A 53601-nucleotide genomic window follows, 5' to 3' on the forward strand; every position below is an offset into this window, starting at 1 on the left:
CAGCTAAGAATATTTTAACCGTCGGGCTGGCGGGGTTAGCCTTTGGAGAGAGTGGAAGACTCGGCAACAATAATTTGTTGCAAAGCTGTTCTCTGTGAATTAGGAATCCCCTGGCTTTAGCCATGGGGAGCTGTCAAGGGTAATAGTCAGTCCTTTAGGGAGAGAAGGATGTCAACGACAAATTTTACACATTTAATAAAAGTCGAGTTGACTAAAAACCTCTGAATTCGAAAAATACGGAAAAGTTATCATCCTCAAGCCATCGAGTCATAACGCTATGGAAATCGAACAAGACAATTTAGAAATGAATCAAATCAGCCCGATTGAGAGTCGCGAGCTAGAGCTCTTACTTTTTGAGAGTTTTAAGCCGGGGCAACTTTCAGAAGAAGATGTTGGGCGCGATTTTGTAGAAATTCGCAATCTCACGGTTGAGATCCGTTCGATTCATAAGCAACAGGTTGTTCTTGTCGGTGAAAGGGTTTACCGCGCGCGCGAAATTTTAAGAAAATATGGTGATGGGACAACAACTTTTACTCAATGGCTTGATCGAGTCTTTACCTCTCGTCGCACGGCTTATAATATTTTGCGATACTACGAGTTTTATCAACAACTGCCATCACTGAGTTTAAGGCAGGGACTAAAGAGCATGCCTCTGAAGGTGGCTTATTGCCTTTCTTCTCGTCAAGCACCGCTTGGTAAAAAGGTTGAGATTATTGAAAGCTATTCGGGTGAAAAACCGGAAGATGCCATTTTGCTCATTAAGGAAAAATTGCCTACGGCCGAAAAAGATAAGCGGCGCAAAGACAGTAATAAATTAATGATTGAAAAAATAAAAACCGCATTGCATCGTTTAAAAATGCGCAGAGAGCATTTGACAAAGGATCATTTATCGGCTCTACAAGATTTAATGGTTGATCTAGAGGAAATTGTCCATTAAAAATAATTTCTTGATAAAATGTTAAGATAGTGTTAAGGTCATACCTTTGGTTTGGTAAAGGGATCTTTTACTTTGTTTTCCGATTTATACAACACATATGAGACCTTAATGCAAAAGAAGAAGGACGATTCGAATGAATTATTTCAGTTCGTTGACCGCATTGCTAACCTATTTCAAACACGCAATCTTTTTTCGGCAGAATTGATCATCACAAGGCAAGCTGAGAGTGAAACTCATTGCCAACTTTCCGGTTATCAGCTCAAACGCGATCCATTCCATCATATTTCCCATAAAGCTGAAGCTACTGAAAAAGAGAGAAGCTATACTAAGATGACACCTGAAAGGGGGCAGGGCAAAGATAGAGTAACGCTGATGCAGTCACAAGTCAATGAGACGCATCGACTCACGATAAAGCAAGATCTCCATTTTGATGCATTTAAAAAACTCTTATTGGAAAAGGGACTTGTTCTTAAGCGCGTGATTGACTGGAAGTTGCAACAGACTGATTTTGAAATCAAAAAAATCAAAGAATATGGCAAACATATTTCCGCTGTTGAGGTAAACCCCCATTTCTCTCGCACGGTTTGCGTTATTACAAAGAAGCCTACTTCGCAATCATAAAAATTCCGATCGCGATTAAAACGACGGAAAAAATCTTTTTAAGCATCTGTGTCGGAAGGCGATGAGCCAGCTCAACTGCGAGCGGAGCTGCGATAAGGGATCCTCCGCAAATAGCTAAAAGAGCCGGTAAGTAAACAAATCCAATAGTAAATTTAATACTTAGAGTTCCAATCCCATAAAATAGATAGGAGATTGTTCCGGCAACGGCAATGATGAAGCTGGCAGCAGCTGAAGTGCCGATGGCTTTTTTCATTGGAACCTTGAAAAATAGTAATGTTGGAACGGTTAAGACCCCACCCCCAATCCCTAAAAGAGCGGATAGGGCGCCAATCACCAATCCCATAGATGACATGGCAAGGATTTTAGGCAATTTATTCGTATCTGCAATTTCTTCCGGCCCCAAAAAAAAGAAATAGACGCCTAAGGCGATCTCGAAGACTGCAAAGATTAATTTAAGGCCACTACTTGGTAAAAAGTTGGCAAGTGTTGCTCCGGCAATAGCACCTAAAATAAGACCGGGAGTCATTCGCTTTAGTGGGCGGATGAGAACGCCCTTCTTTTTGAAATGCGCTGTTGATGAAACCAACGTATTAAAAGCAATCGTTGCAAGTGATGTACCCAAAACGATTTGCATCAATTCTTCTTGGGGTACTTTTAGAAATGCAAGTGTATAATAAAGGCAGGGGACGACAACGACCCCGCCTCCAATACCAATCAAACCGGATAGTATTCCGGCAATAGCACCTGTCAATATAAATATTACAAATATAAGAAGCATAATAAATTATTATATACACATAATCGTTTGGATATCACAATTCATTATTTTTATTAAAACATATATACTGGGATTATTTCATAGCTGCTCTTAAAAGGGCTCTTATTTCTTCACAAATATCCCGAGAGTCCGTGTAACCCTCTGGACGTGCCATCTGTATGGCAGTTCTACCACTCGAATTTTTTAGGTGGGGATCTGCTCCGGCATCTAATAACATTTTAACAGCTCCTAAATTCCTACAATCTACAGCAAGCATTAATGCCGTATTATGTTCTCGAGGTGTTACTTGATTGAGATTAGCTCCCGATGCAATGAGAAGCGCGAGGTTTCTTAAATCACGGAATCTAGTTGCATGCATTAAAGCGGTTAGCCTCGTCTCATCTTCCGGTCTAAGCGGATTGTCACGAGTTGGTAGAATCTCTAAATCGGCTTTGGCGCCTATAAGTAGCTTAGTTATTTCATGCTGAGAATCTTGGCTCCCCCAAGGCATCCTTCTACTAAGGCACAATATTAAGGGGGTCTTTCCATTTCGATCTAATACGTTAGGAGAAACACCTGATGCTAATAGAGCAGCAACAGAATTCGGGCTATTTGCTTCTATTGCATAATGGAGGGCACAGTGACCATGATGCCTCGTTCTTAGATGGGAGTTGGCTCCACGAGCTACTAAAAAGGAGACGACCTTATGGTGTCCACTTCGGCAGGCTTCGATCAAAGGTGATGCATCACTTGAATTTATAGGGTCAATGGGAGCTCCTGCGCTAAGTAGTTGCTCAACAACAGATAGCGCACCTCTTTTAGCAGCAAAATGTAAGGGAGTCTCTGCCGATAAATTAGTTAGTGTAGAGATTGCTCCGGCACTTAATAGCGCTTTAGTCACTGAGGGATAACCTACTGATAGTGATAACAGTGGGGTTTCATCATTATTTCTTGTATTGGGATCTAGTCTAGACTGAATAAGTCGACGGGCGAGAAGCGGAAAATCGGATTTGATAGCCTCGAAAAATGCCGCTCTAGCTCGCTTCTCTACAAATCTTTGTGGTGTGCGATTTTCTGAATCTAAAAGCCATCTTTCAAAACGATTTTGAAAAATAGGTCCGGATATTCTGCCTCTGCAGTTGGGAGTCGTATGAAGCCTGTGTATGATGACAAAAAGATTCCGTATATATTCGCCGGCGCGAGTGGCTGTGGCTTTATCCACAGTACTGAATTGAAAGCCATAGCGCTTGGCTGCTATAGTAATAATAAAACCATATTTTCTTAGATCTTTAGGCCCTTCCGGATCTTTAGGTTCTTTTGTTATTAAACCCTTTAGAAGGGGATTTCCCCTTTTAGGTTGAGTATCACAACCCAATGCTCTAGCAATGCACGCAGTTATCCCGGAAGGGGGTGGGGTGGGTTTGCGAAAGAGTTCGGCTATATCTCCTATTTCCAAATAACTTATAATTTCACGTGCAATATCCGGAGAGAAATTATTCATAAAAAACCAATATTAAGTTTTAATTAAAACTAATTATAGTATAAAACTTAATTTAGTTTAATTGTTTTTTTTAAAATTATTAATATACCGAAATGAGTTGAATTGGGGTTATTTCGGTATAGGCACTAGAAAGTCATGGAGTCGTTTAGAAAACATTAAAATGAAAAACCAGTAGAGTGCAATTCCGAGGAAAGAAACCCATCCGAGGGGAAGGATAATGGCGCCAATGCGGGCTGAAAGGTAATAGCTTATAGCCCCTCCAATTCCGCCAAGAAAGCTACAGGTCTTTGGATAGCGATGAATCATCACCATGGAGTGGTTAACGGTAATGGCAAAGGAGGCATAGAGCATTAAAATCCAAAGGGGAACCCCGATAGTCATGATGTCATAGGTGACAAAAGGGTAGGCAATGACTCTTGTTGAAATGAGGAGCCAATCGCCAATCACTCCAATCACTAAATAGACCCCTAAGATAATCAAGTCGCTCTTGCGTTTCTTAGAAATAATAAAGTGAACAAGGATCAGAATCACGCCGGTGAGAACGCCTAATAGCTCAAAGTTAAGGCAAGCCCCATAGACGCACGCATACCAAATAATATAAAAAATGATCCCATTAAGGTATTTGTAATTAGTGATGATTTTATTCATGCCGATTGGGGGATATAGCGTTCATCTGCTCATTTCGGTATATCTTTGTCAGATAGTGCCTTACCCCTTTTACGGCAAGAAAATGTTATCCTCCCATCACTTTTTAAGCCACTCTGAATGCTCGGAATCGACAGGACGGCGTAGTAAGCGAAATCGTCCATGGGGCTGCCCATTTAAAATTTCGAGGGTAAAAGAGGGGTCTCGGTCGGCAAGAACTCTCCTTATCTCTCCGGGCCTTAGAGGCGCTTCGGGGTAAAAGATCCCATCTGAGTAAAGGAGCTGATGAGGAGCAATGAGCCCTTGCACTTCATTTATTCCCAAGACAATGCTTGAGCCATATTCTCTCTCAACTTCAGAAATAAGTTCTAAATATGGACTAATCGCGGCCATTTTGTGCTCCTTTTTACTTTTTAAGTTATTAATTATTAGATTTTCCTACACCGCAAGCTCTTGTTTGTCAAGGGCTTGTATTATATTTTTTCATAAACCGTAAGGAGTATAAAAAACATGATAGATGTTCTCAACCCGATTTAAAAATAAAAATATAAACCACTGTCATTCAAGATATTACACTTTTGGGGGGTTGAGGTTTTTAATTATGTTTATAAGTTAATTTATGTTATAATTTGATTTGTAAAATAAAAAGTTTATTAAGTTATGCTAGAAAGTGGTTTTTATAGCAGTTTTGTTTTGAAAGCAGTTGAGTTTAAAGAGCGCGCTTTCTCATCGATAAGAGAAAGCGGTGTTTTTGAATCGGCTAGGGATCTCCTATGCTTAATAAGGGGCAATTTTATTTGGTACCGGACAATGGCTCCCGATAAGACGAAACCTCTCGTTGATCGCGGCATTGAAAAAATCGATTATGCCCTTGCTACCGGAAGCAAAGTGATGGCCCATTACCATACTGCGAAAAGGGTTTACCGGACATGCTATCCAAAAATCCCAACACTTCCGGCTTTAGACCCCCATTTTCTGCCTAAGCTTAAAGATATGCTCATTGAGCGATTCGATGAGTTACAAGAACTTAATCCCACATTTTTCAATGGTTTAAAAGGGGAATTTTCTCGATATTTTGGGGATTTTGAAAAGGTTTTTCCGCTCTCTTCTTTCTCTTTTCCCCAAGTTGTAAAAGAAAAAATGATTGAAAACCTCTTGGTTAGCTTAGCGAATGATGGATTGAGTCATGTTCCCGAATATTTCTTAAAGCAGCTCACCGCCGAAAAACTCGATGACTCATTCAAAGCAGGGGGTGCGCTTAAAACCGTACTTGTTCGATTTGGGAAAAAACTCGGATTAGAGTGTTTAGATCAAGTTAGCTTAGATGCCTTCGATGCGATTTTATCCCATCTACCACTCAAAATGCAGATGTTTTTCAACTCTTGTGGTGTGACGATCAACCCCTTTCAGCAAATGGATTTAAAAATCGATTTGCATGATGATCAATTTGATTTAGAGTTGAGGTTTTCAGATCCGAGCGAGAGTGAGCGCTCTTTTCTTTCCGAAGAAAAAGTTTTTAAACCCCTCTATTGTTTTAAAAACATATCTCGCGATCGACTTGATGGGCGGTTTTATCAGTTTATTGAGAGGGTCAAAGACTCTCCTGAAACAAACCTAACGGTTCCAACGGATAGTATCATTCGATTCTTCGAATCGCACTTTGATCAAGCTGTAGAAAGACGCGATGTTGTAGAGTCAACTCGGTGTGATTTTTATGCTTTAAATCCCGTGCTCAGTTTATGGAAGCAGCGCGTCCAAGAGCAGGTTTTTGAGCAGGATCCTATTTTAACGGAACAGGGGTTTTTTTTAATTGAGTTTTATCACTTAATCGAGATGTTCAGGTCTATTAATCTGAAAAAGGCAGATGAAGATGTCGTGGTTAAGTTACTCAACTTTATTGATCGATTTGAACAGAATGCTAAATTCTTAGACGAAGATACTCCTATCATATCCTTAACGAAAGATGCATTTGATTATAGAGAGATCAAAGCCACGTTAAATGACATGCGTTGGCATATTCGATCTGCAAGAAAAGCTCCCACTCCTCCGGTTAAAGAAGCGATGGTATCTCCCGAGTGGATCCCGGAAAAAAGAGAGGTTAGCCAAGAGAGTAGAATTCCTCCGCTCCTCATGAGAACAATCATATCTATTTTTGATGCGATGGAGTGGGATGAGGCGTTATTATCTGCCGTATCACAATCACTTCAAATTGTTTGTGGTAAAAGCAGTGAGCGGGTTGTAGAAGAGCTAAAGAAAGAATATGAGATCTATCGAGAAAAGGGGGGAATCCCTCTTGCAGAGTCGCCTCTTGATCAAGCAACGCCTCTTGATAAAATGCTTGCACTTGGAATCGGACTTTTTTCCCACTTCTTAGCGCTTCAATGCATTTCAATGATGACCGGTTACTTAGCCGGAACCGATCTGCTTGGTTTTCTATTTGAAACCGTTGTGAGTGAGAACTTTTGCATCGCCTCTTTAGGAACTTATTTATTGGGATTGATTCCAACCTACTATCATGCGCTCTACTTTCGTCTTGTGCGCAACTTCATGTTGTCGCTATTGCCATATGCTGTCTATATTGGCCTGCATGTTTCACTTCATATGGAAAGACTGGGGCTTTATGTCATGATGCAGAAGGCTAGCGATTGGCTTGCTCATTATCGTCTCGGATACTACCCCAATCAATTTTTAGAATTTGTCTTAAAATACAGTCTGACTCAGGAAAAAATCAATACGCTTCAAAGAGCCTTTGAACATCTTGAGCGGTGCATTTCAAGAACGGCCCCTCTCTTGATTAATCCTGAGGATGAAGTCGCTGAACTTAAAAGTGATGAAAAAACAAGCGTTGACTTGATTCATGAATTTAAGCTCGTCTCGATAGCAAAGGAAGAGCTTACTTTAGCATTGGATGGGGTGAGAGTTGCAGCTTTAGCCCCTCCTGAGATAGATCTAGGGGAGAGGGAAGGAGAAGAGCTGCGCGATGAAATGACACTCTCCTATTCTCTTCTTCCAAGGTTGGGATTTGCAAAAGAGCCGTTATTTGCGCCGGAATTTAAGGCGTGGGGGATTTCAAATGAGGGGATTGATGCGCATTTAGATCGGCATCAAAAGGTTATCTTGCAACACTCTTTATTCACAGAGGAACAAAGAGAAAAATATATCGGATTGATTGAAGCCTTCAAAAATCAAAGAGCGCGCGAATGGAGTGAGAGCGAGTTTAAAGAATTGCAAACAATGCCCGATCTTTTTCAAGAGTGGGTGATTCAGCGACGCGCTTTTAAAATCGACTATACAAGTATCAAGTCAACTTTAGTTGGTTTAATACCCGATTTAGACACAAAGCTTTTTGATGTTTTTGTCGGTCTAAAAGAAAAGAGTTATCCCACTCACCATGAAAAGACAAAATCTATACCGCGAATCCCCCTACAATCGCGCTCTAAACAGCGATCCAAACTTGAAGTCAAACCTAGACCTTTAAATCCGGCAAGGCCCACCTCAGCTTCGCCGCCGACTCTTTCAGGAGGTAGATCTTCAACTAGTGATAGATCTGAGATCAGAGAAAGCCATTCAGTCGCTGCCGCGCCCTCTATGAGTCGAGTTAGACCCGTAGAGCCGGCACCACCTCGTATAATAGAGGAACCGGCAAGGCCCACTTCAGCTTCACCGTCGACTCTTTCAGGAGGTAGATCTTCAACTAGTGATAGACCTGAGATCAGAGAAAGCCATTCAGTCGCTGCTGCGGCCTCTATGAGTCGAGCTAGACCCGTAGATCCGGCACCACCTCGTATAATAGGAGCGCCGGCAAGGCCCACTTCAGCTTCGCCGCCGACTCTTTCAGGAGGTAGATCTTCAACTAGTGATAGACCTGAGATCAGAGAAAGCCATTCAGTCGCTGCTGCGGCCTCTATGAGTCGAGTTAGACCCGTAGATCCGGCACCACCTCGTATAATAGGAGCGCCGGCAAGGCCCATTTCAGCTTCGCCGCAGACTCTTTCAGGGGATGAAGCCTCAATTAGTGATGCGTCTGAAATCAGAGAAAGCCCTTTAATCGCCGCTGTGCCTTTGGTAGCGGGGCGAGCCGATTTAGGTTTAGAGGGGTCACTGCAAGGAAAATCCTTCGAAGAGTGGAATAGCTATTTATTTGAAGCAAGTCTTGATTTTGTGACAAAAGAGATTAGGCTAGATGAGTTTTTAGTCGCAGCTAAGCAACATCACACTATATGGGATAGGACAACTATTTTATGCTACTTTAACCACACACTTAGCTTAAATCTCTTTTTTAGTGCAGTGATGAAGCATCTCGATTCTAAGCGCGCCTCTTATCTTCAAGACGTGATAGACAGCCAAGTATTGACAATGCCTCTTTTTACTGAGAAGGGGGATCTTGATCCGATCTGGACTGAGTTTGCTTCGGATCCAAAGGTTGCTAAATCGATCCTCGAGGGGATTCGATCGTCTTTGAGATGGGATGTCAGTTTAAGATCAGCTTTGTTAGAAGTCCTCTTCCTCCATATTGCTGCCATTGCTAAAATCCCTGATCTAAAGTATTTTGATCCTATATACCGAAGGCATTATTTCGCTGATGCAACAACTTGGCATCTCACTCAAAAAGAGCGATTGATCTCTGTGCAACTAAAAAAATATGACGGATATGACGCTCTTTTCGATGCTTTATATAGTTTAGATTCCGGAAAACCGGAGCATTCACATTGCTATACGACTAAAGAATCTCATCATAGATATTATAAAAAACTTCACAATCAATTGCTCCTTAAAAATCGCGTTGAATTTCGTCAAGATGATCGTACCCCATACCGAAATTTGGCAAAGATGGCTGATCTTAATCCCGGCGAGAAGTTCCGCAGGCTAATGGGCCTTTTGCAAGATGGGCATAAAAACAAATCCTTAGACCACATAGCAGAATCCGGGGGACTTCGTTATTATTCTGTCGATGCTTCAATTGATGAGATTATTGATGAAATTTCAATAGATGAAGGGTTGCATGCACTAGAGATTATGAACGCCTATCTCAACCTTGAAAAGGAAAATATATTTAAGCTTAGGCACAAAATTTCGTTTGAAATATTTCTCTTATCAGAGCGAGTCAAAATGCGACTAATGGCGCGCTTCCCATCTGAAAAAGAAGTCATTGCACGGCAAGCCTTTACTAGACACGAGTATTTAACGCAGTTAGATACCATAAGAACCGAGCACAATCATAAAGATTGTCTCATCTTTTATTGTCTAGCTCATATTACACCGTTCTTGATGGATCAAAAGCTCGATGCTGAAATGGCCGATGAGGCGCTCATTGCTTGTGCCCTGACCCAGTTTATTCTACTCACCACTCCGTATAGGAAGGTCATTGATGAAAAACACCCTCCTCATTTACGGATCGGTTTAATTGAGAAACCCCATCTGGCTAGACCCATAGCAAAGCACTATCTAGCTGCTCAAAATATCGATACATTGCTTCTTGCACGAGGGGAATGGAGCGCTAAAGAGTGGCCTATTTTAAGAGCGGATGTTTTAGAAGAGGGGAAGATAAATGAAGTCGATCTGCGAAAGCTATTAGGAAAGAGATTGACTCGCAAGGCCAATAAAGCCACCTTATCCCCTGAAGAGATCTTCCTCAATCAAACGGAAATGACTTATCCAACCGCTTTTTCAAAAACCGAAGATGAGCTCGTAGAAGGTTTGGTTAGGGATGCTTTTTATTGGGAGGATTCTTTAAGCAAAGAAACGCCTTTGATCCGGTTTTCTCCCGAACTGGATTGCTATGTCGATTTAACGACAGAAAAAGTATTTAAAGTTATCGATGCTCAACTCTATGAATTTATTAAAGTTTCCGAAGATGTTGTTTACTTTTCATCAGTAGGGGATTGGGCAGAAAGTAAATCACTGGCTCTTTATCAAAAAGAGCATTTAAAGGTTCAGACGGATTGGCTCAAGTATTCGGGTGAATTAAACGATTTTCTTAAAACTACCCATCTAATGAATGGGGAGCTTTTCCTACCCTACACAAAAAGGACAGATCATCTCACACCATTAAAGTGGTTTGCTACAGATGTAGAGTGTTTCACAAAAGCGACAAGCCCAACTGAAAGCCTCGATAAAATCGTCTTGCTTCGCGATACAACTGAATTTACGTTTACGGTGAAGAATGGGAAAGCTTATTTTGATGAAAACCCCTCTTTATTTCTGAGCGTCAATCAGCATGAGCCCTTATGTGAGAATTATGGGGATTTTCTCTGTCTAGAAGATGAAAAGAAAGATCGCTATGTTTTAATCCAATTTCATTCCTTTCCCATCCGCTTAGCAACTCATTGGGTTTCTAGCAAGTTACCGAGCCTTTTTTCATCACACCTCACAAGGTTAATGCAGAAAAGGATACCACAGCACAGCACTGATTTAACATCAGCTCGAATTGTGAAAATCAACAGCAGGGGCTTTGAGGTGGCATCGCTTGATTTTTACGGTGCTTTGCATTTAGCGATCCGAGCTTATAATCAAAATAGAAAAGAAGATTTTTATGCTTATATCAAACGGGTCAAACAGCTGCATAGCATTGAAGGTATTGATGAAAAGAGTCGATTGCTGTTAGGGCAGTTCATCTTAAGCAATAGCAGTATCTTTTCAGGGGATGAAGATATTCCCATTTTCTTGTCTTTAATAAAGACCTACTTAGAAAAGAGTGACTTGAGTGGCCATTATGGGCAATCATTCCTCGATGTATTCATTCTGATCTATGGGCTAACCCAATACGACAAATATGTTAAAAATGGTGTAATCGATCATCTTTTATTTACCGAACAAGAAGAGCTTGAGCTCATTGAAAGAGCCGTTGATCTCTTGCCGAAATTTTTAGATGCCGGATCATATCCTGAAATATTAAGAGAAGGCATTCAGTCGATTATCGAATTTTTCTTAGGGGATGAAGCGTTAGTTAGGTTCAATGCTCTGATTCAAAGACATGACAGCGCGCAAGTCTCTTCTTTTAAAGACTCTCTTGGCGCCTTTAGAAGGAAATTGATCTATATGCGCCGTCAAAAAGCCACTATCCCAATCGATCTCGATGCATTGGATGCAAAGCCTATCATCCAAAGTTGTTTTGCCGGCGTGAAGGATCAAGCGACTAAAATTTTTCTTAAACCACAGAAAGCATTGAGCAGCCAACTTAAAACGACTTTTGTGAAGGCTGTTGGACAGCGTCTTCTTAGGGGCGGAGTAGATCTTGCAACCAAAACATTAGCACCTCACTTGACGACTAAAATGTTGAATCAGCCGCTCTTAATTCGCGATGTTGAAGTTTCACCTCGGGCAATGACTCGAGCAACGATTCAAAGATATTTTGTTAGTTATTTAACTCTTGCAAGCTTTAACTCATCTAAAGAGATCGATTTTATTAGCAAAGAAGAGCAGGCGCTTTTTGATAAAAAAAGAGCTCAATTAAAAGAGGTATTGGACGATTCTTCAACTTACCCGCTCTCTTCAGATACGGCACTCTTTCATCTACTGAAAGAATTGTATCTACATTCATCTTCAAGAGATAAAACCGGTGATGAATTTTTCAATTTTAAAGGGGGGCTAAGAAAATATTTATATAGAGAGGCCACTCGCGAAATTCGATTGATTGTTCCGATCTCGAGGAAGGCCACGCCGGTAGAGAAAAAAAGGATCGATTTCATCTTGCAAGCGCATAAAGGCTTTAATATTCGTAGAGTTAAATTGAAGGGCAAAGAAAATATTCTCATAGAATCTGAAAAACTTTCTAAAAAGGAATCTGAATTACTCATTGCATATCCTAATCAAGTCATTGTTGATTTACTTAAATCAAGAGAAGTCGATTTTAAAGAGAGGGTCCTGCATTGCCTGGATCGGAGTGCAAAAGAAGCCGGCCTCCTCGTTCGATCCCCTCTGTTTCATCGTGGGGTTTTGGCAACGGCAGGCACTTTAATAGCCATGAAGTATGCCCTAAATCCCGTAAAAATCGAAGGCGTTTGTGATCAACTTGAGAGCACGTTATCAACACAATTTAAAGCGGTTGCTACAGCACTAAAAGAGCAAGTTAAGCAGATGGAACAAGTGATGACACCGGTCAAACAATGGATTGCTCTAACTAAAATAAAAGCAGCTGAAACCCGCTTAAGCCAATTTGAATTATCGGATAAGGTACTAAGAGAAGATTTGCCTTTGGATTTCTTTAAAGTTCTTGATGAACAAGATGCTCTTTGCCGATCGGCTCTTTTAGACATAATGGAGGGAGTCTGTGAGATGCGCTCCAAGCCACGTCCACGAAAAAGTTATGAAGCGCTCACGCTTCATAGGGTGAAGTCTGAGCCGATGAATGAAAGTGTTGAGGCCTATCTCTCTCAAGTTGAAAAAGAGGGAGATGAGCTAGAGTATCATTTGAAAGAAGGATCTTCAACACAGGATCTTATTCAACCGTTAAAGGCACTGCATACCGGCTGCTCTCAACAAATGAATGAGATTAAAACAGCAATTCAAGAGTTGATTTTTCTTAAAACAAAAAAGAAAATTGAATTTGATCTTCTTAAGACCTGTTTTATGGATCATGATTTTAAAAGGCTCAATCATTTAATTGGTTTATCTCAAGATGACAGTTTTGCCCAACATGCCATCAGGAAGCTCTACTTTTATTTCTTACTTGAGAGCTATCAAAAGCAAACTGAGATTGCTCTTGACCAATTAAACAAAGGAGGTGCATCACTGCAGGAGATAGCCTCAAAATTGCTTTCTAAAAGGAATTATTCATTCGCTATGCCGATGAAAAAGGGGCTTGATCGGGATCGCCTCATTCGCTCCTTTTTAGTCTTCGAGTCAACGACAGGTGCTATATTGCGAAGCAAGCAAATTGATCAAACACTCTGCGTCGCTACAGAAAGCCTCCACTCAAAACGCGTTTGTGGACAGTATATTATGGGGATGGGAAAAACGTTTTTCTTTGACGTTTGGAACTTATTTAAGAGCTGGCAAAAAGGGACGATCCCCATTCTCGTCATTCCGGATAGCCTCATTGAGAGCACAAAGCGATTTTTAGCAGGGCAATACTTTTCCGTATTTAATCGACTGATCCATTATATAGAAGTGAATCGATCAACATGTAGCGCTTCACATTTAAGATCCATTTTAAGAATACAAAAAAGAGCCCTTGAATCCGGTGAGGCTCTTTTGGTGGGACGTGAAACGATTCCCTCACTGATTGCTCTTCTTAAATCCCACTTGTATGAGCAAATGGAGGGGGATCGAAGTCTTGATACGGATACAAAAGTGAGCTTGCTCCGGGAAATTTTGCATTTATTTAAGCAACATGGACATATGACCGGGGACGAGGCGCATCAGCTATTTGAGCGCAAGGTCGAGCTCAATTTCCCTGTTGGGGAACTAACAATGCTATCTCCTAATACTTATCTCATCTTAGAGCAAATAATGCAGGGGTATTTTGAGATTTTTCATAAAACAGGGCAGGATGTCCGTACTTTTGAGCACACTTTGATTTCTAAAAGCGAAGAAGAATACCATGAGTCAATCAAAGGTTTTTTATCCCATTATGTGGCTGATATTTCTATACTTAAAATCGATCCAAGCCATCGTTTGGAGGTGATTGAGTATGTGTCGGGTCATTCCAAAACAATTCCTGAATATGTGACCCTGCATCCTCAAAGGGAAGGAATCTGTTTTGCTCGTGGGGTGATTACAAAACTATTGCCTCATGCCCTCTCTATTAATGCCTACGTCGATTGGGGGCCCTCTCAGGTGTCGCGAGCTGCTATTCCCTATTCGGGTAGTAATTCTCCTGAGGAGGGCTCAACATTTAAAATGACGGAATTGACCGCTCTTTTAACCTACTTTAAATACTATTCTACCGGTCTTTCACTTCAAGAGGAGGCAGAGATCAGATCGCATTTTGAAGCCTATATCAAACAGGAAGAAAAGGATTTTGAAATTCCCGAAGAGGCATCGGGCGTGATACAATTACTGCAAAAATCGCTGAAAACGGAACGCAATCGTTTAGATCAATATACGATTGATGAGCTGCGTTATAATTTTAATGTCATTAGCTATTATGTGTCGACCATTGCATCCCAAGATATACGGTTTGCTCCTCATAGCATTTCTTCCGATGCTCAGAATTTTGCGTCGGCTTTTGCACAATTTGATGTCGTCACCGGAACCCCGGATAATGCAGCAACATACCCACTGGGGACAAAACTTGTTAAAGATGATACCGTTATGGGGCAAACAGTTCTGCATCTTCAATCAAAACTGAAGAGCGAAACATCGAGCATTCTTTGTTTAGACGAGCCCTCTGAGAGCAAAGACCCGGTAGCAGTCCTTATCGAATCAACGCTTTCATTTAAGAATGCTTTTGCGATTATGGATGCGGGAGCCCTCTTTCAAGCAGACAGCCATTTATCAAATCTGGAAGCGGCCCAAAGGATCATGGATTATTGTGTTTTACACCGTCCGGAAATCGATGTCGTCGCCTTTTACGATGCTGATAAGCAGCTTAAAGTCTTGCAAAAGCAGGGGAGAAGAGTCATGGCATTTGATGCAGACAGTACGCCTCCACATAAGCGCATCACGCTCTACGACCAAGCCCACACCGTTGGTTCAGATATTTCTCAAGATAAAGAGGCCATTGGCATTTTAACAATAAATGGAGAAACAACTTGGTCAAGCTTTGCTCAAGCCTTATGGAGACTGAGGGGGTTTGGTCAAGATCAAAATGTGGTGATTGCTCTTACGCCATCAGTTCAAAAATCGCTTAAAAAACTCGGCCTAGAAGTCAATTTAAATGGACTAATCAGTCATCTTTTATTGCAGCAAGAAGAAGAACTCAAAGAAGATTGCTTTTATAGTGATTTGGCTAAACTGCGCAATCTGCGCACAGAAGCGGCTGAACTCGTTCTCTATCAAGCTAGATCAAATTCAGAAGCCTTAGATATTTTTAAAAAGCATCGCGATTTATTTGTTTCACAAGTCAGCCTGAATGCTTTTGAAAATTTTGGTCAAATTGAGGTGGATAGCAATCCCAAGCTACTCATCGAAGAAGAAAAGATTCGGACAATAGAGATCATCGCGAGCGATACTGACTTATCCGATTTGCAAAAAACACAAGCCGATCTCAAAATCGGCTTAATGAAAAGTCATGAGTATCCAAGCACTGTAAAAACAAAAAGAAGGGATCTATCGGAAAGAGTCAAAATCAAACTGAGTGAAAAACTCCGCTCCACTCAATCTGAGAAGCTTCAAGTGTCAGAAAAAGAAGATATCAAAGAAGAGCTTATTGACTTAAAACACCAGGTACGTCCGCCGGGGGCAAAATGGGCGCTTCCCGAAGGGACCATTTCAGATGAAAGCTGGATGAAAGTGATTCCTATTGCCGGTTCAAGCGTTGATTATTTATCTTCACTTTGCTTTCTAGATGGGAAAATCCCCACATATTCGTTTAAAGAGCTTATCGAGAACTGCGGCGACTCAAAGGTCGCCTCAATCTCTCTTGAGATCCCTAAGGGGATGTATGCAAGTGGAAATTTGATCCCATACGTCAGCAAACTACAATTTCCAATAGCTTTAACCCATGATGTGGTGAGTGGCATCACAATGCCTTTGCGTACTTATGGTCTACCTTATTGGTCAAAGCCGGCCTTTCATCTCATTATCCACTTTAAAACAGATGAAGATGGCTCATATCACTTTAAAACAGTAGGGATTGATCAGTTTGACTTTGATGAGTGGAAGAGGAAAATGGATAGAGGAGAGCTCACAGGGGAGGGGATAGCCATATACGACCTCGATACCGAGGCATTTATCTACGGGGAAAAGGATTCCACTCGATCTAAGGCTGTCGCATCGCTTCCTGAGTTTAAAAAGCATCTAACTCTATGGCATATCTTTAATTGCAATAAGCGGGTTATCAAAGAGCGAGAAAAGGAAATGAAAGCTTTTATGGAAGAATCATCTGTTGATCTTAAGGTCTGGAAACAAGCCTATAAAGAACTAAAAAAACACCGGTCCTATTCAAAAAATCAGACGGTGCTAGATCGCATTACCGGCGATGATCCGGCAAGCCGGTTTTCTTTTATGTTAGCCCCTATGGTTAAACTTTCTTAGTCTGATAATATATGTTATGTCTAAATAATAAGAGCAAATCTATCTATAGTTGTTCACTTTTAGTCACACGTAGCCAACCACCTCAACTCTAATTTGAATCGCTCATTGAACATAATCTTCTTTGTGGCTATAGTTCTTGGCTTTATCTATTTAAGAGGAAACAGACTATGGCATCCGTTTTGAGAAGCATCTTAAGAATATTTAATCCGATCTCTAGTAGTGCAACGGTTTCAAAAGCAAATTTTCTAGATCCCGGTAATGTCATCACAACGCTTGCTCTTTTATCGATTGAAAGAGCAAATGGCCATTATTTATCTATTTTGAAGTTTAACCAAAATTCCGTAGAACTGGGCCGGCAAAATTCTGATACTGACACCACTTTATCAACGCGCATATCGGATTTAGAAACAGCATTATTTTATGCCGTTCAATGGTTTCAACCCAAAGACACACCAAAATACCCGGTGCTTTTTCAACTGGCTATAAATGGTCTTGGTCAATTAAAGCTTCTTCATGCTGATACTGAAATATTTGAGATCTGTGATAAGATCTTATCATCGGAGCCCGCTACGATTGCTACGCTTAAACGTGAAGACCTACCATTATTAGATTCAGCTGAAAGGATCTGGAATTCATCAGGAACTTTATCCACAATCAATACCTTATTGAGCAGCGTCGTGGAGGATGCCAAAACTCTAAAATTGAAAGAAACGTCGTCCAAAAAATCAATTGATGCCGTTATTCACCGAATTCAAACGCTTGTGCATGAAACCCATTCTCGGTTGACTACTGAGCGCGATGCGTGTCTTTATGCAGCCCTTTTGGGGCCGCATCTACTCACACCAACAGTAACTTCTTGATCCCTATGGAATATGATTTAGTTATCATTGGCGGCGGTGCTGCCGGAATCTTCGCAGCCATTCAGGCCAAAGAGCACGCCTCTCAAGCACGCGTTGCCGTGATTGAAAAGACAGCGACCTTATTAGCAAAAGTAAGAGTTTCCGGCGGTGGGCGTTGTAATGTAACGCACCATTGTTTTGATCCTAAGGAGCTTGTAAAGAACTACCCAAGAGGACATAAAGAGCTCTTAGGGCCATTTCATCAATTCCAACCAAAAGACATGATTCACTGGCTTGAAGCGCATGGGGTTGAGATCAAATCCGAAACGGATGGGCGCTGCTTTCCTATAACCGATTCTTCTCAGACAATCATTGATGCTTTTCTTGCACGAGCGGCTCAATTAGATGTTGAAATCCTGACCGTGACTAAAATAGATTCTATCCAACCGGGATTGATTCAAGATCGGTATATTATCACATTAAAAGATGGAAACTCAATTCAAACGAAGAAGCTCTTATTGGCTACCGGAAGTTCTAAGGAAGGCCATCAATTTGCCCAAAGCTTCGGGCATTCAATCATCCCCCCTATCCCCTCTCTATTCACATTCAATGTCCCCTCATCCCCCTACCTTCCCTTAAGCGGCATCGCTATTCCCGATGTCCTACTGCAAATAGAGGGGGAGCCATTTAGCCAACAAGGCCCCCTTCTTTTAACCCACTTTGGATTCAGCGGACCCGCTGCTCTTAAGCTTTCAGCATGGGCGGCAAGGGCTCTTTACGACGCCAAATACCATGCAACCTTGATCATTTCCTGGTTGCCGGGCCAAACAAGTGAGGAGATCTTCAAGTGCCTTAAAAGTTTAAAAACCACCCATCCAAAGCAACAACTATCCTCAGTGAATCCCTTTTCTCTTCCTAAAAAATTATGGAAAGCCCTCATCGAAGAAGATATCCCCCTAGCTCAGAGTAAAGATGCCTCTCTAAAACTTCTCGCCGATAAACTCTCTTCCGAGCGTTTTCAAATTGAGGGAAAAACAACGAATAAAGAAGAATTTGTCACATGTGGTGGAGTTGATCTTAAAGAGGTCAATTTCAAGACAATGGAGAGCAAGATTTGCCCCAATCTCTACTTTGCCGGTGAGATATTAGACATTGATGGGGTTACAGGGGGCTTTAATTTTCAAAATGCGTGGACTACAGCTTATATCGCGGCAAAGGCAGCCCTCAAAAATTAACCCCACGAAAGGGGCCTCGGCTGCACCCGCAGCTCAGATTTTGATTGTGAAATTAATTAAATCTTAATACCATCCTTTCCTTTTAAATCAGGAGGCTTCCTATGAGTTTTGCGCTACCATCAACACCGGTCCTAGACTTGTTCCAACACAATCCCATCTCTATTCTTGGAGATAATTTATATGCTTTATGGCACGATAATGAAGGCAAAAGCATTGTAGAACAACGCATTAAAGAAGTCATTGTTTTAACAACCGATATCGCATTGACTATCCTTGGAACCCGGATCCTATGCCATTCCTCCGCTCCATTATATGACAGTATTTTAGTCAGTTTAGGCATCTCTTTAATTTCTCTTCCGGCAGCTGCCCAAACAGCCACCCTCATCAGCGGGTTATATGGACTCTCATTCTTAGTCCATTCATTTTTCATCAAATCAGTTCCTTACCTTATCACAGGATTGGTTTTTACATCTTTTGCCGCTCAAGTAGCCAAACAAGCATTCACACTAAAAGCAGCAAATTCATACAAAAATGACCTAATCACTCATTTTGCTGAAAGGATGGCAAAACCCATTGCAAATAGGGTTGTTGCATGATCTCGACTTTGCAACAACAGTTTATTTTACTCTCCGTAGTGTTCTTTTCTTTTGCTCGGAAAATATAAGAGTCCCAAAAAGAAACCATAGATGAGATAGCTAAAGAGCAGCCATAACCAGTGCGGCAAGGTCGATGTTGGCGACTTGGTTTGTGTTTGCCCCATCATATCTTGATTTTGCATTGACTCATCAGGCATTTGTTGCATTTCATTTTGATTCACGTCAGTATCGCGATTATCCGATTCATATTTTGGAAAAGCAGGAGTTTGTCCTACTAGTCTAAAATTAATAGGATCTCCTACACGAGCTGCCGTTGGAGAATTATTAGAAGGTTCTGATGATTCATCTGGGGGTGCCATGTCCGGATTTTCAGGTTGATAAGCTTCACCGGGCTGAACGGAGCGTTGCTGAGGCTGATATTCTTGAGAAGATTGGGGCTGATATTGAGAAGGTGGCATTTGAGGCTCCCCTGACTGAGGCATCACAGGTTTTTCTTGTCCCATCGGCAAGGGAACGGGTTGCTCCATTTGAGTGGACTTAGGATTATGAAAAACAGTTCGGATCAATGCCTCAAATTTTCCCATCATGGTCAGCGCTAAGATAAAAGGAATCAAACCGTAAATGATTCCGGATAGAAACCCGGGGATTCTTCTAAATAACGGATCAAAAATAAGTGCATAAATAAGCCCAAAAAAAATGCAGACAACGAGTTGAATCGCTCCACCTACAATATATCCGGGTGTGTCTTGAAATCCCGCTATTTTCCCATATTCAAGAAGAATATTCATATTAAAATAGATCATGAATGCGCTCATTGCAGCACTAGCTATGATAGAAGCCCAAATCGCTGATCCAAATCTAAATCTGCCCATAAGAAAACCCCTCAGATTGTTTTCACAAAAGATATTATCCCCTACTTTTTTATATATAAGTTATTTCTTTTATAGGGTAGAAAATATTAAATAAAATAGATTGGATGCAAACTAATAACTATCAATAAGATATGCTCTGAAAAAAAGCAGCTTTGTTATGCTTTGTTGCATAATTCGACAAACCATCAAGTTATTGACAATAAGAATTTTAACAACCACAGAGTACACAGAGAAAAATCAAGAAAATGCGCATTCCGGTGCCTCTGTGAGCTCTGTGCTCTCTGTGGTAAAAACTAATAATAAGCATGTTAGGTAAAATGAATTGTGCAACAACACTGCTTTGTTACGTCATTGAGGTAAATCGAGCAGCGGGGATGCCGGCGATAAAAAAAACCAATTCTTGAATCACAAGCGATATAAAACTATACTCCAACCGGAATTGTTAAGATCGGCGAGCGAAAATCAGTCTGACCGGCCTGTAAATTAAACAGGTTGAGTAAGAGGACAAAGGTCCGTTTTGAGTTGACGTCAGACTCATCAATATAAAACCAAAAGCCTCTGTATTTTATAGAAATATAGGCATGGCGTGGCTGATCTTTAGAGCACCGAATTTTAATTAAAGACTGAATCATACTAGTCCAATCAAAATCACACTCATCTTTACAAACAGTTGTCACCCCAATATTATTTGTTTCATGGCTCTTAGGAACTTCAACCCCAAGGCTTAAGTAATACATGGTAGATAGAATCGATCGGGGTAAAACACCAATTTCCCCTTCCCCTTTAAATCCAAGCTTCATATCAACGACATAATAGCCCTGTTTTGAGGAGACATTACCCAACAATTTTGCCAGCTCTTGTGATTCCTTGCCATTATCAGGGAAGAAAATTTGCAATGAAGCCGGTTTGTCGCTATCTTTTTGATTATCATCTTGTTCAACCTTAACGCCGATATGCAGCTGATTTTTTTCTTGAAAATAGCGCATCAGCTCCGTCACACGATAAAAATCTTTGTAAACGGGAGTCGCATTAGGAAAGGGCCCGGACGCTGCCGGAGCATTATATATATTGCCAAAACTTTGAACGGTCAATTTGAATAACCGATCAACATCCCATCCCGAATAGACCAATTGCTGTATAAATAGCAGATTAATCGGCTTTAAAAGAAGCTGTGAAAACATTTTACCTTCAACAGGCGCATAAACAATTGTCGGTTGAGACTTCCATAACATACTTCCGCCAAGACTCGTCGGATTAGTCTTATCCGACCCGGGAAATAGAAACCTTGTGTTTGCCTCAGCTTCGTAAGTGACCTGGCTAGTAATATTTGTGACGTTTAAGAAATAGGGAGTATCGCAATAGCGCAATCTAACAAGATTGAGCAGCATCTGTTCATTACTTGTCATCTGCAATGTTGTATTAAAAGCATTGCGTCCACCGCTCCCCTTTAGGGCAACAGTACTGGGAACATGACAACCCGTTAATCCGATAGCTAGTAAAACACAAAAACTTTTTCTTAGTCGTCTCATATGGCTCAAAAGTGTAATGAAAGTCAAAAAAATACTTTTTCATCGAGATCTTGTCAACCGCTCTTTAATCGAAAAGATAAAAAATCCTTGAGCTCATTGACTTTAAAAAAATGGCATCCTGCAAAAAAACAGAGGATAAATGTACAAAATGGAATAACAAAAGCCATGAGCTTATGTGTATTCTCAACCCAAGTTTCCTGTAAAAATGGGAACGCAATAGTTTGATTGGCCAAACGCATGGCTAAGATTGAAAAAATTGCTGAAAGTAGACTCACTATCCCAATTTTCATCGTCGTTCTCTTGAAAGGAATGCTGAGCTTAAAATCTAAGATCTTTTTTAAATAGACCCATAAAAAACTCATATGAATCAGTGAACCAATTGCAGTACTCAAGGCAACACTATATGCACCGCAGTGGAACTGATAAATTAATAAATAATTGAATCCAATATTCAAACCGATGGAGAAAAATGCCAAAAGTGTTGGGATACGGTAATTTTTTTGCGCATATAAGACAGACGTTAAAATGATTACCAGTGCAGAGGGAATCAAAGAGAGCCCATACCCCCAAAAACACTCTGTCGTTCGCATCACCGATATATGATTAAACTGGCCATGCCCAAAAATCAATGCAATGATTGGATATCCTACAGATAAGATTCCAAAAGAGCTTGGAATTAAAAAAAGCAGGCTTCGCGACAATACGTGCTCTATATATTGAATGGATAATAACCGTTCTTTTTTTTGGAAAGCACTAGAAAGAGAAGGTAAAAGTGCCGTGGCCATTGCCACGGCAAAAAAAGCAATAGGAATTTGTTGAATTTTGCTCGCAAAGGTGAGATAAGCCGGTCCCTCTAAGCTAGCCGCCCTTGCAAACACTGCATCAAGCGCCTGATTGATTTGTGTAGCAGACACCCCGATCGTCACGGTCACAAAAGGGGTAATCATCGCTCTCACCGAAGGACTAAATAGCTGAACGGTCCACCACTCTTTTTGGGTCAATAACAGCGATCTCCTTACATAATATGAGGTAAACAGCCACTGCCCTAAAAAAGCCCAAACAAGGGCCATTGATAAGTATTTCATTGCGACTTCAGGAATGAAATAATGCACTCCAAAAGCTGCGATAATCCATATAACGTTAAATATAGTGGGTGCAAATCCACTCAAAAAAAAGCGATTGTAACAGTTGAGATAAGCTGAAAAAAGCCCATACAAACAAATAAATAGTAGAGATGGGAGCATGATTGCCGTTAAAAACAAAATTGAATTTTTCCCAACCCATAGAAAATAAAACCCAATCCCTAATTCTAAAAAAATAATTAATACAAATAGAATAAGAGAAAGACTCCAAAAAAGGTCCCTAAAAAAGAGATGGGCCTCTTTTTCATTTTCTTGCCTTTTTTCCTCAAAAAATGGAATAAATCCATTCAATAGCCCCCCTTCCGCAAAAATCCTTCTAAAGAGATGAGAGAGGCGGTATGCCACAAAAAAAGCGCCAAGCATTGGGGTTGCCCCAAAAAAAAAGGCCATTGAGACATCTCTGAGCATCCCAAATACGCGACTTAAGGCGGTACCTGAAATAAAGCGAAGCGCATAGGTCGAAATATGATTTGAATGAGGCGTTTCCACAACAACTATAGTCTAAAATTATTCGTTCAATCATCATGCTTTATTCTTCAATTAAATGAGAATTTAAAAAGAAATTTTGAAACTTTCGGACTCAAAACTTACAAAGCACGAGATTCTGACAATATTTTTTTTTACTAGCTAATATATACGCTGATTTGATATATTTTTTGAAATCTCTGTTAAAGCTAGGTGATATGAGCGAAAGTTCTACTAAAGCATTCGGAAAGTGGCGCGACAAGTTTTGGCCCTTCCATTCTTATGAACTCAAAAAAATGCTCCCCCTGATTTTAATGAAATTCCTAGTTTCCCTCAATTATGGTCTACTCACTTGCCTTAAAGACACTGTTGTCGTTACCTCTAAATCAGGTGGCGCTGAGGTCATCCCCGTTCTAAAAGGATGGGTGGTTCTCCCGATTTCTATCCTGATGACTCTGATCTACTCTAAAGTGAGCAATATGGTGAAAAGAACAACCCTGTTCTACTTATTCATTGTTGGCTTCTTAGTCACTATTTTCATGCTTGGATTTATTCTTTACCCCAATCTCGACCTCTTTTCCCCCCACGAGTCCGCCGACGCCCTAACGGCCCATTTTGGAGGTAAATTTACGCATTGGATTGCCCTTTATCGCAATTGGATTCAATCGATTATCTTCATCACGGCCGAACTTTGGGGTACAATGGTTATCCTCCTTATGTTTTGGGGCTTTGCCAATCATATCACGACTTTAAAGGAAGCGAAGAAAAGCTATACTATCTATATAGCAGCTGGTGATTTTGCGGCCCTCTTAGTAGGGCCTTTAATTTATATGCTCTCAAAAGTTTTTGCCGGCCGAGACTTTGCCGTCACAGTACAGGCGGTCACGACAATTGTGTTAATTGTCGGTGCTTTTATCATCGGAATTTACTGGTGGACCAACCGCTACGTATTAACTGATGCCCGCTTTTTTACCCCTAAGGCTGAAGAGCCTGAAACACCCAAACTCAAAAAGAAAAAACCCTCCCTGCGAGAGAGTCTTCTACACATTGCTAAATCTAAATATCTCTTTCACATTGCGGTCTTAGTCATATCTTATGGACTCACAATTAGCATTGTAGAAGTAACATGGAAAGCCCACCTCAATCTATACTATCCAAATCCGTCCGATTATAACTCCTTAATGGCCCTAATTTTCTCACTCGTCGGCTTCACATCCTTCATGCTCTCTTTCTTTGTTTGCGGAAGTATTATCCGTTGGTTCGGATGGCATTTCACAGCCCAACTATCCCCTTATGTTCTCGGAGTTACAGGAGTTATCTTCTTCCTCACCGTCATTTTCAAAGACTCACTCGCCCCACTCTTTGCTCATATGGGAATGTCCCCTCTCTTCTTTATCGTCATCCTTGGGGCTTTCCATAATGTCACAAGCAAGGTTATGAAATACTCTTTCTTTGATCCGACAAAGGAAATGGCCTATATCCCACTCTCTGATGATGAAAAAGTAAAGGGAAAAGCTTCGATCGATGTCGTTGGCTCCCGCCTTGGAAAATCGGGCTCTTCTTGGATTCAAGTCGGCCTACTCGATCTTTTCGGAATGAGTTCCGTTCTGGGAATTACCAGCTACTTGCTTCCCGTTGTAGTCGTAACCGTTTTTATCTGGTCATACTCCGCCAAGCGCCTCAACTTCTACTTCCACCAAAAAAATGGGGAACAACACGTGCTGGAAGAGTCCTCAGTATCCTAAAAATTAACAGGCTTTTTTTTAAATGCTTCACTCAATCGAACTCGAATGGATTTCTATTATCCATCAATTCCGAACCCCCTTATTAGACCAGTTTTTAAATCTCTTAATTTTCTAGATACTATTGAGTTTTTTCTCCTCTTAATCCCTTTTATCAGTCATCAATATCAACTCTTTCTCTCTCCACCAAAAACCAAACTCGAATATTTTTTGAGGGGAATGATCGGAATTTTAGGAATTTTTTGTTTATATTTTATCCCCTTCTCAGAAAATTTAAAAAACTCTGACTTTATCATTTTTTCCCGATTGTTCCTATCTGCTTTGTGGTTAACTTTAGGCAGTCAAATTCTTTGCAACAAATTATTTTCCGGTAAAAAAAATGAAACGATTTAATCCCCTTCCATTGATTTTACTATTGCTTGTTAATCCTTTAGTTCACGCCTGTCCTTTTTGTGATCCTGAAATCCTCAAAAGACAGGCCTTTTATGAAGATGATCTCGTTCTTGCTGTTTATACGCATAAGCCCATTGTTGCCGCTCATTTTCTGATCATGCCTAAGCGACATATTGAGCGCTTTGAAGACTTAACTCAGCCGGAAGTCATTAGAATTTATGAGGTGATTAAAAAGGTCAATCAAGTCTCAACGACTCTTTTTCAAACGTCCTCATATCTCATCCATCAAAAAAACGGGATTGAGGTCGGACAAAGCGTTCCTCATATCCACTTTCACTATATTGGACGAAAACAAGGCGATGCCTCTTCGATTAAATTCGCGATCCAAATGATCACAGCAAATATGCACGGACCGGTATCAGATGACTATATGCAACAAACTGTTGAATCTCTAAAAAAAGAACTCAGCAATGAGAATACAAATCTCTAATCATCCTACTGCTATCATCCAAAACTAGCAAAAGAACATAGATTGAGTCGACATGTCCTTCATCGTGATCCACGAGATACAGAAAAATAATTGCCCTAGCAACAAAATATTTAAGTTTGCAAAAAATTAAGACCCCATTAAGTTGTTGCACTGACGGTATTTAATCTGGGATAGCTATGAAACAACTTTTACTGTTATTGACTTTAGTTATTTCTTTTCTTCATCCGGAAGATGTCAAACTACTTCCAAACGGCAGGCGTGTTGTTCACTCATATGATAGACTTCAAGCTGAGGAAACTTTTGCAATTAAAGATGAACAGGATCATCCCCTGTTTGCTCAGCAAGCCAAATATGACGCTTCCACAAGAGACGTAACCATTACTTCTCATATCTATACACCTACTGCCGGCCGTCATTCTTCTCAAAAGATTATCCAACGTTATGACTCTTCAAATCGCCTGCTTCAAGACATCCGCATGCCCGGCACGGAGTGGGAAAGGGTTACAACTTACACATATACACCATCCGGCCAAGTAAAAAATATCACTTGGCCGGATAAGCGAATTGTATATTATGAGTACGATGAGGATGATTATGTTATTTCAATAAAATCATCAGATAAGAGCATTTACTACCAAATTGAGTATCTAGAAAACAAAAACATATATACCAATTTGGTGACAGCTCAAAAAGTTGTCCGATCTCACGACTCTGAAGGTCGTATTGCATCTGAGATCTTTCCATCAAGTCATGAAGTTAAATACGCATATGGATCTTCCAAAAAACTCATTACTCTCTCAAAATTTGGTCATATTGAATACGAAGACGTCAATGGAAAGCTAATACGCGTTTCAAGATATTCTGACAAAGGTGCTCCATTATATTCACACACATACCATTGGAGTGATCATAGCATCCATGATGAAGATCTTATATGCAATCTTGGAAGAGTCAGCTATGATAGTCATCCGATAAAAAAATATGCAAAAATGAGCTCTCCGTATGCCGAGTATAGTCTCAGTGTCAATTCACGAGATCAACTTGATCATGTGAGATTTGATGAAAAGACCTTCCACTACAAATATGACAAGCTCAACTACCTCATAGAATCTGAGCGCTATGATTCAGTTGGAAATCCTTCGCAGGCAAAAGTTAATCCCCTCAATGAATTGCAAGAATATAACGGGATCAGATGCAAATATGACTTCAATGGAAATCTAATTCTTAAAAAGACTCTGAAAAAAACCTACAATTTCACCTATGATGCACTGAACCGTCTCACCTCTGTTACCACCGATGATAGCCAAACAACGTACAATTACGATATCTTCAACCGACGCCTTTCCAAAACTGTCAATTCATGCAATGGCACATCAACTGAGCATTATCTCTACCAAGATAATAATGAAGTCGCCATTGTTGATGCCAAAGGCAACCTGATAGCGCTTCGAGTACCGGGAGTCCAACTCAAAAATCAGCCTCCCCGATATGTAGCTTTTGAAACGCCTGAAGGCACTTTTGCACCCATTTATGATCATGCCTATCATGTACGCAAGCTTATTAATACAAATGACAAAAGTATTCACGACTATACTACTCTTGATCCTTACGCCAAAAACATCCGTGAACTCAATCCCATTATTCCATGGATCTATTTTGGCAAACACTATGACAGTGAATCGGGACTCATCCATTATGGCCTTCGCTACTACGACCCCTCACTTAAACGTTGGATAACGCCGGATCCATCGGGACCAATTGATAGCATTAACCTTTATCTCTATCTCAGGAATAACCCCATTAAAAACTGGGATTCAGACGGCAACTTCGCACTTTCTCTACCGGTTGTGGTTTGGGGCGCAAGAGGCGCATCCTTTCTTGTTCCGGGACTAGCACCGGTTATTTGGGGACTAACTGCAGGAGTCCTCGCCTATCAAACCGGCAAAATAGTTAAAACCAAACTAGATGAGAGAAAGGAGGAAAAGCGCCTCCAAGAACTCAAAGAACAAGCCAATAAAAAGAAACCCCCATATGATGGCTTTGAATTGGGAAATGATCCAACTAAACAACCCGCTAAGGATTTTCAATGGAAAGGAAAAGGTAACCCCGGAAGTAAAGAAGGGAGTTGGGTAAAAGGTGAAGGATCAACTAAAGAAATCTTATATCCAGACTTAGAACATCCTGGTCCTATTGGCCCCCATTGGGATTATACTGGACCGGATTTTAGAGATGGTACAAGACTATATCCGGATGGAACCTGGGAGTATAAATAATGATGAAATTAAAAAAATTTCAAATTGAATCCAAATTTGGAATCAATTATTTTAAATCGAATTTATTAAACACAAACGCATTATCTTCTAAAATTATTAATAGTTTTAATCTTAATAATGGTAATTTTTTTACTTACTTACCTAGTCATACTCATTCAGATCAAATTATCAAATTCAAAAATAGCGGAATTGCCAGTCAAACAAGGATGAAAACTGCTGAAATCCTTCTTAAAAAAACAACCTCAAATAAATATCTAACCTGCATCTTTGATGATGTTTCATCAAGTTTTCATTCAGGATATAGTGACCCGTTATTTTTATCTCATGGAATTCGATATAACGAAGAAATTTATTACTATTTGAATTATAAAAATATATCAAAAAATCTGATTTTAGATTGTTTATATGCTTCAAATTCTTTATGGCATTCTTTATGTATTATTGTTGAATATTCATTAGAAAATCAAAAAGAACTGACTACCGAAATATTCGAAGAGTTACTGTCACATACTAAATTAATATTGATCGGAGCATATGATGGAGAAGGATATATTTTTTGGGAACCGGACAAAAAAAAGGAAGGAGCTGATATAAGTTTAGACCACTACTACAATTAGATGATCAAGGAAAGAGCATAATGACCGGCCCAAACCCAGACACCCTCTATCCAATTAAGGATTATGACAAACTCGTATTTCTAAAAAAGTTTGTCAAAGCTGCTAACATTTTTATTGATGATTACACCTATTTTGATGACCGTCGATATGGACCGGATAAGTTTGAGGAATACAATGTCTTGTACAATTACGACTTTTCTAAGGTCAAACTCGTCATCGGAAAATTCTGCGCTATTGCTGCAAAAACTCAATTTATCATGACCGGAGACCATAAACTTGATGCAATTAGTACCTATCCCTTTCCTATTTTTGGGCATGGTTGGGAATCCGCCTTCAATGTGTATGACTTGCCTGTTAAGGGCGATATCATCGTGGGTAATGATGTTTGGTTTGGATATGACTCTTTAGTAATGAACGGTGTCACAATAGGGAATGGGGCCATTATAGCAGCGAGAGCAGTCGTTGTGAAAGATGTCCCGGCCTACTCTATTGTAGCCGGCAACCCTGCGAAAGTTGTAAAAATGCGATTTGACGATAAAACTATTGATCGTTTACAGAAAATTGCTTGGTGGGATTGGAACATTGAAAAAATCAATAAACACTTGAAAGTGATCTGTCATCTAGATGTGGATCAACTAGAAATGGCTAAATGACTAAAGAGGATTAGAGACAAAAATCATTTTTTTGAGCATTTCTTCTAGACCCTTAATCCAGTGGGGGTGGCAATTCAGGCTTTCAACTAAATCCAGCCTCTCTCCCCCGTGTTTTTGAAATAGCGCCTTATATTCGATATTGATTTCAAAAAGCGTTTCTAAACAATCGCAGGTGAATGATGGGGAAAATACAAGCAGCGACTTAACTCCGGAGCGGGCTAATTTCACAATTTCCTCACTTGCATACGGTTCAAGCCATTTATCTTTACCTAGGCGCGATTGAAAAGCAATCGTCATCTGATCATCAGAGAGGTGAAGCCGCTCGGCAATGGCTTTTCCCGTTACTAAACAATGGGCTCGATAACAGTTTTCTTTGAGGGGTCTATTCTCACAACAATTGGGCTGATTTAAACATCGCTTGCAAGAGTCCCCCATTTTAAGTTGCTTTTCAGGCAAGCCATGAAAGCTAAATAAAACATGGTCGTATTCTTTAGCTGCAGCGCCGTTTTCGACAAACACATCGATCATTTGCGGGAATGAGCAAAATTGTTCAATGAAGTTGAGTTTAGGCGGTCGATTCCATGTTGATATTCGGTTTGTGATTTTTTTATAAATCGATCCCGTTGTGGCATCTGCATATTGGGGAAACATCGGTAAAACAATGAGATGCTCTATGCCTTGTTCTTTAAACTGATCCAACACTGAGTCTATAGAAGGGTTTTGATAGCGCATTGCAAATTCCACAAGCGCATCCCCTTCCATTTTTTCTTTGAGATATCCGGTCAACTGTCGCATCGTCGACACGAGGGGTGATCCCTCTTGGGTCCAAATTTTTTGATAAGAACGGGCAGACTCTAAATAACGACGAGGAATAATCACTCGCCGAACAAGAAATTGCCGAATCAGCCAAGGAGCATCGATAACATCGGGATCAAGCAAAAACTCCATAAGATATTTTTTCACATCACCGGGATTTGGTGAATCGGGCGAGCCTAAATTTACGAGCAAAATAGCTGTTTGTATTGTCATAGTTTTTTAAAATTTGAAATTTAAAATAAGATGTCATAACAATGCAAATTTGGGGTTTTTTTGTATAGAGGCTATTTGTTTGAAATATTATAAACCGATCTTAACTTTATGCTCATTTCTCGTTAGTATTGTAGCCTTTGCAAAAGGAGATCCGCAGCCGGCTCAAGTTAGCCTCCCTAATGACCTCCCTTGGTTCACCGGCCCTCTTTTGACACCATCCGGAGTCGCTCTAAGTTCAGGCCATTATAATATTGAGCCTTATCTCTTTAATACTGTGAACAACGGCATTTACACTTCGAGTGGCAAGTTTGAGTCAACTCCCAATGAATATATCCTTAAGGCTGTCCCTCTTATGCAATTTGGCCTCGGTCACGGGGTTCAGCTCGATATCGTTCCGGAATTCTATAGCATTCATCGTGATGGAAAAAGTTTTACAAGTATTGGAAATATAAGTTCTAAGCTCTCTGTTCAAGTCTCTAAATCAAGCTCGGGGTTTTTTCCGACAAGCCTTGTCTATATTTCAGAAGTCTTTCCAACCGGAAAATATAGAAATCTCAAACCGGAAAAACGCGATGTTCAAGGCCTTGGATCGGGATCCTTCATCACGACACTTGGCTATGTGATGACGCGCGCTTATCATTTAGACGGTGAACATTATTTCCAATGGCGAGCTAATATTGCCTATTCACTTTTTTCAAAAGTTCACGTCACAAGCTTTAACTCCTATGGAGGCGGATACGGAACAGATGGCGATGTCTATCCCGGCAATCGATTGACCTGTCGAGTGGGGCTTGAATACTCTCTCACTAGAAATTGGGTTTTAGCCACTGATATTGAATATAATAATGAACAACGAACTAAATTTTCCGGCATCGACGGAACTAGCTACGCATCGGAGCAACCCGCCTCTAATACTTTACCTAGTTCATATCAGTGGAGTTTAGCCCCGGCTCTTGAGTATAACTTTAATGCAAACGTTGGTATTATCGGGGGCGTTTGGTTTAGCTTTTACGGGCGCAATGCCCCCTCATTCATCTCCGGAGTGATTGCCGTTAACATTTACCACTAAAGATAAAGATATGTCTGATTCAAATATTAAACTGATTTTGCAAATGGTCAACCACGCTAGCATCGTCGCATGGGAAAGTCTAGCCTCTTCCGTTTTACCCGTTAAATCGCGCCGTTATCGCATTTCAAAAGAGAGTAAGTTATTTAACTTTTCAAATTCTTCCTCATTTTTCAAGGATTTTTGTGAAGAGCACCATTACTTAGCTAAAAATAATCCTATTATCGGTTGGGTCACAGATAGCCAACAAGATATTGAAAAGACTCAAGAGCTTTTCAGTGAAATATACAAGCGATTCCGCTCAAAAAATGCCCTCCATTATGCAACTGCAGAAACGCTTGCCAAAGTGCTTGCATATCGGAATTTAAAAGTGAAGACCACAATTGATTTTCCTTCGTTAATAGCACCAAAAAAACAGTTTTCGCATTATCGAGTCGATCGCATTTTTAACTTATGGAAAGAAATGAGAGCGTTTGGGTTAATTTGTGAGGATCGCTCTTCCCCTCCGATTTTATTATTTAGAGGAACTGATTTTTCACTCCTGACCAATAGCAGTCGCATCTCTATCGTATCGAATTTTGATCCTGCAGGACCCGGCTTTACCATTTATAAATACGCACGGCGCTCGATAAAAAATTGGCTGACAAAAACAACGGAGCAGTATGGCAAAGCCATCTCTGTTGGATATTCGCTTGGTGGGGCCCTCGCCTCATATGCTCTATTAAAAGATCCCGACTACTTTAGCCAAGAACACCCTTCTTATCTCTTTAATCATCCGGGTCTTTCAAGCCCTTGTTTTGAAGAATGGCAAGCATCCTCCCTATCTCCGATTAAAGCTTTCGTTTCGGATGGCGATGTCGTATCAAAATATGGCTTTTTATATGGAGAGACCTATGCAATCAAACACGCCTCATCCCCAGCTCCTATTAAGGCGCATACCATGCTCCATTTTTTACAACCGCGCGTCAGATTAAATAAAATCGATTTATCCAAGGAGAATGAAGCCCCCTCTCGTAAAATTTACTCTAAGCTTCATAAAAATACGGCTAATGTCTTTTTTAACGTGGGACTCAAATTATTGTTCCCCGTTTTTTAAGAATCGATCCGATCGGGAAGTGCTTTGAGATAGTTTTTGATCCAGCTCAATATCAGTCCATCCATCCAACGAAATCCATAAGACTTAGTGGGCGAGCCTAAAAAACCTAGATGCCCTCCTCTATCTGTCTTATAAACTTCAACGTGATCGGGAAGTTTAATCTCATCGATATCATGAGAATCAATAATCGGATCGTCCTCGGCAAATAGAATTTTGCATGGAATGGCAATATCGGTAATCACATTGATAGCACTACATGCGCGATAATATTCAAAAGCCGACAGGTATCCAATCCGCGGAGCAATATAGAGCTCATCAAAGTCTAAAATAGTTAAATTATTCGGAAAAGTAATCTTTTCCACATCGGGGAAACAACTCTGTAAATAATAGACATCCGAGACAAGAAGGCGCAGGAAATATCTCTCGAAAATTTTATTATTGGGGTGAGAAAGAAGGCGCATGCTCGATACGAGTTTAATAGGGGGACTTACGGCATAAACCTGATCGACAAGACCAATCGCTTCATTGCTTAGTTCACCTGCTAACTTAAGGACTAAATTCCCTCCAAGGGAAAACCCAATGAGTAGCGTTGGAGATTTGGGACTTTTTGCCTTCAAATGTTTAATGGCATATCCAACATCATCACTTGAACCACAGTGATAGAAATGCTTAGATAATCCTCTTCCGCTTCCACAGTTTCTTAAATTGACCCGAGCTGATCGAATGCCTAACTTCTGCATTTTTCGAGTCATCCGAATTAAATAAGGAGAGCGATGAGAACCGCAAAGACCGTGTACAAGAACAACCGTCGGATCCGTTTCCTTCCATCCTTTGGGAGTTGTCACTTCAATCGTCGTTAAATCACCGTCCGGAAGCCTCACATATTCGGTTTTTGAGTTCATGAACATGCTGACATTGAAAAGTGATCCAAAAATAGTTTGGGACAAATAATTTCCAAAAAGGGGAAGTGGGTCAAAAGATTCTTTCTTATGCATGAGCGACTTAATTATATTTCAGTATAATCGGGATTCTAGATGATTAATAAAATTAAATCCATTCGGAAAATTTTAAGAAATTTTGGCCGTAGCTGCACTCCATTCATTTTTTTTGTTTGAATATTTTCTATAAAGAGATTATAAAGTTTTTATTTATCTCGACTTTGTAACTTTTTGGACCCGAAGGCCTCGAGATATTTGTTTTCGGGGGAGTTATTAAAACCGGGAAGGGGTTTTTTACCCCTTCCCGGTTTTAATAATCTCCGAGTTCGACCATAGGTCGAACGTCCGAGAGCAAATAGACGAGGCAGGCGGGACCAAAAAGTTGCAAAGTCGAGTTTATCTCAACTTTTGCATTCGTTATCGGGAGGGCACTATAAAATGTTTTCAAAAATACTCACTTTCTTCTTCTTATTTGGATCCTTATCGCTATCTTGGGCAAATCAAGACCCCTTCCTTTCCTACAGTGATCCCTATTATGCTATCCAAGACATCGGAATTAAAGAGGGGTATCACGTTGTTATTACATCAGACGGATCCTGTTGGCAAATCCTAAAAAAAAGCTATGACCACATTAAATCCCATTGGCTTCCTAAGGATAATATTGTCATCTATCCCCTTTCAAATGATAAAAAGTCTGATCAATTCGTCTTAAAAAACACCCGCACTCAGACAATGGGGTTTGTTAAATTGTGGAAAACATCCTATTTACACGCTCCATCTACCGGTTACATTGTCGATATCGTAAACACCCTTTGCGGCGGTTACACAGTCCATGTAAAGTGGAATGAGGGAACCTATGCTTACTATAAAATATCTCGATCAGATACCTATCGCCTTTATTGGTGGAAAAAAGGCGATGCTATCCTTATCGGTTCAAATATGACTCCCGAGGGACAATTGAGATCCCCTCATCAATATATCATCATCAATCTAAACCAAAAAGAACATGCTTACGGCAGCGCCCTAAAATAACGAGGTAATTGTATGACACCAGTAACATCCGGTCAATTAAACCCTAACGAGTATGACATAGGAGATCGTATAGCTCCCTTATCCTTTATGTCTTTAGTTGGATTTAGCTTACTACTTTATAGCAGTCAAACCCATAATACACTTCAAGGCCGCGTTGCATTTCTAGCAGGCGTCTCCTCTATTGGGTATGTCGTGAGAGAACTCGTTTTAAATCTCTTACTCCCTTCTGAAACTCAAAAAAGTCCTGCCAGAGCAAAATTCCCACCCCTCCCTGCTGCTCCAAAACAACCTTCTGCCCCCCGATTTCCTCATAACGAACCTAACCCTTCAGATCAATCTTCATTAATGAGCGGTGCAGCTGGTCTTATTTCTGCATTACACCATTCATTATCCCCACAAGAGCCACTGAGTACTGTATTGAGGGATGACTCAGGAGATCCACTACGACCACTTTCCCCGCTATTTAGCCGTCAAAAGAGAATGGGGCCTGAAGAGCTAGCTTCTCTTATTGAAAGAGATCATAGCGGTGGGGGCAAGCGCGCTAAAAGCCCTCCACGCGTCGGGGATGCCGCTGCTGCAAGCGTACCTACAAGAATTTTATCACTCCCCTTAGGGACAGAGCGCGATTCTCCGGAGTGGTTAGATACTTCAGTGGGCGGAGGCAAGCGGGCGGAAAGCCCTCCAAGAGTTGATGCTGCTGCAAGCTTTTCATCTCCACCACTTCCCGCACATAGAATGCGTCAAAGGAGAATTCGTCCTGAAACAATGGCTTCTTTTGTTGGAATAGATCATAGCAGTGGAGGCAAGCGAGCTGAAAGCCCCCCAAGAATCGATGCTGCTGCAAGCTTTTCATCTCCACCCCCTAGAATAAGATGCAGATCCCCTGAGCGTGCATCTGATCTCGACGCTTCGACCGTTGGGGAGAAGAGATCTGAAAGCCCTGCAAGAGTTGAAGATAAAGAAAAAAAAGAATCCCTTTCATCTTGGATTGGAAGTTTTTTTTCTAACAACTCGCATTCGTGAGAAATGTAGAATAGAGATAAAGCCGTATCCATTCGGTACGGCTTATCATTTAAGCACTTAAAAGCCTAAGGCATAGCTTAAAGAAAGTGAAGGGCTCGGAGTTGATCCCTCTTTAAAAGCAGAAATTGCGGGAATTGCAAGATCAAGCTGAATCATATTTGGAAATCTTGTCTTGCGATTGAACTCAATTCCAACAGCTGCATTCAGCAAAATACCATGGAAATGTTTATGAGTTTCAAGATTATGAATACCTCCCCAGCTACCTCCAATCCCATAATAGGTGCTGTTGTTCTCCACCGGCTCTAGATAACGGATATACATGATTTTTGGCAGAGCATAGCTAATAACTTTTTGCTTAGATAACGAATAACCCGCTACAGCTGAAAAATCAACACCGGACTCATGATAAACGACGCGTTTCCCAAAACTCAGTTGAGGTGCGATAATCCACATTTTATTATTTTCGATCCCTACAGTCCCCAAACTAAAATAGGTGAGATCATATTTGAGTACTTTCGGAAGAGGTTTACTTTGTTTAGATACAGCTTCTTTTTTTTCTTCTGCGTGCAACGCTAATCCTGCAATCAACGTTAAGAAGACAAATAATCGTTTCATATGCATACCTTTTTAGATTTCTGTTTTAAAATCGTAAGGCAGCGATATTATTTATTTATGCTATATGAGACAATCTTAAAGAATTATTATAGTATACCGAAATAAATTGAAGAATTAGGTTTTATCTTCGCCGGCATCTTCGACTTTTCACCCTTAATTTTTTGACCTATCTTCAATAGGATCAAAAAACTAAGCCGGCTAAAGCCTGATAAAAATTCGAAGCGCCACCAAAGCTAAAATTCCAATTCTTCAACTCATTTCGGTATATATTCCATTTTGGTATATCATTTACAAAAAGAACAAGGATTCTATTTTTATGCACTTTGAGATTTTAAAGAAAGACCAAGAAGAAATGCTAAAGGAATGGCTTAAGCAGGACTATGTAGCCGAATTTTGGCATGGGTCCGGTCTGCGAAATACGCTAAACTCCATTTCACAGTTCGTTAAGGGAGAAAAACCGCAGCATACGCTCTGGATCGCTTATGATGGAACCATTCCATTTGGCTATCTGATGACTTTAAATATTGATTTTGAGAAGGATCATCTCTATGCAAAATATCTTACTCCTTCTTCAAAGGCCATCACTCTTGACCTGCTTATTGGTAACCCCTCCTATTTAGGGAAAGGGCTTGGGACTCGAATGATCAAAGAACTTCTACTACAGAAATTCGGCGATGTAACCGATGTATTTATGGATCCGGAAACAGATAACCTGAAAGCGATTCATGTTTATGAAAAAGCAGGTTTTCGCAAGCTAGAGGAAATCATACCCTCATGGGACCAATCCTGCTCATGCGTACTGATGCACCTTAAAACCGGAGTTAAATAATCCCGATGAGATTAAGTAATATAATGATAATGACTATCGGGGCAATAAAGCAGATACTAATTTCAAGGAACCCCTTTAAAACCGGTGCTCTATCAAACAAGTGATTCGTTCCCACTTGCAAATGATCAAGGGCCTGTTTAACCCCCCATTTCCATCCTGCAAGAGTTACGGCAAGGAGTCCGCCAAGAGGAACGAAAATATTAACGCTGACATATGAGATGAAATTAAAGAAAGTCATTCCAAAAAAAGAATGGTGTTTCCATATCCCAAAAGAAAGTGCACTTGGAATTCCAAGCAAAAAGGCTCCAAGAGCGACTAAAATAACTGCAGTATGTCGAGAAAACTTCTTTTCATCACAAAGATACGCAATCGCCGGTTGCATTGCAGAAATTTGCGAGGTTAATCCCGCTAAAAAAATCGTCATGAAGAATAACAGTGCAAAAAAGTAGCCCCCTTTCATCTGAGAAAAAATGAGGGGAAGCGTTTTAAACATTAAATCAGGACCTGAAGCAGGCGGCATCCCCGCCGAAAAAACAATGGTAAAAATAGAGATTCCGGCCATAAGAGAAACGATAATCACAGAAGAGGCAATAGGGAGACAGATATGAGGAATATTTTCTTTGCGTGTTAAATAACTCCCATAAGTGACCATCGTTCCTTGCCCCAAACTCAATGCAAAAAAGGCTTGGCCAAGTGCCATAATAACCACATCCGGCGTAATAGCCGCAAGATTGGGATTGAATAAAAAATGAAGCGCTTTTTCAGCTCCCGGCAGCGTTAATCCTTTAATAACTAAAACAAGCAAGATACACATGAGAAGAGGCATTAATACCTTATTCCACGATTCAATGCCTTTTTGAACTCCAAGATATAAGATCAAACTACTGAGGAGCATAAACCCAAAATGCCATCCGCTAATCCACCAAGGAGACATAATCAAATGCGAATAAAAGCTAATCGTTTGCTCTGCGTTGTGAAAATGGGTCAAATGACCTAATAGAGCCTCAACAACATAACCTAATGTCAGTCCTGCAATCACGCTATAAAATGAGCTGACGACAAATCCTGTCAAAATTGTCATTTTGCCGCTCATCCCCCACCACTTGGATTGACCAAGCTTCTCAAATGCACCTGACGGGCTTGTCTGAGTCCGGCGCCCTATCGCCACTTCGGTTAAAAAAACGGGGATTGATACGAGAATTAAGCAGACGCAAAAAATAAGAACAAAAGCACCCCCTCCCGAATCACCTACAATATAAGGGAAACGCCAGATGCTTCCAAGACCCACAGCAGAACCAATTGCCGCCCACATAAATCCGATTTTTGATTTCCACTGCTCTCTTTTCATCTTCACACAAAAGTTATAAAAGCATTATTGTAAATGATCTGAATCCCAATAATCAAGAAATAACAAAATGTTTGCCCTTTTCACTTATACTGCTTGTGACTCAAGAGTTGTTTTTTTTGTCGCCGGCATCCCCGCTTGGCCCTTTTACCTCACCTCTGCCTATTGTCAATAGCGCTCCCTTTCAGGTAGAAGGGCCTTCGGCCCGATCGACCAGCGCGCATCGCCGGCTTCTAAAAATCCCAACTCTTGAATCCCCCCAGTATAAACAAGAGCCAAGGACCTCGTATTTTTTTGGTTAATTTTACAAGATTGGCAATCACATCTCATAAATATTTTATAGCATTAAAGGCATGGATTTATTGCAAATATATGCCTTATTAGGTATATAAAAACGATAGACCTATGCTGTTATAGGCATATTTAACTAGCAAGGAAAAGAAATGATAAAAAAACCTTCAAAGTCAGAAAAGCTCATTCTCAATGAGATCATCGATACCGCCGGGCTATGACCCTTTTGAGCTTGCCATCTCATTGGCTAATCTGAAATTGGCCCATGCCATCCACCACGCCGGCTATTCATATACTCACAGCAACCCACGATCCATTAAACTCCTCCAACATCAAGCAATACTTCATGAGTTTGAAATGCAACTTCGATAAGCTCTGAATTCTTAAACTCGACTTTGCAACTTTTTGGACCCAAAGGCCTCGAGATATTTGTTTTCGGGGGAGTTATTAAAACCGGGAAGGGGTTTTTTACCCCTTCCCGGTTTTAATAATCTCCTAGCTCGACCTACGGTCGAGCGCATGATGCGCAAATAGACGGGGCAGGCGGGCCCAAAAAGTTGCAAAGTCGAGTTAAATCACGAGCCATATAAAAAGATAGGGGTGGGAAAAAATAAAAATCTCATTTAAAATAGACTGCAATATTTGGATTGATCGGAGAATAGCCCCAATGAAAAAGAATAAAAGTTTGAATGTCTTCCTACTGACAATGATTAACATCGCGACGATTTTAAGCATCCGAAACTGGCCTTTGACTGCTGAATTTGGTTTTTCAGCTATTTTCTACATTTTGCTTGCGGCAATTATCTTTCTACTCCCCGTCTCATTCATCGCAGCAGAGCTCGCAACCGGATGGCCTCATAAGGGAGGGATTTTTGTATGGGTAAGAGAAGCTCTTGGACATCGATGGGGATTTTTAGCCGTTTGGCTTCTTTGGGTAGAAAATGTCGTCTATTACCCCCTTCTTCTATCGTTTGTTGCCGGAACACTGGCCTTTGTCTTTATGCCTGCTCTAGCTCAAAATCCGGTATTTACATTTAGTGTTATCATCGTCTCCTTTTGGATGTTCACCCTCATCAATTTAAGGGGGATGAAATTATCAGGATGGATTAGTTCGGTTGGAGCCATTATTGGTACTCTAGTTCCGGGAGTACTCATTATTTTTCTCGGATTCTGGTGGCTGACAACGCCTAATCCCATTCAAATTGAAATGAGCTGGAGTCACGCTTTCCCTAAAATTAATTCTCTTCACCAATTTACACTGCTCACAGGCGTGATCCTCAGCTTTGCCGGAATGGAAATGCCTGCCGTTCATGCTAATGACGTGATTAATCCTCAACGCAACTATCCCAAAGCCATTTTCTTGTCTGCCCTTATCATTGTAGTGCTCTCTATTTTGGGATCACTTGCGATTGCATTTATTATCCCAAAATCTGAAATCAGTTTAACTGCCGGCAGCATTGCAACAATCTATTATGTCTTTACTCAGTACAACCTACCTTTCTTTATTCCGATCCTTGCATTCATGATTATGATTGGGGCTCTTGCAACTCTGAGCACATGGATAGCCGGTCCCTCACGAGGGCTTCTCGCAGCAGCTGAAAATGGGGATTTTCCTCCCGTTTTCCATAAAGAAAATAAATTTGGCATGCCGATTGTGATGCTCGTTGGGCAGGCAGTTGTCGTATCGATTCTTGCTTTAGCTTTCTTTATTTTCCCAAGTGTTAGCGCCTCTGTTTGGGTTCTTGTCGCCCTCTCATCTCAGCTCTACCTGATTATGTACGCACTGATGTTTATATCAGCCATTGTTCTACGCTATAAAAAACCGCATATTCAAAGGGCTTTCAAAATCCCCTTCGGTAATTTTGGAATGTGGTTTGTAGGAGGACTTGGACTTTTAGGCGCGATTGGCGTTTTTTTGACGGGATTTTTTCCGCCCGAAGAACTTAACTTTGGCAAGGCCCTTTTTTATGAGTCGTTTCTTCTTATAGGAATTTGCATCTTCTGCACCATTCCCTTTATCATTTTAAAATTCAAAAAGCCCTCTTGGAATCTCAATCCTTCAAAGGCGCCTTAGACATGTTCGGCATGGATGATGAATGAGGCGATGAGGAAATAAATGGTGGTCGTGACGACATCGGCCAACATTAATACGACGGGACCTGCTGCTACTTTAGGATCGAGTTTGAGCCGATGAAGCGCAAAGGGAATTGCCGCCCCAATCAAAGCACTGATTACAATTGAAATCAGGATCCCTCCGGAAATAATAATCGCAGGTTCGTATCCATCGCCCCAAAAAATGGAAAGTGAGCCGACAATAACGGAGCAGGTAACAGAGAGCAAGACGTATAATTTGCACTGCTTAAGAAGACCCTTGAGATTGAATTTCAAATTGGTTTGATTGAGGCTTTGAGTCATCGATTGCATTGAAATTGATTCCGAAAGCGATAAAACAAGCGGAATGAACATCGCAAGGATAATAATCTGCTGGAGGATATTCTCAAAAATCCTAGAGATTGCCGCACAAGAGAGCCCCCCAATAATCGTGCATAAAATCCATGGCATGCGATTGCGATAAGTATAAAGGGTGGAAAAAGGACGCCCTTCTTCAATAATCACCCCTAACATTTGAAAAATTTGCAGCCGTTTTTTTGCATGGGCGACATCGACAGATTCTTCGATATATACACCCACATCAATACTGCCCACAAGACGATTGTGTTCATCAACCACGGGAAGCGCGAGTAAGCGCTGCGTTTCCATTACTTCCATGGCCTCATGAACCGTCTGATTCTCATTGAGTGCAATGACATGGGGCTCAGTAATATCGGCAATTTTTGTATTGGATTTTTTAAGAAGAAGGTTACGAGTTGAAACAAGCCCTTTGAGCCGTCCTTCTTCATCAATGACATAGAAATAAAGCACTTTTTCATAAATATCCTTATTTCTCAACACGGCGATCGCCTCGTCAATCGTTTGATGCTCTAACACAACCGTTTTGAGCGGCGTCATACAGCTTTTGACTTTGCGATCAAGATGCTCATATGTCATAATAGGGATACCCCTTTATTGGATTTACACTTCAACCACACCATAGCGAGAGAAAAGTTATTTATGAATAAAAAAACCACATCATGGGAATCTGTTGCAAAATGGTACGATCAATATATCGACCGAGAAGGCAATTATTTTCACAGTGAAATTATTTTACCGCAACTTATCCCCTTGTTAGCCCTTGATGCCAATAAAAAACACTCTCTTCTCGATGTGGGATGTGGGCAAGGAATTATGAGCCGATCGATCCCAAAAGACGTCGCTTATTTCGGAATGGATAGTTCAAAAAAACTGATCCAAATGGCAAAAGCGCGAAAACCCAACTCTTCACACTCTTTTCTCTTACACGATGCAACACATCCTTTCCCTTTTGAGACAACATTTTCTCATGCGGTGATCCTACTCGCTCTACAAAACATGAAAGAGCCTGAAAAGGTTTTATCGCAGATTGCCAAGCATCTTCAAGATCATGGCCGCCTTGTCATTGTCCTCAACCACCCTTGTTTTCGTATCCCGCGTCAATCCTCATGGGGGTATGATGAACCCAAAAAGCTTCAGTACAGAAGAGTGGATCAATATATGAGCCCTATGGAAATCCCCATCCAAATGAACCCGGGGCAAAAAGAAAAATCCTCATTAACATACTCCTATCACCATAGTCTATCTGCACTGAGTCATATGTTAAAGAAAAGCGGTTTTTGGATCGATGAAATCAAAGAGTGGTGTAGCGAAAAAACATCTGTTGGAGCGCGAGCGAAAGCGGAAAACCGATGCCGTAAAGAATTTCCAATGTTTCTCGCCATTGCATGTGAAAAACGATCAATATAGTGGATAATATCTCATTGCTAACATAAGATAACAACGGTAGATGATTATAGGGTGAAATATGTGTGGTATTTTTGGATTTATTCCCGCTACGAAAACGCTTAAAAGCGATGTTGTTAAAACGTGTATTATGGGCCTTAAACAACTCGAATACCGCGGTTATGATTCTGCCGGCATTGCGGGGATTTTAGAAGATCGCATCCAAGCCTGCAAATCTGTCGGAAAGATTAACATGCTTGCCGAAGCTGTAGAAAAATCACACCTAGAGCTCGAGCTCGCTATTGCTCACACAAGATGGGCTACACATGGCGGCTTGACAAATGCAAATGCCCATCCCCACTTTGACGAAGACTCTCAACTGGCTGTCGTTCATAATGGCATTATTGAGAACTTCTTTGAACTCAAAGAACGTCTGACCAATGAGGGAATTCAATTTTACTCAGATACCGATAGCGAAGTCATCGCAAAATTGATTTCTCATTACTACAATGGCGATTTAAAAAGTGCCACTGAAAAGGCGATAAAAGAACTCACAGGATCCTTTGCTCTTGCCATTATTCACAAAAATCAACCCAATCTAATTGTAGCTACAGCGCGCGACTGCCCCCTTGTCATTGGAATCGATCCTCAAAACCACTCTACTTACCTCTCATCAGACACCAATGCCTTCCTAGGACGATCCCTTGACATCTTTTTTTTAAAAGATGATCAGATTGCCACAATCACCCGCGGCTCAATTGCCGTTTATAATAAAAAAGGCATCTTGATCGATGTTCAATTTGAACCACTTGGAGCTGAAGTGCAAACAATTACAAAAAATGGGTTTGAACACTATATGCTCAAAGAAATTTATGAGCAGCCCGAAACGATTATTAAAACGATTGAAAACCGCTACTCTGAAGAGTTCGGAACGGCACAATTTCAAAACCTTTCCATTTCACCTCAAATCTTTCAATCGGCCCATCACATTTTGATTTTAGGATGTGGGACTTCATGGCATGCAGGATACATCGCCGCTTCAATGATTGAAAATATAGCGCGTATCCCCACTCAAGCGGAAATTGCATCCGAGTTCCGCTATACCAATCCCATTGTCTCTGAAAATACACTCGTGATTGCCATTAGTCAATCGGGAGAAACAGCCGACACCCTCGCCGCCGTAAGAGAAGTTAAAGCAAAAGGGGCAAAAGTTCTTGGCATTTGCAATGTTAAACACTCTACCCTATCGCGCGAAGCTGATAGCTGTATCTATTTACGTGCCGGCCCTGAAATTAGCGTCTGCTCAACTAAGGCCTTTACCTCTCAACTCGCTCTTTTATCGCTTATTACCCTATATCTCGCGCGCCTTCGCCACATGGAAAAAAAACAAGGGCAAGATTTTATTCAGCAGCTGAAAAAAGTCCCTTCATTGATTGAGAAAGTACTTCAAAAAGCTTCAATCATTGAGTCCTATGCCAAAAAATATGCCTCTTTTGATCATTTTTTCTTTTTAGGACGCCGCTATATGTTCCCATCAAGTTTAGAAGCGGCTCTCAAACTGAAAGAAATTAGCTACGTGAATGCAACGGGATATCCCGCCGGTGAAATGAAACATGGCCCTATCGCTCTGCTTTCACCTAATCTTGCCGTCATCGGAATGTGCGGTAATAAACAGACGAAAGATAAAATGTTCTCTAACATGCTTGAAGCCAAATCTCGAGGTGCCCCAATCCTCCTTTTTGCTCCTGAAAGCTTTGAACAAATCGAATCGATTACCCATGACATTATTTGGATGCCCGATGATATTTGCGATGAGCTGGCATGTATTCCCTATTCAGTTGCCACTCAACTCTTTGCTTACTATATTGCAAGAGAAAGAGGCTGTGAAATCGATCAGCCACGCAACCTTGCCAAATCAGTGACCGTTGAATAGGAATCAAAAGTTAAGCAGGTATATTTTATATTGAGGTAATCACTCATTCCATATAGTGAACCCTCGCGCCCTTGCCCCGATGCTTTGATTCCCCCAAAGGGTGCCTGTGCTTTTGAGATTTTTGTCTCGTTGATTCCCACCATGCCAAACATCAATCGATCGTTGACGCGCATCATTTGAGAGAAGTCTTGGCTGTAAAAATAAGAGGCAAGCCCATATTGTGTTGCATTAGCGATCTCAAGAGCCTCTTGTTCATCTTTAAAGCGCATTAGAGTCACAACAGGGCCAAAAATTTCTTCATTGGCAATTTTCATTTGTTGCGTGACTCCCGATAAGATCGTTGGAGCAATGCAACTATTATAAAAAGCATCCCCACCGCACATCAAATCCGCACCCTCATTTTGGGCGCTATGGATAAGATTTAATATTCTATCTTTTGCCGTTTTATTGATGACAGGTCCCATATCAACGTCTTCAAACCCATTACCCACTTTTAATCGCTGATATTTGGCTTGGAAACGGTCGACGAAAGCATCGTAAATTGAATCTTGAATTAAGAAGCGATTCCCGCAAATACACGACTGGCTTGAGTTGCGCAATTTCAAATACAGTGCCCCTTCAACCGCAGCATCGATATTTGCCGACTCAAACACGATAAATGGAGCATTGCCTCCCAGCTCTAGTGATAGCCTTTTAATCTGAGGCGCCGCTTGTTGAAAGAGCAGTTGTCCCACGCGTGTTGATCCCGTAAACGAAATTTTGCGCACCCGCGCATCACTACACAGAATTTCCCCGATTTCACAAGGATCTCCTGTGATGATATTGATAACACCATCGGGATATCCTGCCCTCTGAATTAAATCGGCTAGGGCATAGGCGACAAACGGCGTCTCTTCTGAGGCCTTTAATACAACAGTACATCCCACAGCAAGTGCCGGCGCGATCTTGCGCGTCACCATAGCTAGAGGAAAATTCCATGGAGTGATGGCGCCAACAACGCCAACAGGCTGTTTAGAAACAAGAAGTTTTTGATTGACTTGGTCTGATTGAATGATGTCGCCGTAAATGCGCGCAGCCTCTTCAGCAAACCAATCCAAAAAGGAACAGGCATATTCAATTTCTCCAAGAGCATCAGCGAGGGGTTTTCCCATCTCAAGAGTCATCATGCGAGCGAGCTCATCGCGATATTCTCGAATCAGCTGCGAAAGGCGCATAAGGAGGGAGCGTCTTTCTTGAGGCGTGCTAAATCGGTATCGATTAAAGGCTTGATCTGCTACATCAACCGCAGCTATCACTTGCTCTCGACTCGCATGAGGAGCTTGCCCGATCACCTGATAGTCGTAAGGATTGAGCACATCAATTTTTTTATGGGTTGAAACCCAATTTCCGTTGATAAAGAGTTGATTATGATATAATTTAAATTCAGTTATATTCATAAAAAGGCCTATATTTTTTAGGATCACCCTAAGGTAGCATGAAATCAAAACAAATACAAAAATCTTATGAAGATGCAGAGATCGAAGTAACGGAAATTGTTGAAAGCCCAAGACTTAAAATCCGAGAAGAGAAAATTAATTTTAAAAATGGGCAACAAAAATTATATCATATTGTCTCTCACCCCGGCGCTTCAGCTATTCTTCCCATCATGGATAACGGCGATCTTCTTTTTGTCGTGCAATACCGTCATGCCGTGAAGGAAATCCTCCTTGAAATCCCGGCAGGGGTGATTGAACACCACGAAGACCCCTCAATCTGTGCTCTCAGAGAATTAAGAGAAGAAACGGGAATGAATGCCCACCATATCGAACGCTTCCTCGACATTTACACAACGCCGGGCTTTACAGATGAAAAACTCTATTTATTTACCGCACAAAATCTCTACCCCGATCCCCTGACAGGTGAAGATTCCCATGAAATCGATCTCTTCAGCTGCTCCATTAATGAAGCCCTTCAAATGATTGCAGAAGGGCGTATTGTCGATGCGAAAACAATCATTGCGATCCTCTCTTACGATCGCGCCTTAAAAAAGAAGGATACAACATCCCATGTTCATCATTAAGTGGCTCGTCAAAACGTTTTTTGCTTTATGCTTTTTAATCCTTATCCTCCTATGTTTTTTGCCCACCATTTTATCAAGCGAATGGGGGAAAGATCAACTCTCCTCCCTTTTATCTGTCTCTACACATTCAACGATTAAAATAGATTCTCTTCAACTGGGATGGTTTAAACCACAGAAAGTTAAAAACCTCACAGTTGCATCTTCTGAAATGGATTTAAGCATTCGATCCATTGAAATCAACAATACGCTATGGCAATTCATTTGGAATGGATTTGCCTTTAATCATTTATCAATTGAAGAGCCGAAGGCTAGATTTCTTCAACTGATGAACAAGCCAACGCACCCTGCCTCTTATCAACCGCTAGCTCTCATTCAACATTTATCTATTCAAAACGGTCTACTCAGTCTTGTTTCTAATCATAAAACAACCCTGCAAATCAATGCTATTGATCTAAACCTCTCTCTTGATCGTAAACAAAAATCGGCGATGTGCGATCTCTCTTGTGAAACTGCTTATCACGAGCTCAAAGGCAACGTGGCCTTGAGCGCAATGTTTGTCGATCACCCCTCCCTTCCCCAATTTAAAATGAAGACGCAAGTGAGTGATTTGCCATTACAAGGCTTAGATGAACTGGCTCACTTCCTCGGTTTATATACCGATCCGATACTGACGGAGTCAATTGGATCGACCATGAATATGAAAATAGACCTCGATTCGACGCGGGATCATCTTGAAGCCGACATTCATTCAAAGTTTCTCAACTTAAGTCTCCATACACCTAATCACTCTCCACCGCTTATTTTTGATTGGACAGTTAGCCCTTCTTTTGTTGAACTCTTCGGCATTAAAATCAAACACCCTTTTTCCTTATCGACATCGGTCGAAGAGCTCTATCTCCCCTCTCTATTATCGTGGAAAAAAATGCGCTTTAAAATGAATACGACGTTGTCCCAATTAAATTGGCGCGATATCCTTATCGATCGAGGCGCTTTTACATTCACTTCTTCAGGATTGGAAAATGATCTCTCTTTAGTCGGCTCTCTTGACTTTTCCTCCCCTAATCTAGGCGGTAAACTCTCTTTAAACGGAGTCTTTCAAGAACTCTTTTCTTCTCCTAAAGTACAATTTGATATTGATTCGAATCGCCTAAATATTCGAGAGCCCTTCACTCAAATCAATCGAATCATCAACCAACTGCATTGCCGCATTGCTAATCAAACGGCTCCTATGATTCATATGGAGTTATCTATGGCTGATATTGATCGCCCCTCTCTACTTGGAAATAGTTGCAAAGCCAATTTTCAATCCCATTTTATTTTAGACAAAAAGCAAGCCTCACTGATTGCAAGCGATCTTGTATTATCGAGCCATCTTTTATCGGGTCATTTTTTAGGAGACGTTCATTTTTCATCACAAGCGATCCATCTCTCTAAAGATGGGTTTATTGATTATAAAATGACGCCACAAGTTTTTAAACTCCTCATGCAGCAATTCCCCTTCCCCATCGATCTTAAAAAAGAAACCTCCATTTCATTTATTTTAGAGAAAAACTCTTCTTTGGACCGGTTGGATGCCAATATTTTTTCTGAAGATTTTACGATTGCCTTATCTAACTCGCGCCAAGATTTTGATTTTCAAAATATTGATTCTCAAATCAAATACCAAACCAAAACTCAAATGCTTGAAGCCATCGGGCAGATGAAAGTTAAAAAGGAGGGGGCCCTCTCTTTTATCGGCAAGTATTCTCTTTTGAACCATCTCATGGCCGTCGATCTTAAAGGAGATAAAATCCCGTCTGATTTATTTTCTCCGTGGTTTCAACTCAATGCCCCCCTCTCTAAGCTCATCGGACCAACGTTGAATGCAACAACTTATTGTGAAATTGACTCTCATTTGCGCTCCCTACGCTTTGATCTTACCTCTCAATATTTATCCTTCAAAGGGGCGGCCTCTTTCAATTCTGAAGGAAACCTCTCTGCTTTAACCGCACCTATTGATTTGAACTGGTCGCTCTCTCCGGAGGCCTATTTAGCTTTAAGCAATGCTCGCTATCAACGCCCCTCTCTTTTTCAATTACAAGCACCTGCTCAGATTGGTCTTCAAGTCAATAAGTTCTCTATTGATCCCGGACAAGAATTTAATAGTGCTGAGCTTAAAGGAAATGTATCTATTGACCACTTTAAAGTAGCTAATCATGAGGCTCAAGCTGAAATTGAAACTCTAAAATGTGACTTCAAGAAAAAGAAAAATGAATCGATTTTTGGCCGCCTTTCCGGCTCGATAGCATCCTATCAAATGCGATCTCAGATTGACGGTTCTATTGAAATGAACCATATTGATCTCCACTTACCCCTTTCTAAACTTCTTCTTGGCATGCATATCAATACCCATTTTAATGTAGAGCAACTTCCAACCGTGATCATTGATGCCATGACTCAGCCTTTTCTTGCATTCCCTATCTCGAGCCTACTTGGTGAGTCTCTCAATGCCAATGTCGATATTGATATGAAGGAGGCGATGAAACGACTCGCTATTGACATTGATTCAACCGATAGTCTTTTAAATATCAATGGCCTGATCGCCAATCAAACGTTTGTTCTCACTGACCCCATTCACGGCTCTCTCAAACTCACGCCAAAACTCAGTGCTCTACTTTTTGAAAGCCTCGGTTTTACCGTCATTAAATCTCGATTGCCTATTACACTAGATATTTCAGATAAGGGTTTTATCCTTCCCCTATCAGAGAATCTCCTATATCAGACTCAAATTCCACGCATGATCTTAGATCCGGGTCAAATTGTTGCAATTAATACGGGAACGGTAGGACTTGTGAATGGCATCTTCAAAGTAGATTCCCCTAACTCTCTCCAAATGTGGTTTGCGCCCCTCTATATGCGAATGAATCAAGGCGTTTTATCTATCGAGCGTACTGAAATTTTACTCGATAAGAGATACCATATTTGTATCTGGGGAACTGTCGACATGATACGTCAACAAGTGAATCTTATCGTAGGTCTCACTGCGCAAAGTTTAAAAGAAACGCTTGGGATTAATAAGCTCCCTGCAAGTTATGTTCTACAAATCCCTCTTGAGGGCCCTTTTGGAAATGTCAAACTCAAAACAGGTGTTGCCACAGCTAAAATCGCCCTTTTGATTGGAACTAAAATCCCTTCAAACACTATTTTTGGCGGACTGACACAGACACTGAATCAGATCATGAATGACCAATCGCGGGTTCCCCCGCCTAAACGCCCCTATCCTTGGGAGCGGCAAATTGGCAAAAAGGAGTCGGAGAAAATTGAGCTGAAACATCAAGACCCCCAAGAGACCGTTCTATTCAACCTACCTATTTCACTAGGTGAACCCGAATAGAACCTAGTATTATGCTAAAGAGATCTCTTTAGCAAGGTAAACATCTTGTATTGCATTGAGAAGTTCAACACCTTCGTTCATAGGGCGCTGAAAGGCTTTTCGGCCTGAAATGAGTCCGCATCCCCCGGCTCTTTTATTGATAACAGCAGTCATGACAGCGTCTTGGAGATCATTTTTTCCTGAAGGTCCACCTGAGTTAATTAATCCCATTCGACCCATGTAACAGTTAGCAACTTGATAACGCGTGAGATCAATGGGGTGATCAGAAGAGAGCTCGGTGTACATTTTTTCATTTTTCTTACCGAATTTAAGCATTTTAAATCCGCCATTGTTTGTGGGGAGTTTTTGCTTAATAATATCTGCCTCTATCGTCACACCGAGGTGATTTGCTTGTCCCGTTAAATCCGCTGCCGTATGGAAATCCGTTTCTGCCGTTTTAAAATGCGCATTTCTCAAATAGCACCATAAAATAGTTGCCATTCCCAGACTATGGGCATGTTCAAAGGCTCTAGAGACTTCGATAATTTGTCGACGTGAGTTTTCAGAGCCAAAATAGATCGTTGCACCAACGGCGCGGCAACCCATGTTATAAGCTTGCTCTACAGAAGCAAAAAGCGTTTGATCATAAATTTCCGGATAGCTCAAAAGTTCATTGTGATTAATTTTGAGTACAAAAGGGATCTTATGAGCATATTTGCGAGCCACAGACCCAAGCACTCCAAGAGTGGTTGCAACGGCATTACACCCCCCCTCAATGGCGAGCTTGATAATATTTTCGGGGTCAAAATAATCGGGATTAGGAGCAAAAGAAGCACCGGCTGAATGCTCAATGCCTTGATCGACAGGCAGAATGGAGAGATAGCCCGTATTCGCTAAACGCCCATGACTGTAGAGATCTTTAAGGGCTCTGAGAACACGGATATTGCGATCTGAATGATAATAAACTCTTTCAATAAAATCAGGACCCGGAACATGAAGACGCGATTTATCAATGGTTTTACAGGTATGGCTTAATAATGGTTCTGCTTGATCTTTTAGAATCCCCTGAATTTTAGCAAAAGACATACGTCAACTCTCCGCGATAATATCATTAAAATTTTATCTTGTATGAAATGGAATTTCTGCACAAGTAATGAAACAAACAAAAGAAAAAACCTTTCATATTTATGTCGCACAGATATAGATATCAATACCCTATCTTATCATCAAATTGTACCTGCTTTAGGTGTTCCCTCTTCTTCGATTAAAAATGCAAATATACCGCTCGTCATTCACATGTCAAAATATCAATGGAAGAAGCCAAAAAGATTGGTCTTGGATTTTTCGGATATTCACAAACGGATCGGATCTCCTCAGTCACACTCAAATTTATACAACAAATTTCTTTATCCTCACTATTGGTGATGAACCTACTGATCAAATCTTAGTTTTAGGCGTTGAGTCTAAGATTCACAATATGAGTGGTGAAGAAATGAAATTACCCTGGCGCGAATAACGATAACAACTGTAGCAATATCCCGAGGCCTTCATGCCCTAAAAAGTTACAAAGTCGAGCTAAGTTCAATTGCCTTTTTTTTTGCAATATTGAGCGAATCTTCATATGGAGCAATAATATCCGGTTCGACTCCTACACCTTCCCAATTTGTGCTCGTATAAGGACTGATTGCTCTTATATGTGGAATCATTACTTCAAATTGAGTGCCTTCTATCAGAAAAGGCCTTGTAGGATTTGCTCCTCCTTTTGTTTTTTCTCCGATAATCGTTGCTCTTCCTAAAGCTTGTAGATCATAGGTCAACTCTTCTCCTGCAGAGAATGTTTTTTCACTGGTTATGCAAATAATAGGTTTACTCCCTCCAAATCGAGTAGGATGCTCTATTGGATTTATATCTGTAACACTTTCTCTACCAGAATATCTTTCATAAAATTTACATAAATGATCAGGAAGAGGTTTATCAAATAAATAACTTGCCACAAGAGCAACTGTTTTAGGATCGCCTCCTTCGTGATCTCTCAGGTCAATAATAAGCGCTTTTGTACCTGCAACAGTCCGCATGGCCGCATCAATGGCTCCTTTCATTTCTTCAAAATGAGCAGGAGGGAATTTATCAAACTTGATATAACCTACATTATTTTCATCAAAAATCCGCACGTTTGAGATACCCCAATTTCCCTCTCGGTGATACTCAATATATTCTTCATCTATTTCTTGCAATTTTTCCGAACTAGGCATCTCAAGTCTTGAAAACAAACTATATGTATCATCTAATTTAGAAACGTATCGAATATCTAAATGTTTATCCGGGCAAATTTCCTTCAGATCTTTAAGAATCGCTCTTTTTAGGGCAATGGGGCTTTCACATCCACTACTATACTTACCTCTATCATATTCATTTTTGATACGCTCCGCCATTGCATTAGCGGGTCCCTCATCAATGTATAGATGCTTTATTCCAAAAATAACTCCATCCACCACAGTTCTAATCAGTGGGGCTGTCATAGGTTTTGTTATAGATAAGAAAATATTGAGCTCTTCGTCGGTGAGACGATCCGTGTATTCTATGACATGGTCTTCACTTAAACTTTTTGCAAGAGATTCAAGTCCTCTTTTAGCTTCGAGAGAAGAGGGCTCAGCTATTACCCTTCGAAATACCGTATCTAAAGCAGAATGCTCTGTTTTTCCTTCAGATGCTAAGAATGATGCCCCACTAGCATCTCCGCTAGATGTCTTTGAAATTCCATCTGCCATCTGCCCCCCTACTTTTTTCTATCTCCATAGCTATACCGTATCCTAAAAATATCCAAAACTATTTTTTGGATGAAGAAGAATCTGATGCACTAATTTTAATTATTTTTCAAATTCAGCGTTTTGATTAGATATTGCTTGAAGAGTGATGCATGCTTTCCACAAAGCCCAACCGCGTGCTCGATCCCAAGTCTGCTTATCAACCTGAATCAGAGATTGAAACACTTCTCTACTCCTGTTTTTGAATAACATCCATGCGATTGCTAAATCACAGGAAGGATCCCCCACCGCAATACAACCAAAATCTATCACTGCATTTAATCGGTGATTTTTAATGAGCAGGTTACCGGCGCTCAAATCTCCGTGCACCCAAACGGGATCTTTTGTCCATTGTGATCGAATCGCTTTTTCCCAAACAGCACGCGCAATATCGATCTCAATATGCTCTTTGAGTCCTTGTATTGTAGACAGCATTTGAGCATGGTAGACAATGGGGGATGATCCCCGAAGAAAGTTGTGCCTTCCGGGCTTAGGAGCGCATCTCACATCGATTGTATGCAACTCATTTATAAAATGGGCCAATTGAATAGCAAGCGATTCTAACTCTTGTTCATTGAGGTTTAAAGTGTTGACGCTATATCCTTCAATCCACCGATAAATTGACCAAGACCAAGGATATAACTGAGAGGGCTGCCCTAAGGCAATCGGTTGTGGGATTGTTATGGATAAATGCTCAGACAAGAAGGGAAGCCATTGTTGTTCTTTATTAACCTGAGCCGCATATCTCTCAGCAGTTGGTAAGCGCATCACCATCTCATCCCCTAACCGAAATGTCGCATGATCCCAACCATTAGGATGGAATTTTCTAATTTGCAAATTCGAAAACTCCGGAAACTGTGATTGAATAAGGCTTTTGGCGAGCTCCTGA

Annotated in this window: 39 protein-coding genes; 23 read left to right on the forward strand and 16 right to left on the reverse strand. The window is 40.8% G+C overall.

Features of this window, described 5'->3' with window-relative positions:
- Positions 1–277: 277 nt before the first annotated feature.
- A complete protein-coding gene (locus K9M07_03220; GenBank protein ID MCF7852234.1) occupies positions 278–937 on the forward strand; it encodes a pGP6-D family virulence protein in 660 nt (219 codons plus the stop codon).
- A 108-nt stretch (positions 938–1045) separates the two neighbouring features.
- Entirely contained in the window at positions 1046–1558 is a 513-nt protein-coding gene (locus tag K9M07_03225; protein MCF7852235.1) for a hypothetical protein, read from the forward strand.
- Here K9M07_03225 and K9M07_03230 read toward each other — a convergent pair.
- From K9M07_03230 to K9M07_03245, 4 genes are all read right to left on the reverse strand, one after another.
- Positions 1542–2309: a sulfite exporter TauE/SafE family protein gene (locus K9M07_03230; GenBank protein MCF7852236.1), complete on the reverse strand. Its 768-nt coding sequence runs from the start codon at positions 2307–2309 to the stop codon at positions 1542–1544. The genes K9M07_03225 and K9M07_03230 overlap by 17 nt on opposite strands.
- A 100-nt stretch (positions 2310–2409) precedes the next feature.
- Complete coding sequence (locus tag K9M07_03235; GenBank protein MCF7852237.1) at positions 2410–3816, reverse strand: ankyrin repeat domain-containing protein; 1407 nt, start codon at positions 3814–3816, stop codon at positions 2410–2412.
- Positions 3817–3924: 108 nt separating this feature from the next.
- On the reverse strand, positions 3925–4464 hold the full coding sequence (locus tag K9M07_03240; GenBank protein MCF7852238.1) for a DUF2878 domain-containing protein: 540 nt from the start codon (positions 4462–4464) through the stop codon (positions 3925–3927).
- 96 nt (positions 4465–4560) lie between these two features.
- Positions 4561–4854, reverse strand: a complete 294-nt coding sequence (locus K9M07_03245; GenBank protein ID MCF7852239.1) for a hypothetical protein — start codon at positions 4852–4854, stop codon at positions 4561–4563.
- A gap of 267 nt (positions 4855–5121) precedes the next feature.
- On the opposite strand from K9M07_03245, the gene K9M07_03250 reads away from it, so the two are divergent.
- From K9M07_03250 to K9M07_03265, 4 genes are all read left to right on the forward strand, one after another.
- Positions 5122–16599, forward strand: coding sequence for a DUF3638 domain-containing protein (locus tag K9M07_03250; GenBank protein ID MCF7852240.1), 11478 nt, complete (start codon positions 5122–5124; stop codon positions 16597–16599).
- 167 nt (positions 16600–16766) lie between these two features.
- Positions 16767–17459, forward strand: a complete 693-nt coding sequence (locus tag K9M07_03255) for a hypothetical protein (GenBank protein ID MCF7852241.1) — start codon at positions 16767–16769, stop codon at positions 17457–17459.
- A gap of 5 nt (positions 17460–17464) precedes the next feature.
- A complete protein-coding gene (locus K9M07_03260; protein MCF7852242.1) occupies positions 17465–18673 on the forward strand; it encodes an NAD(P)/FAD-dependent oxidoreductase in 1209 nt (402 codons plus the stop codon).
- Positions 18674–18774: 101 nt separating this feature from the next.
- Positions 18775–19269, forward strand: coding sequence for a hypothetical protein (locus tag K9M07_03265; protein MCF7852243.1), 495 nt, complete (start codon positions 18775–18777; stop codon positions 19267–19269).
- Positions 19270–19295: 26 nt separating this feature from the next.
- Here the strand turns inward: K9M07_03265 and K9M07_03270 are convergent, their stop codons facing one another.
- The 3 genes from K9M07_03270 to murJ all read right to left on the reverse strand — a co-directional run bounded on the left by K9M07_03270 (position 19296) and on the right by murJ (position 23301).
- Complete coding sequence (locus tag K9M07_03270; protein MCF7852244.1) at positions 19296–20141, reverse strand: hypothetical protein; 846 nt, start codon at positions 20139–20141, stop codon at positions 19296–19298.
- Positions 20142–20563: 422 nt separating this feature from the next.
- Positions 20564–21670, reverse strand: a complete 1107-nt coding sequence (locus K9M07_03275) for a hypothetical protein (protein MCF7852245.1) — start codon at positions 21668–21670, stop codon at positions 20564–20566.
- A 53-nt stretch (positions 21671–21723) separates the two neighbouring features.
- Positions 21724–23301 carry a murein biosynthesis integral membrane protein MurJ gene (gene murJ, locus K9M07_03280; GenBank protein ID MCF7852246.1) on the reverse strand — a complete coding sequence of 526 codons (1578 nt, stop codon included), beginning with the start codon at positions 23299–23301 and terminating at the stop codon, positions 21724–21726.
- 194 nt (positions 23302–23495) lie between these two features.
- On the opposite strand from murJ, the gene K9M07_03285 reads away from it, so the two are divergent.
- From K9M07_03285 to K9M07_03305, 5 genes are all read left to right on the forward strand, one after another.
- The gene (locus K9M07_03285; GenBank protein ID MCF7852247.1) at positions 23496–25022 is read left to right on the forward strand and encodes an NTP/NDP exchange transporter; all 1527 of its coding nucleotides are present in this window, start codon (positions 23496–23498) and stop codon (positions 25020–25022) included.
- A gap of 376 nt (positions 25023–25398) precedes the next feature.
- A complete protein-coding gene (locus tag K9M07_03290) occupies positions 25399–25902 on the forward strand; it encodes an HIT family protein (GenBank protein ID MCF7852248.1) in 504 nt (167 codons plus the stop codon).
- Positions 25903–26078: 176 nt separating this feature from the next.
- Complete coding sequence (locus K9M07_03295; protein ID MCF7852249.1) at positions 26079–28175, forward strand: hypothetical protein; 2097 nt, start codon at positions 26079–26081, stop codon at positions 28173–28175.
- A complete protein-coding gene (locus K9M07_03300; protein MCF7852250.1) occupies positions 28175–28792 on the forward strand; it encodes a hypothetical protein in 618 nt (205 codons plus the stop codon). Before K9M07_03295 ends, K9M07_03300 begins: the two co-directional genes overlap by 1 nt.
- A 20-nt stretch (positions 28793–28812) precedes the next feature.
- Entirely contained in the window at positions 28813–29445 is a 633-nt protein-coding gene (locus K9M07_03305) for a CatB-related O-acetyltransferase (GenBank protein MCF7852251.1), read from the forward strand.
- Here K9M07_03305 and hemH read toward each other — a convergent pair whose 3' ends face one another.
- Entirely contained in the window at positions 29446–30474 is a 1029-nt protein-coding gene (gene hemH, locus K9M07_03310; protein ID MCF7852252.1) for a ferrochelatase, read from the reverse strand.
- 79 nt (positions 30475–30553) lie between these two features.
- Here hemH and K9M07_03315 point away from each other — a divergent pair, with 79 nt between their 5' ends.
- Positions 30554–31543 (forward strand): hypothetical protein, encoded by a 990-nt coding sequence (locus K9M07_03315; GenBank protein MCF7852253.1) that lies wholly within the window; start codon positions 30554–30556, stop codon positions 31541–31543.
- A 10-nt stretch (positions 31544–31553) separates the two neighbouring features.
- Positions 31554–32636, forward strand: coding sequence for a DUF2974 domain-containing protein (locus K9M07_03320; protein ID MCF7852254.1), 1083 nt, complete (start codon positions 31554–31556; stop codon positions 32634–32636).
- Here K9M07_03320 and K9M07_03325 read toward each other — a convergent pair.
- Positions 32633–33631, reverse strand: a complete 999-nt coding sequence (locus K9M07_03325) for an alpha/beta fold hydrolase (GenBank protein ID MCF7852255.1) — start codon at positions 33629–33631, stop codon at positions 32633–32635. The two genes, K9M07_03320 and K9M07_03325, sit on opposite strands and share 4 nt — an antisense overlap.
- Positions 33632–34012: 381 nt before the next feature.
- Here K9M07_03325 and K9M07_03330 point away from each other — a divergent pair, with 381 nt between their 5' ends.
- Together K9M07_03330 and K9M07_03335 are read left to right on the forward strand one after the other, a co-directional pair.
- The gene (locus tag K9M07_03330) at positions 34013–34606 is read left to right on the forward strand and encodes a hypothetical protein (GenBank protein ID MCF7852256.1); all 594 of its coding nucleotides are present in this window, start codon (positions 34013–34015) and stop codon (positions 34604–34606) included.
- Positions 34607–34618: 12 nt separating this feature from the next.
- Positions 34619–35629: a hypothetical protein gene (locus K9M07_03335; GenBank protein MCF7852257.1), complete on the forward strand. Its 1011-nt coding sequence runs from the start codon at positions 34619–34621 to the stop codon at positions 35627–35629.
- Positions 35630–35686: 57 nt separating this feature from the next.
- Here K9M07_03335 and K9M07_03340 read toward each other — a convergent pair whose 3' ends face one another.
- Positions 35687–36244, reverse strand: coding sequence for a hypothetical protein (locus K9M07_03340; protein ID MCF7852258.1), 558 nt, complete (start codon positions 36242–36244; stop codon positions 35687–35689).
- Positions 36245–36560: 316 nt separating this feature from the next.
- Between K9M07_03340 and K9M07_03345 the strand changes: the two genes are divergently transcribed.
- Positions 36561–37073: an acetyltransferase gene (locus K9M07_03345; GenBank protein MCF7852259.1), complete on the forward strand. Its 513-nt coding sequence runs from the start codon at positions 36561–36563 to the stop codon at positions 37071–37073.
- Here the strand turns inward: K9M07_03345 and K9M07_03350 are convergent.
- Entirely contained in the window at positions 37066–38421 is a 1356-nt protein-coding gene (locus K9M07_03350) for a sodium-dependent transporter (GenBank protein ID MCF7852260.1), read from the reverse strand. The genes K9M07_03345 and K9M07_03350 overlap by 8 nt on opposite strands.
- 480 nt (positions 38422–38901) lie before the next feature.
- Between K9M07_03350 and K9M07_03355 the strand changes: the two genes are divergently transcribed.
- Together K9M07_03355 and K9M07_03360 are read left to right on the forward strand one after the other, a co-directional pair.
- Positions 38902–39081 carry a hypothetical protein gene (locus K9M07_03355; GenBank protein MCF7852261.1) on the forward strand — a complete coding sequence of 60 codons (180 nt, stop codon included), beginning with the start codon at positions 38902–38904 and terminating at the stop codon, positions 39079–39081.
- A gap of 295 nt (positions 39082–39376) precedes the next feature.
- Positions 39377–40783 carry an APC family permease gene (locus tag K9M07_03360; GenBank protein ID MCF7852262.1) on the forward strand — a complete coding sequence of 469 codons (1407 nt, stop codon included), beginning with the start codon at positions 39377–39379 and terminating at the stop codon, positions 40781–40783.
- On the opposite strand, the gene K9M07_03365 is transcribed toward K9M07_03360, so the two are convergent.
- Positions 40780–41757, reverse strand: a complete 978-nt coding sequence (locus K9M07_03365) for a magnesium transporter (GenBank protein MCF7852263.1) — start codon at positions 41755–41757, stop codon at positions 40780–40782. The two genes, K9M07_03360 and K9M07_03365, sit on opposite strands and share 4 nt — an antisense overlap.
- Before the next feature lie 63 nt (positions 41758–41820).
- On the opposite strand from K9M07_03365, the gene K9M07_03370 reads away from it, so the two are divergent.
- Both K9M07_03370 and glmS read left to right on the forward strand, forming a co-directional pair.
- Complete coding sequence (locus K9M07_03370; GenBank protein ID MCF7852264.1) at positions 41821–42588, forward strand: class I SAM-dependent methyltransferase; 768 nt, start codon at positions 41821–41823, stop codon at positions 42586–42588.
- 58 nt (positions 42589–42646) lie between these two features.
- The gene (glmS, locus tag K9M07_03375; GenBank protein ID MCF7852265.1) at positions 42647–44497 is read left to right on the forward strand and encodes a glutamine--fructose-6-phosphate transaminase (isomerizing); all 1851 of its coding nucleotides are present in this window, start codon (positions 42647–42649) and stop codon (positions 44495–44497) included.
- On the opposite strand, the gene K9M07_03380 is transcribed toward glmS, so the two are convergent.
- Entirely contained in the window at positions 44458–45933 is a 1476-nt protein-coding gene (locus K9M07_03380) for an NAD-dependent succinate-semialdehyde dehydrogenase (protein ID MCF7852266.1), read from the reverse strand. The genes glmS and K9M07_03380 overlap by 40 nt on opposite strands.
- A 38-nt stretch (positions 45934–45971) precedes the next feature.
- Here K9M07_03380 and K9M07_03385 point away from each other — a divergent pair, with 38 nt between their 5' ends.
- Entirely contained in the window at positions 45972–46556 is a 585-nt protein-coding gene (locus K9M07_03385; protein MCF7852267.1) for an NUDIX hydrolase, read from the forward strand.
- Positions 46543–49929 carry a hypothetical protein gene (locus K9M07_03390; protein ID MCF7852268.1) on the forward strand — a complete coding sequence of 1129 codons (3387 nt, stop codon included), beginning with the start codon at positions 46543–46545 and terminating at the stop codon, positions 49927–49929. The genes K9M07_03385 and K9M07_03390 overlap by 14 nt, the downstream gene beginning before the upstream one ends.
- A gap of 9 nt (positions 49930–49938) precedes the next feature.
- Here K9M07_03390 and K9M07_03395 read toward each other — a convergent pair whose 3' ends face one another.
- The gene (locus tag K9M07_03395) at positions 49939–50994 is read right to left on the reverse strand and encodes a class I fructose-bisphosphate aldolase (protein MCF7852269.1); all 1056 of its coding nucleotides are present in this window, start codon (positions 50992–50994) and stop codon (positions 49939–49941) included.
- Positions 50995–51178: 184 nt separating this feature from the next.
- On the opposite strand from K9M07_03395, the gene K9M07_03400 reads away from it, so the two are divergent.
- Entirely contained in the window at positions 51179–51424 is a 246-nt protein-coding gene (locus tag K9M07_03400) for a hypothetical protein (GenBank protein ID MCF7852270.1), read from the forward strand.
- A 46-nt stretch (positions 51425–51470) separates the two neighbouring features.
- Here K9M07_03400 and K9M07_03405 read toward each other — a convergent pair whose 3' ends face one another.
- Together K9M07_03405 and K9M07_03410 are read right to left on the reverse strand one after the other, a co-directional pair.
- The gene (locus K9M07_03405) at positions 51471–52676 is read right to left on the reverse strand and encodes a S41 family peptidase (GenBank protein ID MCF7852271.1); all 1206 of its coding nucleotides are present in this window, start codon (positions 52674–52676) and stop codon (positions 51471–51473) included.
- Positions 52677–52775: 99 nt separating this feature from the next.
- A partial coding sequence (locus K9M07_03410) for an aminoglycoside phosphotransferase family protein (GenBank protein ID MCF7852272.1) occupies positions 52776–53601 on the reverse strand: 826 nt, incomplete at its 5' end.

The organism is Simkaniaceae bacterium (assembly GCA_021734805.1).
Taxonomy (GTDB): domain Bacteria; phylum Chlamydiota; class Chlamydiia; order Chlamydiales; family JACRBE01; genus Amphritriteisimkania.

What these genes read in the sequence shown, in the direction of transcription:
- K9M07_03355 (MCF7852261.1), top strand. Translation starts at nt 38,902, where the DNA reads ATGAGATCATCGATACCGCCGGGCTATGACCCTTTTGAGCTTGCCATC.
- K9M07_03295 (MCF7852249.1), top strand. Translation starts at nt 26,079, where the DNA reads ATGAAACAACTTTTACTGTTATTGACTTTAGTTATTTCTTTTCTTCAT.
- hemH (MCF7852252.1), bottom strand. Translation starts at nt 30,474, where the DNA reads ATGACAATACAAACAGCTATTTTGCTCGTAAATTTAGGCTCGCCCGAT.
- K9M07_03365 (MCF7852263.1), bottom strand. Translation starts at nt 41,757, where the DNA reads ATGACATATGAGCATCTTGATCGCAAAGTCAAAAGCTGTATGACGCCG.
- K9M07_03395 (MCF7852269.1), bottom strand. Translation starts at nt 50,994, where the DNA reads ATGTCTTTTGCTAAAATTCAGGGGATTCTAAAAGATCAAGCAGAACCA.
- K9M07_03400 (MCF7852270.1), top strand. Translation starts at nt 51,179, where the DNA reads ATGCAAATATACCGCTCGTCATTCACATGTCAAAATATCAATGGAAGA.
- K9M07_03360 (MCF7852262.1), top strand. Translation starts at nt 39,377, where the DNA reads ATGAAAAAGAATAAAAGTTTGAATGTCTTCCTACTGACAATGATTAAC.
- K9M07_03285 (MCF7852247.1), top strand. Translation starts at nt 23,496, where the DNA reads ATGAGCGAAAGTTCTACTAAAGCATTCGGAAAGTGGCGCGACAAGTTT.
- K9M07_03320 (MCF7852254.1), top strand. Translation starts at nt 31,554, where the DNA reads ATGTCTGATTCAAATATTAAACTGATTTTGCAAATGGTCAACCACGCT.
- K9M07_03235 (MCF7852237.1), bottom strand. Translation starts at nt 3,816, where the DNA reads ATGAATAATTTCTCTCCGGATATTGCACGTGAAATTATAAGTTATTTG.
- K9M07_03250 (MCF7852240.1), top strand. Translation starts at nt 5,122, where the DNA reads ATGCTAGAAAGTGGTTTTTATAGCAGTTTTGTTTTGAAAGCAGTTGAG.
- K9M07_03385 (MCF7852267.1), top strand. Translation starts at nt 45,972, where the DNA reads ATGAAATCAAAACAAATACAAAAATCTTATGAAGATGCAGAGATCGAA.
- K9M07_03390 (MCF7852268.1), top strand. Translation starts at nt 46,543, where the DNA reads ATGTTCATCATTAAGTGGCTCGTCAAAACGTTTTTTGCTTTATGCTTT.
- K9M07_03240 (MCF7852238.1), bottom strand. Translation starts at nt 4,464, where the DNA reads ATGAATAAAATCATCACTAATTACAAATACCTTAATGGGATCATTTTT.
- K9M07_03330 (MCF7852256.1), top strand. Translation starts at nt 34,013, where the DNA reads ATGTTTTCAAAAATACTCACTTTCTTCTTCTTATTTGGATCCTTATCG.
- K9M07_03345 (MCF7852259.1), top strand. Translation starts at nt 36,561, where the DNA reads ATGCACTTTGAGATTTTAAAGAAAGACCAAGAAGAAATGCTAAAGGAA.
- glmS (MCF7852265.1), top strand. Translation starts at nt 42,647, where the DNA reads ATGTGTGGTATTTTTGGATTTATTCCCGCTACGAAAACGCTTAAAAGC.
- K9M07_03335 (MCF7852257.1), top strand. Translation starts at nt 34,619, where the DNA reads ATGACACCAGTAACATCCGGTCAATTAAACCCTAACGAGTATGACATA.
- K9M07_03305 (MCF7852251.1), top strand. Translation starts at nt 28,813, where the DNA reads ATGACCGGCCCAAACCCAGACACCCTCTATCCAATTAAGGATTATGAC.
- K9M07_03380 (MCF7852266.1), bottom strand. Translation starts at nt 45,933, where the DNA reads ATGAATATAACTGAATTTAAATTATATCATAATCAACTCTTTATCAAC.
- K9M07_03405 (MCF7852271.1), bottom strand. Translation starts at nt 52,676, where the DNA reads ATGGCAGATGGAATTTCAAAGACATCTAGCGGAGATGCTAGTGGGGCA.
- K9M07_03290 (MCF7852248.1), top strand. Translation starts at nt 25,399, where the DNA reads ATGAAACGATTTAATCCCCTTCCATTGATTTTACTATTGCTTGTTAAT.
- K9M07_03370 (MCF7852264.1), top strand. Translation starts at nt 41,821, where the DNA reads ATGAATAAAAAAACCACATCATGGGAATCTGTTGCAAAATGGTACGAT.
- K9M07_03260 (MCF7852242.1), top strand. Translation starts at nt 17,465, where the DNA reads ATGGAATATGATTTAGTTATCATTGGCGGCGGTGCTGCCGGAATCTTC.
- K9M07_03265 (MCF7852243.1), top strand. Translation starts at nt 18,775, where the DNA reads ATGAGTTTTGCGCTACCATCAACACCGGTCCTAGACTTGTTCCAACAC.
- K9M07_03220 (MCF7852234.1), top strand. Translation starts at nt 278, where the DNA reads ATGGAAATCGAACAAGACAATTTAGAAATGAATCAAATCAGCCCGATT.
- K9M07_03245 (MCF7852239.1), bottom strand. Translation starts at nt 4,854, where the DNA reads ATGGCCGCGATTAGTCCATATTTAGAACTTATTTCTGAAGTTGAGAGA.
- K9M07_03340 (MCF7852258.1), bottom strand. Translation starts at nt 36,244, where the DNA reads ATGAAACGATTATTTGTCTTCTTAACGTTGATTGCAGGATTAGCGTTG.
- K9M07_03300 (MCF7852250.1), top strand. Translation starts at nt 28,175, where the DNA reads ATGATGAAATTAAAAAAATTTCAAATTGAATCCAAATTTGGAATCAAT.
- K9M07_03325 (MCF7852255.1), bottom strand. Translation starts at nt 33,631, where the DNA reads ATGCATAAGAAAGAATCTTTTGACCCACTTCCCCTTTTTGGAAATTAT.
- K9M07_03350 (MCF7852260.1), bottom strand. Translation starts at nt 38,421, where the DNA reads ATGAAAAGAGAGCAGTGGAAATCAAAAATCGGATTTATGTGGGCGGCA.
- K9M07_03225 (MCF7852235.1), top strand. Translation starts at nt 1,046, where the DNA reads ATGCAAAAGAAGAAGGACGATTCGAATGAATTATTTCAGTTCGTTGAC.
- K9M07_03275 (MCF7852245.1), bottom strand. Translation starts at nt 21,670, where the DNA reads ATGAGACGACTAAGAAAAAGTTTTTGTGTTTTACTAGCTATCGGATTA.
- K9M07_03270 (MCF7852244.1), bottom strand. Translation starts at nt 20,141, where the DNA reads ATGGGCAGATTTAGATTTGGATCAGCGATTTGGGCTTCTATCATAGCT.
- K9M07_03255 (MCF7852241.1), top strand. Translation starts at nt 16,767, where the DNA reads ATGGCATCCGTTTTGAGAAGCATCTTAAGAATATTTAATCCGATCTCT.